This window comes from Kribbella sp. NPDC058693 (genome assembly GCF_042715335.1).
GTDB lineage: Bacteria > Actinomycetota > Actinomycetes > Propionibacteriales > Kribbellaceae > Kribbella > Kribbella jiaozuonensis.
This window is the reverse complement of record NZ_JBHXSQ010000001.1, coordinates 282,432-339,236: the sequence shown is the minus strand read 5'-3', so window position 1 is coordinate 339,236 and position 56,805 is coordinate 282,432. Positions and strand designations below refer to the sequence as shown.

Below are 56,805 nucleotides of genomic sequence, written 5' to 3'. Positions count from 1 at the left end.
TGTCGGTCGGCATCGTCCACCTCGGCCTCGGCGCCTTCCACCGCGCCCACCAGGCCGTCGTCACCGAGCAAGCCATGGTCGCCACCGGAGAGACCCGCTGGGGCATCGCCGGCGTCAGCCAGCGCTCAGCCACAGTCCGCGACCAGCTCGCCCCACAGGACGGTTTGTACTCCGTTCTCGAGCGCGGGCTCGGTGATCCAACGGTCCAGGTCATCGGCAGCATCCGCGACGTACTCACCGCCCCCGAGGACCCGGACGCGGTCGTCGCGCGGATCGCCGACCCGGCGGTCACGGTGGTCACGCTGACCGTCACCGAGAAGGGCTACCGCGCGACCGGCACCGGGCTGAACCTGGACGACCCCGAGATCCAGGCCGACCTCACCGGCCGCCCGCCGCGCACGGTCGTCGGCCAGCTCGCCGCCGGGATCGCGCGCCGCGAGGAGCCGCTGACGATCGTGTCCTGCGACAACCTGGTTGCCAACGGCCCGTTCCTGCGCAAGCTCGTGACCGACTACTTCGATGCCCTGGGCAAGGTCCCGGAGACGTTCGAGGCAACCCGGTTCCCGGCCAGCATGGTCGACCGGATCGTGCCCGCCACGACCGAGGACGACCGCGCTGAAGCGGCCCGGCTGCTCGGCGTACGCGACGAGGCTGTGGTGGTCGCAGAACCCTTCCTGCAATGGGTGATCGAGAACGACTTCGCCGGCGACCGGCCGGCCTGGGAGCGCGGTGGCGCCGTCCTCACCGCGGACGTCGCGCCCTGGGAGCAGGCCAAGCTGCGCATGCTCAACGCCACCCACTCGATGCTCGCGTACCTCGGTGCACTCCGCGGCTACGAGACGATCGCCGAAGCCGTCCGCGACGATGAGCTGTCCCGCTTATCGCAGGCGCTGATGACCGACGACGTCGTACCGACGCTGACTCCGCCGGACGGTCTCGACCTCGCCCAGTACGGCGCGAGCGTGCTCGAGCGGTTCGCGAACCCGGCGCTCAAGCACCGCACCCGGCAGGTCGCGATGGACGGCTCGGTCAAGCTGCCGGTCCGCATGCTCGGCACCGTCCGCGACCGCCTGGCCGCCGGCGCCGAGCCGCGCACGATCTCGCTCGCCGTCGCCGCCTGGATGGTCTACGTACTGCGGACCACGGACCTCGACGACCCGCAGGCCGACAAGCTCAAGGCCGCGGTCGCGGGCGTCTCCGAGCCGGCCAAGCTCGTCGACGCGCTGCTCGCCGTCGACTCGATCTTCACTCCCGATCTCCGCGATTCAACGGTGTTCCGCGAGCTGCTCGTCGAGCACGTCAGCTCACTGCCGGCAGGATCGTGAGTACGCCGGTCGCATCGAGGATCGCCTTGCCGATCGTGAACGCGCTCGTCGTGTCCTGACCGGTCGCGCGCCACTCCCTCGCGGTGTACCACTGGCCGGTCTTCTGGAACCGCTCGGCGGCGAGGCTGTCCAGGATGTAGGTGTTCTCGTCCAGGGTGACCTCGCCGGCCGGGATCGCGGCGCCGGAGTTCTGCACCATGCCGGTCGCCGTGGTCCCGCCGCGCATCGTCACCTGGTTGCCGGAGACAACGATGTCGCGGAGCACGTTCGTGCCCCACGGCCCGGAGCCGCGGGTGCGGGACTGGATCGAGATCCCGTTCACGTTGTTGGCTACCACGTTGTCACGCACCTGCACGTTCGACGACGTGTTGACATTAATCCCGCCGCCGTCCCACAACGACGTACCCGAGCCACGGCCGGTGCCGAAGCCGTTGCCGCTGATCGAGTTGCCCACGATCACGCCGTTGCGGCCGATCTCGTAGCGGATCCCGTCGGCCGCGTTGTCGATGATCTGGTTGTTGCTGAACGTGCGGCTGTCGTCGTACGCGTCGCTCCATAGCCCGATCCCACGGTTGTCCTGGATCAGGTTCCCGGTCACCGAACCGCCGCTCGACCAGGTCGTCTTCACGCCGCCGGACTCCCAGTCCGCGATCCAGAAGCCGTCGGTGTTGTTGTCGCTGATGTCGTTGGCCGCGATCGTGCCCTTCAGCGTGCTGTACTGGCCGACGCCGAGCTGCCCGTTGTCGTGGACCCAGTTCTTCTCGAGTACGGCGTTGTCCGCGTTCTGGAGCATGGCGCCGATCGCGTGGTTCCAGCGGAGCTCGTTCGCGTAGACGTGCCAGCCGAGGCCGAGCACGACCGCACCGCCCTGCGGGGGAGTCGCGAAGTGCTCGACGGTCAGCCCGCGCACGGTGACGTTGTTGCCGCCGGGCTCGATCGCCGTCGGCGTGCTCGACATCTCGACCGCGTGGCCGGCCGGGACGTCGCCGAGGTAGATCGCGTTCGCGGCGTAGTCGGCGTAGAAGGTGCCGCGGGCAACCTTGTCGCGGGAGGCCACTCGGGTCAGGTGTTTGCCGTCGTAGAACACCTGCTCGCGGAGGTAGCAGATGTTGGTCTTGTTGTCCTCGCACTGCCCGGTCTGCGGGTACGCCGGCGGCAACACGCCCGTGGTCACCCAGGCGGCGTTCGAAGACGTCCACTTCGTCAGGCGAACGGACCCGGTGAGTACGGCGCCGTCGTCGCTCGCGAGCACCTGATTGGCCTTGGGGTGGATCGTTTCCGCGATCCGGTGCAGGCCGGACGCGAAGCAGAACGTCGTACCGGCCGGCCACTCGTCGACGACCTGGGCGGCGTCGTCGGTGGTCCTGATCGTGACGCCGTTGCAGGCTGGTGCGAGTGCTGGACCGCTGCGGAACGTGCCGTCAGCGGGTGGGGTGGCGGCCTCTTCCACGCCGTGGGCGGGCAAGGGGCCAGGGGCAACCAGACAGGTGCCGATTGCAACGACTGCCAGAACTGCTCTCTTCATAGCGGAGCCTCCGGTGGCACAGGTGAGCCCTGAGCGCACCCCCCATGGCGCGGCTTCGCTTTGCAGATTACCCCTACATCACGTAGTCATGGCAATACGTAGCGCACAAACATGTTGCGGTCGGCAAGCGATCAGTTCGCGAGGAAGGTGCCGATGGCATCGAGCCCCGCCGACTGCCAGCCGGCCGCGGTCAGCTTCGTGCCGAACCGGGAGAACCGCTGCGTGCCGAGGTCGTCCAGCACGTACTTGTTGCCGCTGAAAACGACTTCACCGGCCGGTACGGCGGCCCCGGCGTTCTGCACCATGCCGGTCGCCTGCGTGCCGGCGGTCATCTCGATCGTGTTCCCGGTGATCTGGACGTCGCGGAGCAGGTACGTGCCCCACGGGCCGCTGCCACGGGTCCGGGACTGGATCGTGATGCCGTTGACGTTGCCCGAGACCTTGTTGCCCTTGACGGTGATGCCGGACGACGTGTTGATGTTGATCCCGCCGCCGTCCCACAGCGACGTACCCGAGCCGCGCCCGGTGCCGAAGCCGTTGCCGGTGACCGTGTTGCCGGAGATCGTGCCGTTGCGGCTGATCTCGAAGCGGATGCCGTCCGCGGCGTTGCCGACGATCTGGTTGCCGCTGATCACCCGGCCGTCGTCGGCGACGTCGGCCCACATCCCGATGCCCTTGTTGGACTTGATCACGTTGCCGCTGACGGTGCCGGACGACCGGGTCGACTTGATGCCGCCGGACTCCCAGTCCGCGATCCAGAAGCCGTCGGTGTTGTTCGAGCTGATGATGTTGCCGGTGACGGCCGCCGCGGCCGAGCTGTACTGGCCGAGGCCGAGCTGGCCGTTGTTGTGGATCAGGTTCTTGTCGACCTTGGTGCTGTTGGCCTTCACCAGCATCACGCCGACCGCGTGGTTCCAGCGGACGTCGTTGGCGAAGACCTTCCAGCCCGGGCCGGAGACGAGCGCGCCGGCCTGCGGGGCGCTGGCGAAGTGCTCGATGGTCAGGCCGCGTACGACGACTCCGGTCGCGCCGGACTCGATCGCGGTCGCCGTCTTGGACATCTCCACCGCGTGGCCGACCGGGTTGCTGCCGAGGTAGATCGCGTCCGCCGCGTAGTCGGCGTAGAACGTGCCTGCCTTGACCGCCGAGACGCTCGCGACCCGGGTCAGGTGCACGTCGTCGAGGAACAGCTGCTCCCGGAGGTAGCAGATGTTGGCCGAGTTGTCCTCGCATTCACCGCTCTTGCCGTACGCCGGCGGCAGCGCGCCGCGCACGACCCAGGCGGAGCCGGATTTCGCCCAGCCGGTCAGCGGGATCGACCCGGTGAGGACGGCGCGCTTCGAGCTCGCGAGCACCTGGTTCGCCTTGGGGCGGATGGTGTCGCTGATCCGGTGCAGCCCGGCCGCGAAGCAGAACGTCGTACCGGCGGGCTTGGAGTTGACGATCGACTGTGCGTCCTGGCCGGGCTCGATCACGGTGCCGGTGCACGGACCCGCAACCGCCGGGCCGGCCTCGTCCGAGTCCACGTTGGGGGTCGTGGGGAGCTTCGGCTCGACCGGCTTCGACGGGGTGGTCGTCGGCTTCTTGGTGGGGGTGCTCGACGCGCCCGGCTTCTTCGAGGGTGCAGTCGTCGTCCGAGTGGCCTTCGGCTGTGGCTTGCCGGGAGTCGTGGTGGTCTTTCCGGGCCGGTGCGACGGAAGCACCCGGGACGCGGCCTGCTCGGCGGTCACGGACCTGGCGGCAGTGGTCGCCTTGTTCTCGTTCGCGATCACGGGCATTGCGACCGTAACGACTGCCAGCGCCGCAGCGATAAGCGCTGCGAACCACAACTTCTTCAATGCACTCTCCTGGGAGCGGGAAACCAGGTGCAGCCGTCTGCGTGACGAGGGCGGGACTTAAGGTAGTGCCATGCGGGTCGCCATGTTGCACAACCGTTACCGGACCGGTCAACCCAGTGGCGAGAACACCGTTGTCGCGCAAACGGTTGATTTATTGCGTAACTCAGGACATGAGATCGACCTCTACGCCCGAAACAGCGACGACATCGCGGAGTTGAGCCGGAAAGATCGCGCGCTGTTACCGTTTCGCTCCGTTTGGTCATTTTCGGCGGAACACGATTTAACACATCTATTGCAAGCGCAGCGGCCCGATCTGGTGCACGTTCACAACACTTTTCCGTTGTTCAGCGCCTCGGTGCTGCGCGCGGCGTACCGCTTGGACCTGCCGGTGGTCGCGACGCTGCACAACTTCCGGCTGCTGTGTGCGAACGCGGTGCTGCAGCGCGACGGAGCGCCGTGCGAGTCCTGCGTCGGCAAGCTGCCGTTGGCCGCGGTCCGGCACAGCTGCTACCGCGAATCACGCGTGCAGACGCTGCCGCTGGCGGCGAGCATCGGCGTACACAACACGTTCCACACCTGGCAGCGGTACGTCGACACGTTCGTCGTACCGTCCGGATTCGTTCGCGATCGGTACGCCGCGGCCGGCTTCGACCCGGAGCGGTTCGAGGTGAAGCCGCACGCCGTACCGCACTCCGGTGAGGTGCGGAGCGGGGCGGGGGACGGTGTGGTGTTCCTCGGGCGGCTGAGCGAGGACAAGGGATTCGCGGATCTGCTGCAGGCGTGGGACTCCTCGCTCGGCCGGCTGATCGTGGTCGGCGACGGTCCGCTGCGGGCCGAGGCCGAGGAACGGGCCCGGAAAGACCTGTCTGTTCAGGTGCTTGGTCAACGACCGTGGGCGGAGTGCATGGAACTGCTGCGGTCCGCGCGCGTCGCCGTCGTACCGGCACGTTCGTATGAGAGCTTCGGACTCGTGGTGGTCGAGGCTTTCGCGCACGGCGTTCCGGTGGTCGCTTCCCGGCTCGGGGCGCTCGCGGAGCTGGTCGACGACGGAGAAACCGGTGCATTGACCGTGCCCGGCGATCCGGAGGGATTGCGAAAGGCGATCGGGTTGGTGGCTGATCCCGAGACTTCGATAGCCTTCGGCGAACGAGCCCGACAGGTTTACCTGAGCCGCTTCACTCCGGAGCGTGATCTGGTGGCCACGGAGAGGATTTACACCGATGCGATCGCCCGGCACGCCGACAGCGGCCGGACGCGTCGGGGATCCTGGGCACGCCGTGCCGGACAGGTATAAAGTTCCGCGGGACGCAGGGGGCAGCGTCGCGCCAGAGGGATCGCAGGAATTCGTGTTGGGGGATGGCAGTTTGGGCAACGTGGTCAAGGTGCCGCGGGTCGCGTGTGTGGCCGGGGTCTTCGACCTGTTCCACGTCGGGCATGTCGACGTGCTCGAGCGGGCGCGCCGGCACAGCGACCGGTTGGTGGTGGCGGTCCTGTCCGACGAGTGGGCGATGGAGGCCTGGGGTGCGCGGCCGTTCGTGCCGCTGCTCGAGCGGGCGCAGATCGTCGAGCACCTGCGGTGCGTCGACGAAGTAGTTGCCGTGGACGACGTGCGGTCCGAGTGGCTGACCGGCGTACTGGGGGTACAGACCGTGTTCGCTGCCACTGGCACCGACGGCGTGCTGGGCGTTGACGAGCTGGACGGGATTCCGCCCGCGCTGATCACCGTCCTGCCGGCCGGCCGGGGCTCCCGCAGCCCGATCCTGCGCGCCGCGATCGACCAGCGGCAATCGCGGCCGTCCGTCGCATGACCTCAATGCGCGAGACCGTCGCGCAGCTCTCGCAGGCACAGAAGCCGTCTGCCGGTACGCCGGCGTACTCGCGGTTCGTGAATCGGCGGATCGGGCGGGTGTTCGCGGCGGCGGCGTTCCTCGGGCGGCGGACGCCGAACCAGGTGAGCCTGGCCTCGGGTTTCTGTTCGCTGGTGGGAATCGTGCTGGTGGCAACAGTCCGGCCGTCGTTCCTGCTCGCGCTGGTCGTGACCCTGCTGCTCGTGCTCGGCTACGGGCTGGATTCCGCGGACGGGCAGCTGGCCCGGTTGCGCGGCGGCGGGTCGCCGCTGGGTGAGTGGCTCGACCACATGATCGACGCCGTCAAGATCGTCCTGCTGCACAGCGCCGTACTGATCTCGTTCTACCGATTCGATGCCTTTGACAACGAGTTGGTGTTGCTCGTCCCGCTCGCCTACGTCTGCATGTCGTCGGTGCTGTTCTTCGGGCTGATCCTGATCGACCAGCTGCGCCGCCGCCACGGCGGGGCCGCGAAACCCAACCAGCGTGGCGATTCGGTGCTCAAGTCGTTGCTCATCGCACCGACCGACTACGGCGTGCTGTGCCTGGTCTTCCTCACCTTCGGTACGCCGTCGCTCTTCGTCGTGCTGTACGGCGCCCTGCTCGTGCTGAACCTGGTCTTCCTCGCGGGCGCCGTCGCGAAGTGGTACCGGGAGATGGCGGTCCTGGGGGTGCAGGCCTGATGGCGATCGTCGGGTACGCCCCCGGTGTCTACGACATGTTCCACATCGGGCACCTGAACATCCTGCGCCGCGCCCGCGAGCACTGCGATCACCTGATCGCCGGCGTGGTCGAGGACGACGTGGTGACCCGGATCAAGGGCCGTCCGCCGGTCGTTCCGCACCAGGAGCGGATGGACGTCATTCGAGCGCTCGACCTCGTCGACGAGGTGATCAGCGACTGGTCGAGCGACAAGTTCGAGATGTGGAAACAACTGCGGTACGACGTTCTCTTCAAAGGCGACGACTGGAAGGGAACGGAAAAGGGGACGAGACTGGAGAGGCTGCTGGGTGAGGTCGGCGCACAGGTGCACTATTTCCCGTACACCGCCTCCACCTCGAGCACCGATCTGCGCAGGCTTCTGGAGGGGATGAGCTGATGCCTGGCCGGCCGAAGGTACTGCTCAGCGCGTACGCCTGCCGGCCGACGGGCGGGTCCGAGCCGGGCGCGGGATGGGCGTGGGCGAAGGCGGCGGCGCGGGACCACGACGTCTGGCTGCTGACCCGCGGCAAGTTCCTGCACGAGATCGACGCGGAGCTCGCGGTCCGGCCGGTGCCAGGGCTGACCGTCGTACCGCTGGAGATGCCGCGGTGGATCCTGCGGCTGCGGCGACGGCCGTCGGACGTGTACTGGTACTACCCGTTGTGGCAGGGCCTGGCCCGCCGTACGGCGCGACGCCTGCACTCCGAGCAGTCGTTCGATGTGATCCATCATTTGACCTTCGCGGTGGACTGGATGGGCGCCGGCGTGGTGGAGGAGTCGTCGGCGAAGGTGATCTGGGGGCCGGTCGGCGGATCGACCACCGCTCCGCTCGCGATGTCGCACTGGCTCGGTCCGCGCGGCGTGGTGGGAGAGCTGGTACGCCGTGCGTACACCGGCCTCCGCCGCCGGCTGACCGGGCGGCGGATGGCGCAGACCGCCGACCTCATGGTTGCCCAGAACAACGATGTGGCGGAGGCGTTCCGGCCGTACGCCAAGCAGATCGTGGTCCAGCCGAACGTGGCGATCCGGCGCTTCACCGCCTCCGGTCCGTACGAGCCGTTCGGTGCCCCCGGCATCAAAACCGCGCTCTTCGTCGGCCGGTTGATCCCGTGGAAGGGCGTGCTGCTCGCGGTGAGTGCGCTGGCCCGCACGGAGGCGTCCAACTGGGAGCTGCGGATCATCGGTGACGGTCCGGACTGGGGACGCGCTGAGGGGCTTGCCTGGCAGCTCGGCGTACGTGACCGGGTCGAGTTCATGGGGGCGTTGCCGCGTGAGGACGTCCTGGCCGCGATGTTCCGCGCCGATGCGCTCATCGCTCCGGCTTTGCGGGAGGCCGCAGGCTGGGCGGTGACCGAGGCGCTGGCGTCAGGTTGTCCCGTGGTGTGCGTGGATCGTGGTGGGCCGGCGGTCATCGTCGGTCCCGACGAGGGCGTGAGTGTTCCGTGGCAGGGCGACGTGGTCGGTGGGCTGGCCAAGGGGCTGGCGTCGCTGCGCGGGCGGATCACGCCGGTCGATCGCTGGGGTCCTGATCGGCTCCCGGAGATCCTCGCCGAGTGGTACGCGCCGGCCCGCGTGTCGTACTGAGAAAAACTTCTTCGCTCGATGTCGAACGGTGTCGAGCGAGTTCGTAGCCAGGGTGAGAGACCGGCAACGGGCCGGCCCACCACCGGAGGTCAGGATGTCTGACATCACCAAGGCAGCCGTTGCTCGCCGCCTGACGCAGCAGCTGCTCGAACCGCTCCACCTGGTCGCGTACATGGCCGACGAGCCGATGTATGCGCTGCAGGCTCTCGGCTTCGAGGGCTACTGGCCGGGGTACTTCGCCTCGCGGTCCGCGCCGCTCGGTCGGGTGCCTGCCGAGGTGGTGGACGCGCTCTTCTACAACTTCGTCCCCGGCGAGGTCGCCGCCTGCATCCCGGCCGTCTGGGACATCACCACCCCCGAGGCCGCGCTCGCCGCCAACCGGGAGGGCTGCGTGACCGCCCTGCGCCGCATCCTCGGCGATCTGGTCGACAGCCCCGAGCTCGCCCGGGCCGCGGACCTCGCCATCCGCGCAGCGCTGAACGCACCGACCGAGGGACGGATCCTGTACGCCGGACTGCGGTCGCTGCCCGTGCCGGACGAGCCGGTGACCCGTCTGTGGCACGCGGCGACTCTGCTGCGCGAACACCGCGGCGACGGCCACAACATCGCACTGGTTGCCGCTGGCATCGACGGGCAGGAGGCGCACGTGTTCGCCGCGATCGACACCGGGATGAAGCCGCGCGCGTACGGCCGGCTGGATCCGCTGTCGGACGAGCAGCTGGAGTCGGTCGTCGACGGTCTGCGGATCCGTGGGCTGGTCGACGCGTCGGACGGGTTCACGCCGGCGGGGCGTGCGCTCAAGGACCAGATCGAGGCGGTCACGGACACGCTCGCGGCTCCGGCGTACGACTGCCTGGAGCCGCATGAGATCGACGAGCTGATCGCCGACCTCGAGCCGCTGGTCGCACGGCTCGATGCCGTCGGCTACGACTTCGAGTTCGAGGCTCCGAAGTCCTAGTCGCGTTCGGTCTTGCCGGGGAGGGCGAGCATGCGGTCGAGGGCCAGCTTGGCGTACTTCTCGGTGTCGGCGTCGACCTTGATCGGGTTGACCACGTGGCCGGCGACGAGGTTCTCGAGGGCCCAGACGAAATGCGGTAGGTCGATCCGGTTCATCGTCGCGCAGTAGCAGACCGTCTTGTCGAGGAACACGATGTTCTTGTCGGTGTGCTGCTTCGCCAACCGCTGCACCAGGTTGAGCTCGGTGCCCACGGCCCACGACGTACCGGGCTCCGCGGTCTCCAGGGCCTGGATGATGTACTCCGTCGAGCCGACCAGATCGGCCTTCGTGACCACCTCGTGGCGGCACTCCGGATGGACGATCACGTTCACGCCGGGGACCCGCGAACGGACGTCGTCGACCGACTCGGCGGTGAACCGGCCGTGCACCGAGCAGTGCCCGCGCCACAGGATCATCTTCGCCGCGGTCAGCTGCTCGCGGGTCAGCCCGCCGCCCGGCTTGTGCGGGTCGTACACGACGCAGTCGTCGAGACTCAGGCCCAGCTGGAGTACGGCGGTGTTGCGGCCGAGGTGCTGGTCGGGCAGGAAGAGCACCTTCTCGCCCTTCTCGAACGCCCAGTTGAGCGCGGTCTCGGCGTTGCTCGACGTACAGACAACGCCGCCATTGCGACCGCAGAACGCCTTGATGTCCGCGGACGAGTTCATGTAGGTGACCGGGACGGTCACGTCCGCGACGCCGGCGTCGGCCAGTGCGTCCCAGGCCGCCTCGACCTGCTGGATGCGCGCCATGTCGGCCATCGAGCAACCGGCCGCGAGGTCCGGCAGGATCACTGTCTGCTGGTCGTTGGTGAGGATATCGGCGGACTCGGCCATGAAGTGCACACCGCAGAACACGATGTACGGCGCGTCCGGCCGGTTGGCCGCGTCGCGCGCGAGCTTGAACGAGTCACCGGTGACGTCCGCGAACCGGATCACCTCGTCGCGCTGGTAGTGGTGCCCGAGCACGAACACCTGATCGCCCAACGCCGCCTTGGCCTTCAACGCCCGCTCGACCAGATCCGGATCCGACGCCGGCGGAAGCGCCCCCGGACACTCGACACCGCGCTCCGAGTGCGCGTCGGTGTTCTGCCCCAGAAACAACAACGGAAGACCCTTCGAACCGCCTGCGATCGTCGCCACACCAGACATCGTGCCACGGCTGCCGACTCATGCCGCGTGGCGCATCTCACCGCCCAAACAATGAAATCAGCACGTCCCGGCGTGAAGATCACGCCGACTACCTGCACGCGATTGCCGTCCGGGTAGACCACGACGACGTCAGTCATCCCGCAATCCTTCCCGGCAGGCGTGGTCGGCTGCTCTGGTTGTCTCCGGCAATCGGTAGCGCGGGGTCAAGTGCAGGACGTGGTGGATGGCGGTCGTCAGGCTCACCCGGTGGCCGACGGACACGTACAGCGGTTTGACTCCGTCCTGTGTTCGCAGGACGGCTCCCACGACCTCGTCGCCATCCATCAGATCTGTCGTCGCGCCACGCTCCGGTCCGAGGTCCTCGTGTTGTCCGATGAAGGCGGTCTTCGCCGCGCCGATTGATGGGATGCCTGTTAGCACGCCGAGGTGGCAGGCCAGGCCGAAGCGGCGGGGATGGGCGAGGCCCTGGCCGTCGCAGACCAGGAGGTCAGGTGTTGTTGTGAGGTGTTCGAGGGCAGTGAGCAGGGCCGGCACCTCGCGGAATGCGAACAACCCCGGCACATACGGGAACGTGGTCTCGCCGCGGACAACCGACCGGTCCACTTCAGCAAGCGTCTCCCGGTCGAGGACTACGACAGCAGCAGCAAGCCGGTCCCCGTCGTATGCGACGTCCAGCCCGGCGACGTGGCGCGGTGTCGGTCCGACGTCCTTGACCTCGACCAGCCCGCGCAGCTTCTCCTGTACGGCGATTGCCTCGACAGCCGTGGTCGGCCAGGTCGCGGTCATTCGAACGTGGGTGGGCCGCTCGGGGGCCACTCGACGAGTTCGATGCGGTAGCCGTCGGGGTCGAGTAGCTGGGAGGTTTTCGGGCCTTCGGGGCCGCCGGGGAGTTCGGGCTCGGCGGGGTTGAGGCCGGCTGCGGTGAGGCGGGCGAGGGTTTTGGTGAGGGAGTCGACCTCGATCGCGAAGTGCTGGAAGCCGCCGACCTCGACGGGACCGTCGGCGGGGCGGTGGACGAGTTCGAGGGATACCGACAGCTCGGCAGGCAGCCGGAGCCAGACCAGGCTGGAGCCGTCGTCGAACGGGACCGTGCCGAGGTTCACGTAGCCGACCGTGGTGTAGAAGGCGAGTGAGCGTTCGAGTTCACTCACGCGGAGTGCGAACAGGACTGTCTTCATGGTGAACGATCCAACTGGCGGCACTCGGCGACGTCAACGCCGGCGGGTGGGAGAGGATGGCGGCATGCGGATCCTGATTGCGCCGGACAAGTTCGCGGGCACGTTGACGGCTGTGGAAGCGGCTGCGGCCATCGAGGAAGGGTGGCGGCGCCGGGACCCGGGGGCCGAGGTGCTCGTCGCGCCGATGGCGGATGGTGGGCCGGGCTTCATCGACGTACTGTCCGCGGTTGTCGACGGGACGTTGCTCTCGGTCACGGTCCGTGGCCCGCTGGGTGAGGCGACCCCGGCGACGGTGCTGATGGCGGGGGAGACGGCGTACGTCGAGACCGCGCAGGCGTGCGGGTTGCATCTCGTGGAGCCGAAGGAGCGGCGGCCCGAGGAGGCGACGACGTACGGCGTGGGGCAGCTGGTCGCCGCCGCGGTGGACGCCGGCGCGAAGCGGATCATCCTCGGCCTCGGCGGCTCCGGCACGAACGACGCCGGCGCCGGCATGCTCGCCGCGCTCGGAGCCACGGGTGAATCAGGTCACCTGGACGGCGGCGCTGCGGGGCTGGCGCAGCTGACCGCGGTGGATCTCCAGCCTGCGCGCGATCGGGTCGCGGGGGTTGAGTTTGTCGCGGCCAGTGACGTGGAGAATCCGATGCTCGGGCTGCGGGGTGCGACCAACATCTTCGGGGCGCAGAAGGGCATCGGCGACGACCGGAAGCCTGCCGTCGACGGATTCCTGACTCACTTCGCCGAGCTGGCGGATCGCAAGACAGCTGACCAGAAGGGCGCGGGCGCCGCGGGCGGGCTCGGCTACGCCCTCCTGCTCCTCGGCGCCGAGCGCGTCTCGGGCATCGACCTCGTGGCCGAGCTCACCGGGCTCAAGCAGAAGGCCGCGCAGGTGGACCTCGTCCTGAGCGGTGAGGGAGCGTTCGACTTCCAGTCGCGGGACGGGAAGGTGATCGCCGGCGTCGCGAAGGTGGCGAACGACGCGATGCGGCCGTGCGTCGTACTTGCCGGCAAGGTGTTGATCGGGGCGCGGGAGATGCGCACGATGGGGGTGGAGTCGGCGTACGCGCTGGTCGACGTGGTCGGCGAGGAGCAGGCGTTCGCGGACCCGCACGGCTCGCTCGCGACGGTCGCGGAGCGTGTCGCCCGGACCTGGGCGCGCTGATCACCGATCGACCGTGGTAGTTGATCCGTGAAATTGGTGTGCGACCATGGGAATGAGCGCGGACCGGCCGATGTTGGTGCGTGTTGACAAGAGACTTCCGTGCTGGCGAGCTGTAGGTCGGCACTTGAGCAGATGACTGGAGTCAGGGATGACTGAAGCGCAGACCGAGCAGGCCGTCGCCACTGGTGTTCTTCTCACCGACGGGGCCGCCGCCAAGGTGAAGGCGCTGCTCGACCAGGAAGGCCGCGACGACCTCGCGCTGCGGGTCGCCGTGCAGCCGGGCGGTTGCTCCGGACTGCGGTACCAGCTGTTCTTCGACGAGCGTCAGCTCGACGGTGACGTGGTGGCCGACTTCGGTGGTGTGAGCGTTGTCACCGACCGGATGAGCGCGCCGTACCTCAAGGGTGCGTCGATCGACTTCGTGGACACGATCGAGAAGCAGGGCTTCACGATCGACAACCCGAACGCGACCGGCTCCTGCGCCTGCGGCGACTCGTTCAACTGATCTACCTCTGAAGCCCCTGGCACCCTCGCGGTGACCAGGGGCTTCGGCATGTCCGGACTCCGGTATGACCTGTCCCACCGTGTGAATCCAACGCTTGTTGGGTACCGGCTACCGCGTGTGGGACTACATAACTGAGCGTCATTCACAACTGCTCTACCAGAGCTACCAGCACCTCAGCCTGGTCATCCAATGCGTCTTGCTGGCCACCGTGATCGCGGTCGGCCTGGCGGTGGTCGTGCACCGCAATCCGCGGGTCGCGTCGCTGGCCGGCGCGATCAGCGCCGTCGGTTTGACCATCCCGTCGTTCGCGCTGCTCGGCCTGATGATCCCGCTGGCCGGCATCGGCACCGCCACCTCCGTGATCGCGGTCACCTTCTACGCCTGCCTGCCGATCCTGCGGAACGCCGTCGTCGGGCTGTCCGGCGTCGACGCGACGCTGATCGAATCGGCGCGCGGGATGGGCATGGGAGCGATCCGGACGCTGCTCCGGATCGAGCTGCCGCTGGCGTGGCCGGTGATCCTGGCCGGCGTCCGCGTCTCGGCCCAGATGTCGATGGGTATCGCGGCGATCGCGGCGTACGTGCTCGGCCCCGGCCTGGGCAGCTTCATCTTCACCGGCCTGACCCAGATCGGTGGCAAGAACGCTCTGAACTCCGCGCTGGTCGGCACGATCGGCGTTGTCCTGCTCGCTCTGATCCTGGACGCCATGCTGCTGCTCGTCGGCCGCCTGACCACCTCGAGGGGTATCCGTGCCTGAAACCGAACCTGCCATCAGTGGCGTCGACATCGAGCTGACCGACGTCGTGAAGCGGTACCCGGGCCAGCGGAAACCCGCCGTCGAGGGCCTGTCGCTGCACATCCCGGCCGGCGAGATCGTGATGTTCGTCGGCCCGTCCGGCTGCGGCAAGACCACCTCGCTGAAGATGATCAACCGGCTGATCGAGCCGACCTCCGGCAGTATCCGGATCGGCGGCGAAGACATCGGCAAACAGGACGACGACGACCTGCGCCGCCGGATCGGGTACGTGATCCAGGGCGGCAGCCTGTTCCCGCACATGACCGTGACGCAGAACATCGCGCTGGTCCCGGGCCTGCTCGGCTGGGACAAGGCCCGTACGGCGGAACGCGTCGGCGAACTGCTCGAACTCGTCGGCCTCGACCCGGACCGGTACCGCAACCGCTACCCGCGCGAGCTGTCCGGCGGCCAGCAGCAACGCGTCGGGGTGGCCCGCGGGCTCGCGGCCGATCCGCCGGTGATCCTGATGGACGAGCCGTTCGGCGCGGTCGACCCGATCACCCGGCAGCGGTTGCAGGACGAGCTGCTCAGCATCCAGGAGGAGCTGCGGAAGACGATCGTCTGCGTCACGCACGACTTCGACGAGGCGGTGAAGCTCGGCGACCGGATCCTGATCCTGACCGAGGGTGCGAACATCGCGCAGTACGACACGCCTGAAGCGATCCTGGCGAACCCGGCCGACCGGTTCGTCGCGGACTTCGTCGGCGCGGGTGCGGCGCTCAAGCAGCTCACGCTGAGCCGGGTCAGTGAGATCGAGCTCGGCCAGCCGACGGTCGCGGAGATCGGTGACGCGGCGTCCGACGTACTGCGGGCCGCCAACCAGGCCGGTGACGACTCGGTCGTCGTACTCGATCGACGGCGGCGACCGGTGGACTGGATGTGGACCACGGACCTGTCCGACATCGACCGGGTGCCGGCGCCGCACGAGGACACGGACCTGGTCACGATCGACCGGCGGGCGACGCTGAACGACGCGCTCGACACGATGCTGATGTCGAGCCACGGCAGTGCGGTCGTCACCGGCCGGCGGGACGAGTACCTGGGCGTCGTCGACTTCCAGACGGTGCTCGCCCGGATCCAGGACGGCAACGGGTCCGCCGAGCCGGAGGAGGTCGCGCAGTGACGGTGACCCAAGACGCTCCGTCGAAGGAGAACCTGGCCGACGCAAAGGCCGCGGCTGCAGGGCTCGCGGCTACTCGTGCCCGCCGTCCGTCGTGGGGCTTGCTGATCGGGCAGCCGTTGTTCGTCGCGATCGTCGTCGGGGTGTGGGCGATCTGGCGGTCCCGGGCCGAGCTCGACTCGATCGAGCAACGACAGCTCGACTGGAAACTCGTCGGTCAGTTGACGCTCCAGCACCTGGAGCTCACCGTTGTCGCCACGATCATCGTGCTGCTGATCGCCGTACCGCTCGGCATCGCGCTCACTCGGCCGCGATCCCGCCGTGCCGCCCCGCTGGTCGTCGCGGTGGCGAACGCAGGTCAGGCCGCGCCGGTGATCGGCCTGATCGTGCTGCTCGCGATCTGGCTCGGCTTCGGCTTCTGGACCGCGATCCTCGCCCTCTGTCTGTACGCGATCCTGCCGGTACTGCGGAACACGATCGTCGGCCTGCAAGGTGTCGACCCGACGCTGGTCGAGGCCGGTCGCGGGATGGGCATGTCGAGCGTCGCCGTCCTCGGCCGGATCGAGCTGCCCCTCGCCGTACCGGTGATCATGGCCGGCATCCGTACTGCGTTGGTCCTGGTCGTCGGCACCGCGACCCTCGCGACGTTCATCGACGCCGGGGGACTGGGCAGCCTGATCACGACCGGGATCCGCCTGCTCAGGTATCCGGTGCTGATCAGCGGCGCCCTACTCGTTGCCGCCCTCGCGCTGCTGATCGACTGGGCGGGCCGAGTGCTCGAAGAGGTCACCCGACCGAGGGGGCTCGGATGAAGCGGCTGATGGCAATGGCCTGCGCGGTTGCGCTGGTGCTGAGCGGATGTGGCCTGGGGACCAGCGGCGGTTTCGTGCCGACAGGCGCGCTGCAGGGCCAGCTGCGGTCGGTGAAGAGCCTGGACGGGCTGACGATCGCGATCGGGTCGAAGAACTTCCAGGAGCAGCTGATCCTCGGCAAGATCGCCGCGATCCTGCTGCAATCGGCCGGCGCACACGTCCAGGACCTGACCAACATGCCCGGCAGTGACACGTCGCGGCAGGCGATGATCGGCGGCCAGATCCAGATGGCCTGGGAATACACCGGTACGGCGTGGATCTCGTACCTCGGTCACGACACCGGCATCCCCGACAAGCAGAAGCAGTACGACGCGGTGAGCAAGGAGGACGCGGAGAAGTACGGGCTGATCTGGCTGAAGCCGGCGCCGATGAACAACAGCTACGGCTTCGCGGTGACCCGCAAGGAGTCCGAGCGGCTGCACCTCACCAAGCTGTCCCAGATCGCGTCGTTGCCGCCGAAGGAGCGCACGTTCTGCGTCGAGTCCGAGTTCGCCAACCGGAACGACGGGTTCGAGCCGATGCTCAAGCATTACGGGGTTCCGCTGGGTACCGGCGTACCGCGGAACAACATCCGGACCCTGGACACCGGCGCCGTGTACGCCGCGACGAGTCACGGGGACTGCTGGTTCGGGGAGATCTACACGACCGACGGGCGGATCAAGTCGCTCGATCTCGTGGTGTTGCAGGACGACAAGAAGTACTTCCCGGCGTACAACGTGGCACCGGTGATCAGTAGGAAGGTGCTGGACGAGTACCCGCAGCTGCGGGACCTGCTGCAGCCGGTGTCGGACAAGCTGACCGACCCGGTGCTGATCGAGCTGAACGCCCAGGTCGACGTCGACGGACGTGAGCCCGCCGACGTCGCCATGGACTGGTTGGTGAAGGAAGGGTTCGTCAGCCGTGACTGACGCTGTCCTCGCGGGCCCGCTTCGGGAGTAGGAAGGTGACCGCGAGGCTGACGACGAACAGCCCGATCGCGACCAGGACCGACGTCTTGGTGGCGCCGAGGAACGCGTGCGACGGCAGCAGCTGGAAGAACACGGTACCGATCACCGCGACGCCGATCGCCCCGCCGTACTGCTGCATGGCGGTCAGTACGCCGGACGCCGAACCGGCGGCCTGGTCGCCGATCGAGGCCAGGATGATGTCGAACAGCGGAGCGAACACCAGGCCGGCGCCGATCCCGGTGGCGAGCGTCGCCGGCACCAGGTTCCAGATCGTGGTCGCGTCGCCGTAGGTGTGCAGCGTGAACCAGACGCCGGCCATCGCCACGGTCATCACCGCGACGCCGAGCTGCAGCGCCTTGCGGCCGAGCTTCGGGGCCAGCAGGCCGCCGGACAGCGGCGCGCCGATCGCGATACCGAGCGAGAACGGCACCATCGCGAGGCCGGCCTTCAGCGGGCTGTAGTGCAGGCCGAGCTGGGTGAACAGGTTGAACACGAGCATGAAGCCGTTCATCGCGAGGAAGAACGTGGTGATCACGCCGAGGCCGGCGACGTACCCGCGGTTGCGGAACAGCGACGGGTCGATGACCGGGTTGCCGGACCGACGCTCACGCCAGCCGAACAGCGCGAAGGTGACGACGGAGCCGACCAGCATGAGGATCGTCCACAGCGGCCAGCCGAGCTCGCGGCCCTGGACGAGCGGGTAGATCAGCAGGCCTGAGGCGAGGCTGACCAGCAGCACCCCGGCGGTGTCGAGGCGGGAGGCGCCGGGCGTCTTCACCTCGGGCATGAACTTCAGCGCGCCGACGAGGGCCGCGATACCGATCGGCACGTTGATGAAGAAGATCGTGCGCCAGCCGGCGTCGAACCAGTTCGCGTCGATCAGCACGCCGGCGAGGATCGGGCCGGCGACGGCCGACAGTCCCATCACCGGGCCGAACATCGCGAACGCCTTGCCGAGTTCGTCGGACGGGAAGATCGACTTCAGGATCGCGAAGCCCTGCGGGATCATCACCGCGCCGAGCAGGCCCTGCGCGACCCGGCTGCCGATCAGCAGTTCGGGGCTGGTCGCGAGCCCGCAGACCGCGGACGCGAGGGTGAACCCGAGGGCGCCGATGACGAACAGCCGCCGGCGGCCGACCAGGTCACCGAGCCGGCCGAAGGTGATCAGCCCGATCGCGAAGGCCAGCGTGTAGCCGGCCAGCATCCACTGCATGGCGGACTCGGAGCCGCCGAGGTCGGCGCGGATCGAGGGGGCGGCGATGTTGACGATCGTCGCGTCGACCAGGTCCATGATCTCGGCGATCAGGATCGTCGCGAGCACGATCCAGCGCCAGCGGTACGGCGTACCGCTCGCGGCGGTGGTGATTTCGGGTGGGTTCTCTAGTGCGGTGCTCATGGCGGCCCCCTCATTGATGCGAACGGTGTTCGTTGACGAACACTGTTCTACTACCGAACGGTGTTCGCGTCAAGTACAGTGTTCGTATGACCCAACCCCCGTGGCAGCCGATCACCCCCGCGAAGCCCACCCGCACGCCGAAGGAGCCGCTCAACCGGGAGCGGATCGTCGACGCCGCGATGCGGGTGCTGGTCGAGTCGGGGTACGACGCGGTCTCGATGCGGAAGGTCGCGCAGGCGCTCGGCACCGGGCCGGCGTCGCTCTACGCGCACGTCGCGAACAAGCGCGAGCTGGATCAGCTGCTGGTCGAGCGGGCCGCCGCGCAGATGAAGTACGACGACGCGATCGATCCGGACCGCTGGCAGGAGCAGTTGAAGGCGATGATGCGCGAGATGCTGCGCGCGATGCGGGCCAATCCGGGCGTGGCGCGCGCCGCGATCGGCGCCGTACCGCTGGGGGAGCGGGCGTTGATGAGCACCGAGCGGATCCTGGCGCTGCTCAAGGCCGGCAACATCCCGGACCAGGCGGCCGCGTGGGCGGTCGATCTGATTCCGCTCTACGTGACGGCGGTCGCCTTTGAGGAGACGGTGCAGAGCGCGACGGACTGGACCCCCGAGGATGTCGAGCGATTCGTCAGCGGTCTGCGGTCGTACTTCGAGTCGCTGCCGGCCGATCGTTTCCCGCTGACGGTCGCGCTGTCAGGCCCGCTGACGTCCGGCGCCTCGGGTGACGAGCGGTTCGAATTCGGCATCACAGTGATCGTGGCCGGCCTCGCCGCGCTGGCGGAAAAGCCTTAATCCAAGGGTTCCTGGAGCTCGGTCACCCAGTCGGCGGGATCGTCGGGGGTGTCGAGGTAGAGCTCGCGAGCGGGTTCGGCGGCTCGCCGACCGTTGTCGTCGATCCAGCGAGCGAGTGCCTGCCAGGACGGCAGGACCTGGTCGATCGGTCCACGATGCACCAGCGTCGCGGCGCGCATCGCCGGCAGGTCGATCACTTCGAGTCCGTTGAGGTTGCCCCCGGCATCGACCGCGGCCGGAACCGTTGCCCGTACGACGACCTCGTCCTCGGATTCGTGATTCCGTTCGTACAGGCAGGTGAGTCGGCCGGACGGATGTACGTCGGCATCGGGCAGCCGGCGGCCGAGCTCGGCGCAGAGAGGGCGCACCACCGGCGTGATGTCGTCCGGTGTGAAGCTGGCCGCGGTCGCCGTCAGACCGACGAGTCGTACGGGAGGCAGCTCCTTGACCACGACATCCGCGGCCGGGCCGTCGCCTTCCAGGCTGCGCAACCGGGACTCGACCTGCGCGAGTCGCGCGTAGCTCTCGGCCACCGTGGACTCGAGCTGCGCCCGCCGCAGCGTGAGCATCGCGCGGAGCTCGTCCGGGCCGAGATCCTTCATCGCGCCGACCTGTTCGAGCGTGAAGCCAAGATCCTTCAGCGCGACGATCCGGTTCAGGTCGGCGAGCTGCCCGGCGGTGTAACTGCGGTAGCCGGTCGACGGATCGACGTACGCAGGTCGCAGCAGGCCGAGGGCGTCGTAGTGCCGCAGCATCCGGATCGACACCCGCCCGTGTCGTGCGAACTCACCGATCGCGAACATGGGATGAAGTCAACCAGCCAGCAGTTCCGCGAACGTGATCGCGGTGTCGTCCTCGTGCCACGGCCCGATCACCTGGGCGCCCACGGGCAGGCCGTCCTTGGTAGGTCCGATCGGCATGCTGAGGGCGGGGTGGCCGATCAACGAGGCGTGGGCGATCCAGAAGACCTGCGCTTCGTACGGCTGCCCGCTGATGGTCGTCTCGCCGTGCGGGAAGGCGGGTGTGAAGCTGGTCGGGCACAGGAAGACGTCGATGTCCTCGAAGTGCCATTTGGCGCGCGCGAGCATCCGCGCGCGTTCGGTCGCGAGCAAGTCGTTGAGCGTTAGCTCGGTCGGTTCGCCGCCGTGGAGCGCGAAGAACAGGCCGACCTGCTCGCCGAACTGCTCGGCCTGCTCCACCGGATCCACTCCGTCCGGCCAGCCCTCGACGATCTTCGCCCCGCTGCGAGCCAACCGGTCGATCGTCGCGGCCATCGCGTCGCCGACCGCGCTGGTGACCGGTGCCATCGGGTGATCGGTCACGACGCCGACGCGGAAGTCCTGCAGTCGGCGGTGCCGTGGTGGGGTCAGCTGCCACGAGTACGGCGCTTCGGGGCCGGCAGTCACTTGCAGGGCGAGCCGTAGATCGGCGGCGGATCGGGCGAGTGGTCCGATGGCCGACAGGTTGGGGAGTTCGCTCGGCTGGTACGGCGTACCCGGGGGCTGGAAGCCGCGTTGTGGGACGAGGCCGTTGGTCGGCTTGAGTCCGTACACGCCGCAGTACGCCGCTGGGAGCCGGATCGAGCCGACGAGGTCGGAGCCGTACTCGAGATACGTGAGGTCCGCGGCGAGCGCGGCTGCGCTGCCGCCGCTGGAACCGCCGGGGGTTCGACTGAGGTCGGCGGGGTTGTTGGTCCGCCCGTGGATCTCGCTCACGGTCTGGCCGAAGTCGGCGAGCATCGTGTGTACGTTGCTCTTCCCGACGATGATCGCCCCGGCCCGCCGCAGCCGCTGAACGACGGTCGCATCCTGGTCGGCGACGTACTCCGCGAACGCCGGGTTGCCCCAGGTCGTATGCAGCCCCGCGACGTTGATCGCATCCTTCACCGTCATCGGCACGCCGTGCAGCGGGCCTGTCGACGGGGTCGCATCGGCTGCATCGGCCGCTTGTAGTGCGTACTCCGGCCGGACCTCCACCACCGCGTTCACCTCAGTGTCTGAGGCGATCCTCGCCAGCAACTCCTCCGTCACCTCACGCGACGTGACCTGACCAGTGCGGATCCGCTCAGCAACCTCTCCAGCTGTCATCATGCGCCCGGTCTACGACCTGCCACAGTGTCAGAGTCAAATCTCGGAGCCGTTGTGAATGACCCGTCGGATCCGGTCCTCGAGTTCCGTGCAGTCCAGGTCGGTCCCATCCAGCAGGACGAGATCGGCGCGCTTGCCGGCTGCGATCTCGCCGCGGTCATCGGCGAGGTCGAGCAACCGTGCGGCGTCGATCGTTGCCGCCCGCAACGCACCGGCATCGCCCAGTCCTGCGGCCGCCAGGTGCCTGAGCTCCCACAGCGCTTCGATGTGCGGCCGTACGGGATTGTCGGTGCCCATCGCGATCCGGACGCCGGCGTCGATCGCCAGCCGCATGGACTCCCGGTGCGCCTCGGCCGCGCCTTCGGGTGCATGCTCGGGGTCGGACTGCGTGACGGACAAGGTCGGCACGTACCAGGTCCCTGCCTCGGCCATCGCTGCTACTGCGTCCTCATCCAGGTAGGTCCCGTGCTCGATGCTCGCCGCCCCGGCCCGCGCCGCCAGCTCGACCGCCCGCGCCCCGTGCGCGTGCACCATCACCTTCCGGCCACCGCGCCGTCGGGCCTCGTCCACGAGCGCGCTCATTTCGTCAGCGGTCAGCTCGATGTCGTGCACGCCCTTCCCGATCGCCATCGACCCGGTCGCGGTCACCTTGATCCAATCCGCTCCGGCCCGCACCATCCGCCGTACGACGGCACGCGCGCCATCGGCCCCGTCGAAGATCGGATCCGGCAACGACGGATCCTCGAAGAAGTCGACCGCCCCGGTCCGCGGCGCCCACAGGTCCCCGATCCCACCCGTCGTACCCACCTGCCGCAGGCTGATCAACAGCTCCGGCCCGTCGATCCAGCCCTTCTCCACGGCCATCCGCACACCGGCATCCGCACCCCACGCATCCCGCACGGTCGTCACCCCAAGCCGCAGCAACGTCCGCAACACCGGCACAGCGGACAACGGCCGCACCGACCGCGGCAACCCGAACGGATCAAGCCGCGTCTGCGCAATACACACATGCGTATGACAATCGACAAACCCCGGAACAATCAGCCCGCCGCTGCAGTCGATCGCGTCATCGCCATCCAACCCGATCCCGACGTCGACAATCCGATCACCTTCCACCACGACGTCCGCCGTACGCACCTCCCCGGACACGACGTCGAGAACAGAACCGGAATGCAGAAGCAGGCGACTCGTCATCCGAACATCCTGTCTAACCAAGGAGGCGGAGGGCTGTGAGGGTGTAGGTGCGGGCTGCGGTCACGAGTTCTGTGACGGGGACCGACTCGTTGGCGCGGTGGGCTTGGGTGGTTACTGAGCCGGGGCCTAGGACGATGACGGGTACGTCGAGGTCGCGGGCGATGTAGCCGCCGTCGCAGGCTGCGGTCCAGCCGGCTAGGGGCATCGGGTGGCCGCCGGCGGCGAGGCGGGCGGACTCGGTGGTGCGGACCAGGGCGGTGTCGTCGGCGGTTTCGAAGGCGGGCATTTCCATCGGCATTGCGAGGTCCACGGTCAGGCCGCGGTCTTCGAGGTGGAGGGCGGCTACGCGGCGGCCCAGATCGGCGAGTACCTCGGTGGGGGACTCGCCGGGGAGGAGGCGGCGGTCGGCGACGACCACGCATTCGGCGGGGACGATCGAGCCGCCGGTGCCGCCGTTGATCTGGCCGACGCTCCAGGTCGCGGGGCCGAGCAGGGGATGTGGTGCGGTAGCAAGCTCCGCGTGTAGGCGTTCGATCTCGGCGACGACGGCGGCCGCGCCGTAGATCGCGTTCGCGCCGCCGTCCGGGTTGCCGGCGTGCGAGGCGCGACCGTGTACCTCGACCCGAAGGTACGAGTCGCCCCGGGCGGCGATGATCGTCTGCAGGTCGGTCGGCTCGGCGGTGATGCAGCCGGCGTACTGCCGCTTCGATTCGGCGATGTAGGCGCGGATGCCTTTGCCGGTTTCCTCCTCGTCGACGACTGCGGCCAGTTCGACCGGGCCGGTCAATGCGGTGCCACAGAGGGCAGCGAGTGCGATCAGGGCTGCGGCCAGGCCGCCCTTCATGTCGGACGCGCCGCGGCCGTAGATGCGGCCGTCGCGGAGCAGACCGCCGTACGGGTCGACCGTCCAGCCGTCGCCGACCGGTACGACGTCGGTGTGGCCGAGCAGCAACAGGCCGGGATTGTTGCCGCCGGCAAGCGTGATCGACACGTTCTCCCGGCCAGGCTCCACCGGAGACGTCTGTACGTCGAGCCCGAGGTCACGGGCCGCCGCGGCGAGGGCGACCGCGGTGGCGGCCTCCTCGCCGGGCGGGTTCTGCCCGTGCGCCCGGACCAGGTCCTGCGTGACTCGCACCAGCAGGTCCTCGTCGATCCGGTCCAGCACCTTCTGTTCGGCGGGTGTCAGGCTCATGCCCACCAACCTTAGGCTCAGCTCCCGGACAGGTACGCGCGCCAACCTCCGGAGGACGTGATGTCGCGGGCCGGGTCCGCGGCGTCGGCGGTGCAGAGGAAGCCGAGGACCTGTTGCCCGTCGGACAGCTCCAGCGGCCCGATCGCGAGCGGCGGATCGATGGTCCCGGCGAACCCGCCCAGCTCGTCTGCCGCCATCCTCCACACCTCGACTTCGATCCCCGGCCCGTCCGCACCGGTCAGCGTCCGGGTCAGGCCAGGTCGAGGCCCGTCGACCAGGAACATCCGGTACGACGAAGCAGTCCGGCCGGTGAAGGCGAGTCGCGCACCACGCCGTACCAGCTGGTCGTTGAGCGGCTGGCCGGACAGGTGGGCGCCTGCGACCGCCAGCAGAACGTCGGTGTTGGAGGCAGGCACGGGCTCACCGCACCAGACTGCGGCGAGATCGATCAGCGCGCGATCATGCCCGGCCGGGGCCAGCAGTTGGACGCCGAACGGCAGACCGTCAGCACGATCCGGTCCCGGGAACGCGACCGCGCACAGATCCAGCAGGTTGACCATGTTCGTGAAGCGACCGAGCCGGCTGTTCACACCGATCGGATCCGCCGCGACCTCCGCCAGCGTGGGATGCCCCGGCGTCACAGGCAGCAGCAGCGCATCGAGCTGCGTCCACAGATGCTCACTCGCCCGGGCAAGCGTCGCGAGTCGATCGAATCCGGCGAACGCAGCCGATGCCGTCAGCGCAGCGCCGCCCCGCACGATCGTCCGCACCGTGGGATCAACGGCTGGATCGTCATCGAGTTTGTCCCCGAAGGCCAGCCAGCGTTCGGCCAGCCACGGCCCCGAGTACAGCAGCTCGGCCGCCTCGAGCAACGGCCGCACGTCCACCTTCACGACCTCACCCAGCCGATGAGCCTCGGCCAGCGTCTCCTGCCAAGCCGCCTCATGCAGCGGATCCAGCTCCAGCCCGACGTCCGGTACGCCGATCACGCCGCCGCCCTGCGGCCTCGGCAGGTCGGCCTCACGCCGCGACCAGGCATCATCGGGGTCATAGGCAACCATCACGTCGTACGCCGCCCGCGCGGTCGCCACCGTGCGGGCCATCACGGTCACGCAGTCGAGCGATCGACACGCCGGTACGACGCCGCGCGCGGACACGAGCCCGCGACTCGGTTTGATGCCGACCAGTCGGTTGAACGCTGCCGGCACCCGTCCGCTGCCCGCCGTATCCGTACCGAGCGCGAAGTCGACCTGCCCACTCGCCACGGCGACCGCGCTGCCCGAGCTCGACCCACCCGACACATGCCGCTCCGAGAAGACCGAATGGCAAGCGCCGTACGGCGATCGCGTGCCGACCAACCCGGTCGCGTACTGATCGAGGTTCGTCTTCCCCAGGGGTACGGCGCCGGCCGCGATCAGCTGGTCGACCACGAACGCATTGCGTTCCGCAGGGCGACTGTTGCGCGGGTCTCCGGCCGTCGTCGGCACCCCAGCGAGGTCGATGTTGTCCTTGAGTGCCATCGTCAGCCCGCGCAACGGCCCGTCGGCCGGCTCGATCGGGTCGACCCGGGTGATCCACTCGTTGTTCATGCGCCCCACCGAGCCCGCTCGGCCTCGAACGCGGCGCGGCGTCTGGCCCGCACGGTCGCTATGTCCACAGGTGCCTCCTGCTCGATCCGGCGTACGTCGGAGATCGAGAACGTCGCCGGCGCGGTCTTCAGGTCTGCCCGCCCGGCGGCGATCTCGGCTCGCTCGTGGGCGAGTTGCTCCGCCGTCACCGGCGTGAATCTGATCAGGTCGAACTGCCTCAGCAACCAAGGCTGCTCGTCGGCGGGGGACAGCCGCCAGACCGGGACGGTGCGCCCGACCAATTGGTACCCACCGGGACCCTCCATCCCGTAGACACACAGGTAGATCCCACCGATCCCGACGGCGTTCTGCGGCGTCCAGGTCCGCGCCGGGTTGTACTTCGTGGTGACGAGCCGGTGCCGCGGATCGATCGGCACCGCGACCGGCGCACCGAGATAGACGTCGCCGAGGCCGACCACCAGGTACGTCGCGGCCTGCACGATCTCGAACACCTCGTCGCGTGTGTCGAGATCGTTGACCCGGCGGATGAACTCGACGTTGTCCGGGCACCACGGCGCGTCCGGCCGGACCGAGGTCGCGTACCGGCGCATCGCCTCGTGCGCCTCCGGGTGGTCGAACGCGATCGGCAGCACGACCTCCCGGGCCGGCAGTACGACGGTCTCGGGATCGTCCAGCCCGGCCGCGAGGAACGCGAGCCGCTCCGCGAGGTCGGTCAACGCCAGCCGGGACGAGTCGACCGCGACCAGGAGGGATCGCACGCCCTCGACGATCTCGGTGACCCCGGCCGGCCGATCATTCCGCAGGGCCTGCGCGAGTAGGTGGATCCACACGCGGACCGTGAGGTCGAGCTCAGCCGGCCCGGCCTCGACCAGCAGATGCCGCTCGCCGGCATATCTGATCGTGTACGACGGCGCCTGCCTTGCCTCCCGGGAGCCGGCCGGGCCGGCGTCTGCCGATGTCCGGTGCAGAACCGTCGGGCGGTCGGGGGTTGCGGGTGACGAGGCAACGATCGCGGGAGGCTGTCGGAGATCGGTCAGCCATTGGCGCCGCACGCGGACCGCCTCGGCCGCCACCTCCGGTGTCACCGGGATCAGCTGCACTGAATCGCCGGCGCGCAGTTGGCCGAGCATCCAGCGATCGGCCTCGATCACGACAGCGGGTACGACGAAGCCGCCGAGGGACGGCCCGTCCTTGCCGACGATGACCGGGGTGTCGCCGGACAGCATGATGCCGCCCACCGGGTACGCCGAGTCGTGCACGTTCGACGGATGCAGACCTGCCTCGCCGCCGTCGGTCCGGGCCCAGCCGGGAGTCGGTCCGATCAGCCGGACGCCGGTCCGGTCCGAGCGATGGTCGACGATCCACTCGGTGGCGAAGAACGCGTCCACCCCTTCGGCCGTGAGATGTTCGGGCGCGCCGTGCGGGCCGGGAATCACTCGTACCTGCCAGGAGTCCGACATCGACGGCAGCTCGACCGACAACGGCGACAGCAGGTTCTCCTGTCGTCCCAGCGGGAGCTGGTCGCCGGCCGCGAGCGGCTTGCCGTCGTGACCGCCGAACCCGCCGAGGATGAACGTCGACCGACTCCCGAGCACGCGCGGTACGTCGAGTCCGCCCCGGATCGCGACGTACCCGCGCATCCCGGGACCGTCGAGCGGACCGACATCCAGCACGGATCCAGCCGGCCACCGGATGACCATCCCGGGTTTGATCCGCAGGTTGTCCACCGTCGCGTTGCGGACAGCGCCGCCGACGCAGACCAGCCGATCCTCGTTGCAGGTGAGAACCGGTCCGGTGAGCACGCACTCCAGCCCGGCCGCGGTGTCCGGATTGCCGACCGCGGCATTGAGCAGCGCGAACGTGAGTTCGTCAGCAGCCCCGGACGGCGGTACGCCGACATCCCACAGGCCCGGCCGGCCGGCGAGATCCTGCACCGTGGTTTGGGTGCCTGGGGCAACAACTGTGACGTGCGCCAACGTCACCACCGACCCAGTAGCTGGATCGGCGTCGGATTCCAGCCGTTGCAGGGATTATTGATCTGCGGGCAGTTGCTGATCAGCACGAGCAGGTCACGGCTCGCGGTGATCTCGACGTACTTGCCCGGGGCCGACAGGCCGTCCTCGAACGTCAGGCCGCCGCTCGACGTCACCGGTACGTTCATGAAGAAGTTGATGTTGTGGGTGAGCTGACGCTGGCCGATACCGGCGGTCGCGCCGTACCGAAGGAAGGTTTGGCGGCAGGCGTGCTGGTGACGGGTGGACTCGCCGTACCGGATGACGTTGCTCTCCTGCGAGCACGCACCGCCGACGGTGTCGTGCCGGCCGCAGGTGTCGTCGGTGATCACGGCGAGCTCGTCGAGTCGGGTCGAGAGCAGGCGTGATCCGGTGGTCAGGAAGACGGCCCGCTGTTCGCGGATCGTGTCGAAGGCGGAGTACCGGTTGTCGATGTCGTGGGCGTCGTAGAACAGGGTGTCGACGGCTTGGTTGCCATGCAGGTCGACGATCTGGAGGCGGCCACCGGCCGGTACGGTCACGAGTGCGCCGTCGCCGGCTTCGACCACGGTGTCGAGGGCGGTCGTCGTGTCGGTGATGGTCATGCGATCAGCTCCCGGGTCAGGCGCAGCGCGCGGATCGCTTCCTCGCGGAGGTCGGGATCCTCCACGTGGGCAGGCGTCTCGAGCTGCACGGCGATGCCGCCGGAGGGGCCGTCCGAAAGCGCGTGGGGTGCGGTCGAGATGAAGATCAGGAGGTCCTGGTCGGCGCGGAGCGTGACGGTGTCGCCTGCGTGTGCGTGGTCGGGGATGAAGGCGAGCGAGGCCCGGGGGTCCTTCGCGACGGCGACCTTGCTGAAGAAGTTGATGCAGCCGTGCAGATCAGCTTCGCCGAGACCGTGCTTGGTCAGCTCGAGCAGGAGAAGGCGGTCGGGGAGGGCGCCGGTGAGACAGTCGTGCCAGTCGAGCGTCGAGGAGATGACGGTCGCCAGCGCGAGACCCCGGTCGGACATCAGCACCATGCCGGGCTTGATACGCGCGGACATCTGCGACTTCAACGTGTCCGGGATGTTGAGGCGATCGAGGCGGTCGGAGCCGATCATCAGCACGGTCGCGTTCGCACTGTCGGCGAGCGCGGTCAGGGTGATGGTCCGTCCTGCCCGCACCGGTGCGGACCATGCAGCACCACCGGGAATCTCGTGGTTCATGCGCTTGCCCCCTCCGCCTCGACGGCGGGGGTGGTGGCTGGCACGGGGAGACCGATTGAGGCGTAGTACGCGGTGCGTTGGGTGCGGTAGGCGAGCAGGCCGCCGGCGGCGACGATGGCGAGGGTGATCAGCGGGAGGTAGTGGAGGTACCAACCCTCACCGGCCGGGTCGTACACCTCGGCCCGCGGCCAGCCGAGGTTGATTGCCATCGCCAGTCCGTAGGAAACCGCGATGACGTTGACCACCACCCCGAAGCGCCCCAGCGAGAACAGTGGCCGCCCGTTCTCGTCCACCCCGGCCGGCAGCCCGCCACCGGTCAGGCGTCGTACCAGCAAAGGCGTCGTGACCATCAGATACGCGACGTACAGCAGCATGATGCAGACGCTCGCAAGGCCCAGGAACAGGCCCGCGTTCCCCACGTTCACGACCAGGCAGACGGCAGCCAGCACCCCAGGTACGACGGTTGCCGCCATCGGCGTGCCGGTCCGCTCGGACACCTTCCGCAGCTGCCGCGAACCCGGCAGCACGTTGTCGCGCGCCATCGAGAAGATCATCCGCGCCGCCGCAGTCTGGATCGCGAGCGTGCACACGCAGACCGCGAGCGCGACATCCAGCAGCAGCAGCTTGCCCGGCGTCGTACCCAGCCGGCTCGTCAGCACATACGGCAGCCCTTGCGTGGCCAGGTTCCCGTCCGTCAGCGACGGCGCGGCCATCAGCGCGGCGATGATCAGGAACGCACCACCGATGCCGGAGGCAACGACCGCGCGGATGATCGTCCGCGGTGTCGTCGCCCGCGGCTTGTGCGTCTCCTCCGACAACTCGCCCGCGCTGTCGAACCCGACCAGCACGTACGCCGCCATCAACGCCGAGATGAGCAGCGGTCCGACGTACCCGGTCGTGCTGTCCAGATTCGTCGTGTGCAGCACGACCGACGGACCGCGCTCGGCGTGGCTGGTCAGCAGGACGACGATCAGAACCACGCCGATCAGCTCACACGTCACGCCGACCGAGTTGACGACCGCCGTGATCCGCACGCTGGTCGCGTTGAGCAGAGTGGTCGCGACCAGCAGGATGCAGCCGAGGAGCACGGCGTTCGCCGCGCCGTCCTTCGACGCCAGTGCAGGATCGCTACCGACCAACTGGAACCCGGGCCACACCGCAGGCAGCACGACCTGCAACGCGATCGCCGCGGTCGCCAGCGTGATGATCTGCGCGATCACCATCGTCCACCCCGCGAACCAGCCGACCACTGCACCGCCAAGCCGACGGGCCCACTGGTAGATCGCCCCGGACAACGGATACCGCGCGGCGAGCTCGGCGAAGCACAACGCGACCATCAGCTGGCCGGCCAGGACAGCGGGCCAGGTCCAGAAGAACGCCGTACCGCCGAAGCCGAACCCCAGACCGAATAGCTGGAAGACGGTCGTGAGGATCGAGACGAACGAGAAGCCGGCCGCGAACGACGCATAGCTGCCGACGCGGCGCGAGAGTTGCTGCGCGTAGCCGAAATGGCCGAGGTCGCGTGCGACTGATTGATCCGTGCTCAGTGTTTCTGAGGGTGCTGACATTCCGGCCTCCGCTGGAGTCAGGCCCGGAATGCACGCACAGCAGCCCGGGGCCTTTCAAGGCCTCCCGGGCTTTTGTCCCGCCGTGGAACGGCACTCCTGCTGCGAGCGCCGCCTCCCCTCTCGGACCAGTCCTGCTGTCAGCTCGACCAGCAGCGGAACCCTAGGGGCGCCCCGCCGTCCCGGCGGGTCCTTTCCAGTTCAGGGCCCGCCGGTTTCAGCAGTCGTCCTCACTTGTAACGCCGATGTAAAGAAAACCTCTCACTGTTTCCGGCTTACAGACCTTCGCGGAAACCTTCGCGCCAGGACGCGTACCCGGGCTGCCAGCCGAAGGTCTGCTTCGCCAGCGTGTTGTCCGCCCCGCGGATCTCGGTGAACGCGGCGACCCCGACGTCTCCGACCGCGAGCCGACCCAGCCAGGCCGGGATGTGCCGCGGTGCCTTCGCCCCGAGAATGCGAGCGAACTCGGGCAGCCAGACCACCGCCTGCGCCGGGTCGTCGTCGGCGATGTGGAACACCCCGGTCACGTCGCTCTCGACCGCCTTCACCGTCGCCGAGGCCGCATCGTCGTAATGGACGAACGACCAGACGCCGGTACCGTCGCCGATCAGCGGCAGCCGGCGCTTCTGGATCATCTCCACCATCGATCCGCCCTTGCCGATGTCCCCGGTCGGCCCGTAGAAGCTCGCGTACCGGAGCACGACGCCCTCGATCCCGTCGGCGTTCAGGACCGCCGACTCGAGGTGCTTGATCCCAGCCATCGTCTGCTGCTGCGCGGGCACCGGGTTCGGGTCGAGCGGGTCCGCCTCGGTCTTGGCGGCGGATCCGCCGTGCTGCAAGTTCCAGCCGGCGTACGACTGGACGACGAACCGTCGTACGCCGGCAGCCTGGGATGCGGCGAGCAGGTTGTCGGTGCCTTCGGTCCGCAGCCGGTTCGTCATCGCGAAGCTGTCGTCGAAGTGCTTGAAGTCGATCCCGCCCTTGAGCGCGGTCATCTGGTGTACGACGACCTCCGGGCGGACCTTCTCCACCGCCGCACGGACGGCGTCGGCGTCGAGCCCGTCCGCGAGTACGGCGTCCGCCCCGAACGACTGCACGCTGCTCGCGCCGGACTCCGACCGGGTCATCCCGGTCACCTGGTGCCCGGCCGCGATCAGCTGCGGTACCAGCGACCGGCCCAATCCACCGGTCGCGCCTGCTACCAAGACCTTCATGTCATCCTCCGTCGTCTGCTGTTACGACCCGGAGGACACGCGGCGGCCTCAGCTTTGTGACATGACCCGGATCACACCTCGGACGTCAGCGTGAACTCGGTCGGCCCGAACGACACGTTCAGCTCGCCGTCGACGGTCATCGAGTCACCGGCGACCCGACAGGTGAACTTGGCAACGAACGGCGTCTCGACCCACCGCAGCGTGGCCACGAACGCGTCGCCGTCGCCGTACGCGCTGGTGAGGATCCGCCCAGCGCCCGGTGTGGTCTGCTCCTGCCAATCGCCCGGCCCGCAGACGACCTCATGGGATCCGCTCCCGTCGAACTCCTCGAAGCTGAACACCCCGGTCCCGTCCGCCTCGAGCCGTACGCCGGTCAGCCCGGCATCGTTCCGCTCGGTGAACCGATAGGTCCGCCCGTCTCCGCCGACCGGAGCCGAGCCAACCGGCGGCAGCAACTCCAACCGGGCCGGACGCGAGACCTCTGGGACCTCTTTGCCCTCCAGCGCCGGCAGCAGATACTCCCAGACGGTGTTCAGGATCGCCTGCATGTTCGTCGTCGCGCTTGTGATGATCAGCGCGGTGTCGTAGTCCGGGAACACCAGGCAGTACTGTCCGAAGGCGCCGTCGCCGCGGAAGGTGTTGTGCCGCCCGCGCCAGAACTGGAAGCCGTAGCCCTGCTTCCAGTCCGGATTCTCCTCGCTGTCGTTGGGGACCTGCTTCGACGTGGCCGCTTCGTACCACTCGGCGGGGACGAGTTGTTTGCCATCCCACTCGCCGTGCTGCAGCAGGAGCTGCCCGAAGCTGGCCAGCGACTCGGTGTTGATGCTGAGTCCCCAGCCGCCGGTCGTGATGCCCTCCCTGGACACCTGCCAGGTCGCCTCGGTCGCACCGAGCGGCTCGAACAGCCGCGGCCGCAGGTAGTCGAGCAGTCGCTCACCGGTCAGTCGCTGCACGATCGCGGACAGCATGTACGTCGCGCCGCTGTTGTAGACGAACACCGTGCCGGGCTCGTGCGCCACCTCGAGGCCGAGGAAGATCTTCACCATCCGGCGGTCGCGGCTGAGTGCCTCGACGGTGTCCTGCGAGTGCCCGGTCGTCATCGTCAGCAGGTGCCGGATCTTCATGGCGGCCAGGTTGTCGCTGACCGTCTCCGGCAGCTCGTCCGCCTCGAAGAACGAGATCACCTGGTCGTCCAGCGAGAGCAGGCCCGCGTCGATCGCCAGCCCGACACCGGTCGAGGTGAAGCTCTTCGACACCGAGAACAGCAGATGCGGATCCTCGAGCCGGTATGGCGCCCAGGCCTCCTCGAGCACGACCTGGCCGTGCCGCAGCAGCATGATGGTCTGGATCTCCGGCTCCCCGGCGTCGAGCGCTCCGACAAAACTGTCGAGCGCCGCGGCGGACAACCCCTGGGCTTCTGGCGTACTCCGTGGAAGTCTGCTCACGCCGAGCACGCTATCTCTACGAACGGACAAAAATAAGGTGAGTCCTGACAGGCGGGCAGCCGTCATCGTGAATCCCGTCAAGGTCGACGTCGACCCGTTCCGTCGTACCGTCGAGACCGCGCTGACCGAACGGGGGTACGGCGCCCCGCTGTGGCTGGAGACGACCGAGGACGACGCCGGGGTCGGGATGGCCCGGCAGGCGATCGAGGAGAAGGTCGATCTGGTGCTGGTCGCGGGTGGCGACGGCACGGTCCGGGTGGTGTGCGCGGAGCTGGCCGGGACCACGATCCCGGCCGCTGTACTGCCGGGCGGGACCGGGAACCTGCTGGCCCGCAACCTCGGCATCTCGCTGGAGATGGACGACGCGCTGAACGAGCTCCTCGACGGGTCGGACCAGCGGATCGACAGCGTGCAGATCAAGGGTGACCAGCTGCCGGACGACCGGTTCGTGGTGATGGCCGGCCTCGGTCTGGACGCCGCGATCATCGAGGACGCACCCGACGACCTCAAGAAGCGGGTCGGCTGGGCGGCGTACGTCGTCTCCACGGTGAAGAATCTGAACCACCCGTTCGTCCACGTCGAGATCACGATCGACGACCAGCCGCCGGTACGCCGTCGCGCGCGGACCGTCGTGATCGGCAACGTCGGCACGCTTCAGGCGAACATCCCGCTGTTCCCGGACGCAACACCCGACGACGGCCGGATCGACCTGGTCGTGCTCGCACCGCGCCGGATCAGCCACTGGCCCCGGCTGGCGCTCGGTCTGGTGATCAAGTCCTGGCGCGAACGCGGTGTCGAACGCTTCACCGGCAAACGGATCCAGGTCCGCGCCGACCGTGCCGCACGCCGCGAGCTCGACGGCGACACGATCTCCGAGGGTACGACGCTGGTCGCGGAGGTGGATGCGTCAGCGCTCGTCGTCCGCGTGCCCTGACGGCTGGACGTGCGTCAGCTTCTCGGGGTTGACGACGCCGTGGATCGCGCTGATCCGGCCCTCGACGACCACGAACGACCAGATCGCGACCGTCCGGTTCGACGGGTCGTGGATGCGGAGCGCGGGCTGATTGCCGACGTGCACCGGTTCCGCGCCGAGTTCGGGGAACTTGCCGAACGCGGTGACCACCATCCGCCCGACCGGCAGGGCGCCGTGCAGCGGGTGGGGGAGTCCGATGGCTTTGCCGCCTCCGTCGCCGGTGAACGTCACGTCAGGGGCGAGCAGCTCGACGAGGGCATCGATCTCGCCTTCCTGGGCGGCGGCGGTGAAGCGACGTACGAGCTCGTCCCGTTCGTGCGGTGACGCGTCGAAGCGCGGGCGGTTGTCGGCGATCCGGCGACGGGCGCGGACGGCGAGTTGGCGGCAGTTGGCCGGGGTCTTGCCGAGGATGTCCGCGAGATCGTCGTACGAGTAGCCGAAGACGTCGCCGAGCAGGAACACCGCGCGCTGGTCGGGGGAGAGGCGCTCGAGGACGACCAGGAACGCCGTGGACAGCGAGTCCGAGAGCGCGGCCCGGTCGGCCAGGTCGACGTACTCGTCGACGGCGGGTTCCGGCAGCCAGGGGCCGAAGTACTGCTCCCGTTGCCGGCGTGCCGAGCGCAGCTGGTCGATCGCGAGTCTGGTCGTCACGGTCGTGAGGAAGGCCTTGGGAGAGGCGACCTCGGGCTCGCGATGCAGGCGCAGGTACGCCTCCTGGACGACGTCCTCGGCGTCGCCGAACGTGCCCAGCATCCGGTACGCGATCGACAGCAGCAGCGGTCTGAGTTCCTCCATCACACCTTCACAGACGATCGAGTGCGTCTCCCAGTGACAGTGTCACAGGAGTTGACGGTCGATCGTCTGCAATCAGCATGAACACGATCACCTGGATCTTCACTGGCGTGCTCGCCGTCGTCTTCACGATCTCCGGCGTCCTGAAGTCCACGATGTCGCGCGCCCGCCTGATCGCCACCGGTCAGACCGGCATCGCCCCGTTCCCGATGCCGCTGGTCCGCTTCGTCGCCGTCTGCGAACTCCTGGCGGTAGCCGGCCTCTTCGCCCCGTGGCTCACCGACACCGCCCGCGTCCTCACCCCGCTGGCCGCCGTCGGCCTGGTCTTCGTGATGATCGGCGCAGCGACCTCCCACTCGTCACTCCGCGAACCCCGCTCGACGGCCGCCAACACCATCTTCCTGGCGCTGGCGGCCTTCGTAGCTGCTTCTCGCTTCGCGGGGCTCTAACGCTGAACCAGTACGGCGACGGTCCGCGGTGGGACTGTTGCCGTGCCGGTGGTCGCGTTCCAGGTGGTCTGCTTGACGACCGAGTCCGACCCGCCGGCCTGCACCGGCGAGAGCGACAGGTTGGCGCCGGTCAGGCCTGGCACCTGCTGGGACACCGCAGACCCTGTGCTGTTGAAGACGACCACTACGCCCTTCAGCGCCGGGTCGACATTCGGTCCTACCGTGTCGTCGATTCGCATCGTGATTACGCCAGGCGTCGCACCACTCACCGGGAAGCTGAGCTTCTGGTTGATGAGATCGGCGGTGCCGAGCCGGAACAGCGGCGTCGAGAACCGGAGCTTCAACAGATCCGCTGCGGCAGCCGAGGCCGTCGACACATCGGCCGCAGTCGGCTTCAGCGCTGGGTTGGCGAGGAGCGGCTTCATGTACGGCCACTTGGCCTCGTTGTCGGGCTTCGGTGGGAGGCCGTGGCCGAAGCCGTTGTCGGCGCCGGTCCAGTCGAGGGTGTTGAACCAGTCGCCGGAGTCGTACGAGTTGCGGTCCAGCGACTTGCTGCGCAGCAGGTCCGCGCCCGCGTGCCAGAACGACGGTGTCTGCGCCAGCGCGGTCGTTGCCAGCGACAACGTGTTCATCCGGATCCGATCCGGCATCGGCAGGTCGGTCGGCAGCTTGTACGTCAGCGTGTCCCACAACGTTTCGTTGTCATGGGCATCGACATAGCTGATCACCTCGTCCGGCTGATCGGCGTACCCGGCCGGCGAGCCGTTGTAGTCGACACCGTCGCCGCGCACCGTCGTACCCGACTCGACGGAGCGGAAGGTGAACGAGCGCAGGTTGCCGGCCAGGCCGAGCTGGACCAGGTCGGTGTCGTGGGCCAGCCGCTTCGCCCGGTCGTCCGGTGTGCCGTTGATCGGGTCGCCGTTCGGGTCGCTCGCCTCACCGGAGCCGAAGCCCTGGATCCGCGGGTTGTCGTCGAACGGGCCGCCGCCGCGGACCGCGTCGCGCATCCGGTCGGAGAACGTGCCGATCCCGGTGCCGCCGAGGTTGCCCTGCCGGGCCTGGACGAACAGCGCGTCGTTCGCGACCTCGCCGAAGTTCCAGCCCTCGCCGTACAGATAGATCGACTTGCCGTCGACACCGTCCTTGGCGAGTGTCAGCTTGTCGAGCGCGGCCCGGACCTTCAGCATGTTCGCCTTGCTGTGGTGACCCATCAGGTCGTAGCGGAAGCCGTCGACGTGGTAGTTGCGGGCCCAGCTGACGGTGCCGTCGACCATGATCTTCTCGGCCATCGCGTGTTCGGTGGCGATGTTGCTGCAGCAGGTCGAGTTCTCGACCTTGCCGGTCGCGTTCAGCCGCTGGTAGTACCCGGGCACGATCTGGTCGAGGACCGACGTCGGCGCCTCACCGGCCGCAGGCGTGTGGTTGTAGACCTGGTCGAGTACGACGCGCAGCCCGGACTTGTGCAGCCCGCCGACCATCGTGCGGAACTCCGAGACCCGTGCGAGCCCGTCCTTCTGGGTCGCGTACGAACCCTCCGGCGCGAGCCAGTGGTACGGGTCGTAACCCCAGTTGAACCCGTCCTTCGCAGCGACGGCCGTCACGCACGCCTGCTGCTGGTCGGAGTCCGGCGGCAACGCCTTCAGATCACAGGCCGGGGTCTGCTGCCCGGTCTCGGGGATCGACGCGATGTCGAAGGTCGGCAAGAGGTGGACCGTGTTCAGGCCCGCCTTCGCCAGCGCTTGCAGATGCTTCGTCCCGTCACCTTGGTCCGCGAACGCCAGATACGTACCGCGATGCCCGGCCGGCACCGTGCTGTCGTTGATGGAGAAGTCGCGCACGTGCAGCTCGTAGATCGTCGAGTCGACGCCCCGCGCGAGCTTCGGCGACGGCGTCTTCGTCCACAACGCCGGCTGCCCGGCCGGGTCATTCAGATCGGCTGCAACGGAGTACGTCGAGTCTGTGGTCAACGCGACCGAATACGGATCGGTGACGACATTCGTCTCCACCTTGCCGGTGCTCGGCGCGTAGACCTTGACCTCGAAGCGGTACGACGCGTTCTTCCACGAGCGCGATCCGGTGACCGCCCAGGAGCCGTCATCGTTGCGCTTCATCGGGACAGCCGCCGAGCCGACCAGGAGCCGCACGCTCTGCGCCGTAGGCGCCCACAGCGTGAAGGTCGGCACCCCCGCCTTCCAGGTGACGCCGTACGAGCGGTTCGCGGCGCTCCCGTAGACGTCGTCGAGCACACCGGGTATCTGCACACCTGTTGCGTCCAGCAACCGGCCGGCGTCGTCGTACTGCGCCAGTCCGAGCTGCCCGGTCAGGATCTTGCGGGCGTCGGCGTTGTCCAGCCGGAGCGTCGTGTAGCCAGGCTTCACGATCTTGGAGTCGTACCGGAGGCCCCTCGACACTCCACCGATGTCGTCCGCGTCGATCTTCAACGAGGCTGTGTCGGACCAGTGCAGCCGCCAGCGGTACCGCTCCGGGTGGGCGACGGCCGGTACGGCGAGCGTGTTGCGGTCGAGCCAGTACGCCTTCGCCTGGCTCAGGTCCGGCGTCGCACCCGGCTTGGACGTCGTCACTGTGAACTGGTGCGTCGCGAGCACGTACGAGAACGTGACCACGAGCCCGTCACTCGGCACCGAGACCGGCACGTTGTTGGCCGGGTAGCTCTCGTCCCAGGACAGGTTGTGCGCGACCTTCGCCTCATAGTTGCCCGCTCCCAACTCACTGGTGGACCAGGTGTACGTCCCGTCCCCGTCCTCGTCGGTCAACCAGGGTCGCATGCAGGACGGGTCCCAGTCGGCCGGACAGCCCAGCTCGGACTGGAACGACCCGGGCACGGTGATGATCGGCCCCTGCGCGCTGGAGGTGACGTAGTGCCGCCCGTGCTCGTAGTAGAAGGTGACTGGTCCGCTGGGGCCGGTGTAGGAGATGTTCGCGCCGTTCGCGACCCCGCCGGCGCCGTAGTTCTCGTCCCAGGTCTTGTTGATCGCCGCCTTGTAGGCGTGCTCACCGGCCAGGTTCGGGTACGTGCCCTTCCACACCTTGTCCTTCGGGTCGAGCGTCAGCTGGGCCTGGTCGCAGTCCGGCGCCCAGTCCGCCGTACAGCCCATCTCGCTGTTGTGGTCACCCGGCACGCTGACGTTCGCCGGCTGCACGACGGGACCGGTGCCGCCACCGCCACCAGCTGCTGCAGGGGCATCGCCCACGACGCCGTACGACCCGGACACCGAGTAGTTGCCCGCGGCATCCCGCAGTACGGCGCGGTACTCGAGCAGAGTGCCCTTAGCCAGCCCGGACACGTCCTGGTAGACCCGGTACGGCGCGTTGTCGTCCGCGCCGAGCCGCTTCCACGCCGTCGTACCCACCGGGCGGTAGCCGAAGGTCACGGTGACCGGAGTGTTCGCCGGAACCGCAGCCGCGATCTCAGCGCGCCCACCGACCGTCGCACCGAGCTCCGGCGAGCTCATGTAGACGGCAGGGGCCTTGGCGGGCTTCGGGACCTTCGTCTGGGCCTGGTAGACCGTGACGGACAGCGGAGCCTGGCTGAGGACCACACGGCCTTCACGGTCGGTCTTCACCGACTTGGAGCCGCCGTAGACCGGCTTGAGCCAGGTGTCCGGCCCGTACGTCGGCACCGTCGCGGACGCCGCCGTCTTCGAGTTGTTCGAGACCACCAGGTACTCGACGTTGTCGCTGCCGAGCCGGCTGAACGCGTAGAGCCCGTTGGTGTTGGAGGAGTACCGGTGCACCTGCCGACCGTCCGACAGCGCCGGGTACTTCGCCCGCAGCTTCGCCAGCGCCGCGATGTGCTTGTACATCGGCGAGTTGACGTCGTACCGGTCCTTGTTGCCGATCGTCGTCGTACCGCTGCCGTCGACGACCTCGTCGTCCGCGTAGTCTGCGGTCTTGGTCGCGAACATGTCCTGCCGCGCGTCCTTGTCGCCGCCCGGACCGGTGAAGCCCTGCTCGTCGCCGTAGTAGATGACCGGGTTGCCGCGCGTCAGGTACATCAGGGAGTGCGCGAGCTCGTCCCGCTGCAGGAGTTCCTGGCCGTTCGCGCCGCCCTGCTTGAGGAACATGCCGACGCGGCCCATGTCGTGGTTGCCGAGGAACGTCGGCAGCTCGTACGCGTTCGAATCCGCGTCGGTGTAGTAGTCGTCGTCGGCGTAGAAGTCCCGCAGCTTGGTACTCGGATCACCCTTCGCGTAGGCGACCGCGTTCTGCTGGAACCCGAAGTCGAGCGTCGCCTGCAGATCGCCCTTGGTGGTGTACGTCGACATGAACTGCGGGTTCGCGTCGAAGACCTCGCCGAACATGAAGAAGTTCTTCGACCCGGCGCTCTTGGCCGCGGCCAGGATCTGCGGGGAGAACTTCTGCCAGAACTCGATGTTGACGTGCTTGACCGTGTCGATCCGGAACCCGTCGATCCCGAACTCGGCCCAGGTCTTGTAGACGTCGATCATCCCGTCGCGGACCTTCGGCTGCTCGGTGAACAGGTCGTCCAGCCCGACGAAGTCGCCGTACTCCGCGCTCTCACCGGCGAAGGTGGAATCGCCGCGGTTGTGGTACAGCGTCGGGTCGTTCAGCCAGGCCGGCACCTTGACGCTCGCGTCGGCCGGAGTCCGGAACACCGGCACGTTCGGGAAGCTCGTCTGCGCGTCCAGCGGCGGGAACGTGTCGCCGCCGGCGTACTGCTTGTCGTCGAAAACGTTGCCCTGAGCATCCTTGTACGGCGACGTCGACTTCGGGATGTACCCGTAGTTGTGGGACTGGTAGTCGATCACGTCCGCGGTGTGGTTGGTGATGATGTCGAAGAAGACCTTCATCCCCTTCTTGTGCGCGAGCGTGATCAGCTGCTTCATGTCGGCGTTGTTGCCGAGGTGCGGATCGATCTGGGTGAAGTCGGTGATCCAGTACCCGTGGTACCCGGCGCTCACGTTCGCGCCCTCGCCCTGCACCGGCCGGTTCTTGAACGACGGTGTCAGCCAGATCGACGTCGTACCCAGCGACTTGATGTAGTCGAGCTTCTGCATCACACCGGCCAGGTCGCCGCCGTGGTAGAAGCCCTTGTCGGTCGGGTCCAGCCCGGTCTGCAGGCGATCGCCCGTCAGCCCGCCCGCGTCGTTGGACTTGTCGCCGTTGGCGAAGCGGTCCGCCATCAGGAAGTAGAACCGCTCCTTGGTGAGATCCGGTCGCAAGCTCGGCGTGGCGAGCGTCTTGTCCGCGGCGGTCACCGTCGACCCGGCCAGGTCGACCGGCTTCACCGTCACAAGGTGACTGGTGTCGTCGTAACTGAACTGCAGCTTGGCCGGTCCCTGGATGCTCAATGGGATGTTCTGCCCGTTCAGCACACCGCCCGCGCCGTAGTTCTCGTCCCAGCCCTTGTTGATCGTGACCTTGTACTCGTACGTCCCGGCCGGCACGTCGAACACCTTCGTGTACGGCGCACCCGCCCCGAGGCTGGTCGCGTCACAGCCTGGATCCCAGTCCGCCGGACAACCCAGCTCGCTCTGCAACGAGCCGGCGAGCGTCACCACGCGGTCCGCGGCGACCTGCGCCGGTGCCGGTGACGCCGTACCCAAACCCAGCACAACGACTGCGGCCGCGGTGACCCCTGCCGTCCAACGCCTGAACCCGCGCATCACGGTTCCCCTCCCGCCGACTCACCCTTGGGCCGGACGCTAACCCGCGGCTTTTACCGTGAGGAGGGCTCGAATGTCACGGTAAGGTCACGAGGTCCGGCAGGGTGGTCTCGATCGGGGTCCGGAGCACAGTCGTGGCCTGTTCGTCGTACGGCGTTGGCTGGGCGTTCACGACGATCAGTGGCTTCCCGGCGTTCAGAGCGAGGTCGCAGAGACCGGCGGCCGGATAGACCTGCAGCGACGTGCCGACGGCCAGGAGCAGGTCGGCGGCCTCGGTGGCGGCGACGGCCCGGTCCAGTACGTCGCGGTCGAGCGACTGGCCGAAGGAGACGGTCGCCGACTTGAGGATGCCGCCGCAGACCTCACAGGCCGGGTCCTCGTCACCCGACTCGAGTCGGGTGAGTACGTCGGCCATCGGGATCCGCCGGCCGCACTGGAGGCAGTCGACGTACCAGACCGTCCCGTGCAGCTCGTGGACGAGGGACGGCGACGATCCGGCCTTCCGGTGCAGCCCGTCGACGTTCTGGGTAGCCAGGCCGGTCAGGCGGCCCTGCCGTTCCAGCTCGACCAGTGCGAGGTGGCCCGGGTTCGGCTCGGCCGTCCACGCCGGTACGGCCAGACGGTGCTTCCAGGTCGCCACCCGGACCTCGCGACTGCCGACGTACTCGTCGATGTCGAACATCGCCTCCGCGGCCGGGTTCTTCGTCCACACACCCTGTGGCCCCCGGAAGTCGGGGATGCCGGAGGCGGTCGAGATCCCGGCTCCCGTCAGTACGGCGATGCGTTCGGCGTCGATCACACCTTTGACGGTATCCACTCCGACGCCAGTATCGACATCACGATCTCGTCAACCCACTTGCCCTCCCAGAGCAGTGCGTCCCGCAGTACACCCTCGACCTTGAAGCCGGCCTTCTCGTAGGCGCGCTGGGCCCGCGGGTTGAACGCGTAGACGCCGAGGCTGATCCGGTGCAGCCCGATCTGACCGATTCCGTAGCCGATGATCAGCCGGGTCGCCTCGGTGCCGAGCCCGCGGCCCTGGCCGGCCGGGCCGATCAGGATCCGGAAGTTGCAGCACTTGTTGTCCCGGTCCCAGTCGTTCAGCACGGCCTCGCCCACGACCTGCCCGGAGGCCCGGTCGACGATGGCCAGGTCGAGCCGGTCGGTCTGGTCCTTCCGGGTGCGCATCCACTCCCGGGCTTGCTCCTCGCTGATCTCCTGGTGGCTCCCGGTCAGCCGGGTCACGTCCGGGTCGGCCATCGCGGCGGCCAGCGCTTCGTAGTCACCCTCGTCCAGCGGTCTCAGTACGACGAGATCGCCGGTCAGCGTGGGTTTGTACGCGAAGTCGGTCACCCCACCGAGTCTGTCAGCTGACGCGCCGGACGACGTAACGTTTTTGGGCCGCTTCCACGAGGTCCTGCGAACGCATCCGGCACCAGGCCGGGATGTCGACGGCCGCGGCCGGGTCATCGGCCAGGACGGTGACTGTTTCGCCGATGGCAACAGTCGGTAGCGCCTTGGCCAATTTGATCACCGGGAGTGGACACAGCAGGCCGCGGCAGTCCAGCTCGACGTTCACATCCCCACCTCCGCCCGGATCCGCTGCACGATGCCCGGCAGGACCTGGCAGAAGCGGTCGACGTCGTCGTACGTGGTCTCACGGCTCAACGACACCCGGACGTTGCCGTGGGTCAGTACGCCCATCGCGGCGAGGACATGCGAGGGCTTGAGGGTGCTCGACGTACAGGCGGAGCCGCTGGAGACCGCGAAGCCCTCCGCATCCAGTGCGGTCACCAGGGCCTCGCCGTCGACGTACAGACAAGAGAACGTGAGGATGTGCGGCAGACGGTCGTCCGGATCGCCCACCACCTCCACATCAGGCACGTCGGCCGGCACGCGCCGCCGTACCTCGTCGATCCAGGCCCGGTGCTGCTTGTTGAGCTCCTCGGCCTCACTGAGCCGGGCCTGCAGCGCGGCCGCTGCAGCCAGCGTGTTGGGTACGTCGGGGAAGCCGGGGGAGAGCCCGTCCTCGCGCTCGTCCATCGGCCACGCCGGCGCGATCCGCGTCCCCTTCCGCACCGCCAGCAGCCCGACGCCGGCTGGTCCACCCCACTTGTGCGCGCTGGCCGTCAGTACCGACCAGCCCTCAGGCACGGGGTCATGGCCAACCGACGCGGACGCGTCAACAAACAGCGGCACGTCCTGGCAGTCCTGGGCGATCGCAGCGATTGGTTGCCTAGTACCTACTTCGTGGTTGGCCGACTGGACAGCAGCCACGGCGACACCAGGCCGCCGTACTGCGTCCGCGAACGCCTCTTGATCAACCCGGCCGCGGATGTCCACGCCGACTTCCACACCCTCGTCCCCAGCGCTGTGGAGAACGGCGGAGTGCTCGACGGCCGTGTGGACAACCTGTGTGCCGACCCGCCGGCGCGCGGCTCGTACGGCGGACAGCCCGGCCTGGATCGCCGTCGTACCGGAAGTCGTCAGGTAGAGCTCGTCCGGGCGTACGCCGATCGCGTCCGCGAGGACGGCACGGGCGTTGTCCAGCAGCAGCCGGGCGGTCCGTCCTTCGTGGTGCAGACGCACCGGATCGGCCCATCCGGAATCCACTGCCGACAGCAACATTTCCCGTGCTGCCGGGTGCATCGGCTCCGCCGACGCGGCATCCAGATACCCACGCTCGCTCACACGGGAAACGCTAGAGCATGTCGACCCCTCCGACGCCGTCGCGAGGAGGTGCTCGGTGGAGTGGCTCGGTGTGCTGGAGCGAAGGTCTCGATGCGGAGCATCGTGGCCTTTGCTCCAGTGCAGCGAGACGCCCACCGAGCGCCCCGCAGCAGGCGTCGGAGGGGTCGACATGCTCTTGGCCCTACCTATGCGCAGAGACGCGAAAGGTGTCCAGTAGTGTTTGGTCGTCAGTCTCACTTGGGAAGGGAAAGGCGCCCCGTGGGTTCGAACGGCACGCCCGGAGTGGAGGAGCGACCGGCAGGTTCTGCCGGCGCCACACGACCGGCGAAGCGTCGCCTGCTGGTCGGCAGTGCAGTGGTGCTCGGCACCCTCCTGCTGACCGGTTGCTCGACGGCGACCACTGAGCAGTGGAAACGACTCGGTCTCCCCGAGGGCGCATCCGACCGGACCGAAGCGGTCCGAAGCCTGTGGATCGGCGCGTGGATCGCCGCGCTGATCGTCGGCGTGATGGTCTGGGGCCTCATCCTCTGGGTCTCGGTCCGGTACCGCAAGCGCAACGACGACGCACCCCGGCAGGTGCGGTACAACCTGCCGCTCGAGGTGCTCTACACGCTGGCGCCGTTCGCGATCATCGGCGTGCTCTTCTTCTACACCGTGGAGCACGGCAACAAGATCACCGCGATGTCGGGCGACCCGCAGCACACCGTGAACGTCGTCGGCCAGCAGTGGCAGTGGACCTTCAACTACAAGGACACGGTCGACGGGCAGCAGGGTGTCTGGGAGACCGGCACGATGGACCGGCCGGCCACCCTGTGGCTGCCGGTGAACGAGTCGGTCCACTTCGACCTGACCTCGCCGGACGTGATCCACTCGTTCTGGGTGCCGTCGTTCTACTTCAAGCTCGACGTGATCCCGGGCCGGACCAACAAGTTCGAGCTGACCCCGACCAAGATCGGCACGTTCGAGGGCAAGTGCGCGGAGCTCTGCGGGCTCTACCACAGCCGGATGGTCTTCAGCGTCAAGGTCGTCAGTCGCGACGACTACGACTCACACCTCCGTGAGCTGGCCGCCAGGGGCCAGACCGGCGCCGCCACCGGAGGCTCCGACGCCACCACCATTCCCGGCACAGGAGAGGGCGAGAAGTGACCGACTTCGCCGAGCGCACCGGCGCCATCGGTACCACCACCGCGATTCCGCGGCAGCGCACCAAGGGTCAGATCCTGGTCAAGTGGATCACCACGACCGACCACAAGCTGATCGGGCACATGTACCTGATCACGTCGTTCGCGTTCTTCCTGATCGGCGGCGTGATGGCGCTGATCATCCGCGCCGAGCTGGCCAAGCCGGGCCTGCAGATCGTGAACGAAGAGGTCTACAACCAGCTCTTCACCATGCACGGCACGATCATGCTGCTGCTGTTCGCGACCCCGCTGTTCGTCGGCTTCGCGAACGAGATCATGCCGATCCAGATCGGCGCACCTGACGTCGCGTTCCCACGACTGAACATGTTCAGCTACTGGCTGTTCCTGTTCGGCGGTCTGATCACGGTCAGCGGCTTCTTCACCCCGGGCGGCGCGGCCGACTTCGGCTGGTTCGCCTACGCCCCGCTGTCCAACGCGGTCCGCTCGCCGGGTATCGGCGGCGACCTGTGGATCATGGGCCTGTGGATGGCCGGTCTCGGCACCATCCTCGGTGCGGTCAACTTCGTGACGACGATCATCACGATGCGGGCGCCCGGCATGACGATGTTCCGGATGCCGATCTTCACCTGGAACATCCTGGTCACGTCGATCCTGGTCCTGATCGCGTTCCCGATCCTGGCCGGCGCGCTGCTCGTGCTCGAGGCGGACAGAGCCTTGGGAGCCCATGTGTTCGATGCCGCGAACGGGGGGCCACTGCTGTGGCAACACCTGTTCTGGTTCTTCGGACATCCAGAGGTGTACATCATCGCGCTGCCGTTCTTCGGCATCATCACCGAGATCCTCCCGGTCTTCAGCCGCAAGCCGGTCTTCGGCTACATCGGCCTGGTCAGCGCGACGCTGGGTATCGCGGTCCTCTCGGTGGCGGTCTGGGCGCACCACATGTTCGTCACAGGCGCGGTGAACCTGCCGTTCTTCTCGTTCATGACGTTCCTGATCGCCGTACCGACCGGCGTGAAGTTCTTCAACTGGATAGGCACGATCTGGGGCGGATCGGTGTCGTTCGACACCCCGATGCTCTGGGCCGTCGGCTTCCTGACGACCTTCCTCTTCGGCGGCCTGACCGGCATCATCCTGGCCTCGCCGGCCCTGGACTACCAGCTCTCCGACTCGTACTTCGTGGTCGCGCACTTCCACTACGTCGTCTTCGGCACCGTGGTGTTCGCGATGTTCGCCGGGTTCTACTACTGGTGGCCGAAGTTCACCGGCCGGATGCTGAACGAGCGACTCGGCAAGCTGCATTTCTGGCTGCTGTTCATCGGCTTCCACACGACGTTCCTGGTGCAGCACTGGCTGGGCGTCGAGGGCATGCCGCGCCGGTACGCCGACTACAAGGCGAGCGAGGGCTTCACCACGCTGAACGAGGTCTCCAGCGTCGGCGCCTTCATCCTGGGCATGTCGATGCTCCCGTTCTTCTACAACGTGTACAAGTCGCGGAAGTCGCCCAAGGTCGGCGTCGACGACCCGTGGGGCTGGGGCCGTTCGCTCGAGTGGGCGACCAGCTCGCCGCCGCCGCGGCACAACTTCGAGAAGCTGCCCCGGATCCGTTCGGAGTCCCCGGCGTTCGACCTGCACCACGCCGAGCTCGCACTGGCGGAGTACCCGGACAACCGGGCCGGCGCCGACAACCTGCTCGACGCGGGTGAGGACCAGGGCCGGGTCGAGCACCTCGAGGAGATCGTCGATAACGAGACCGAGGGGAAGGACAAGGCGTGAAGGTCGAAGCCTGGGTCTTCGGGATCCTGAGCGTTTTCGTCGTGGTCGTCACGCCGATCTACTGGCTGATGTCCAACGACCCCACCGGCACCACCGCGCTGGTGATGACGTTCTTCCTGTCGCTGCTGGTGGCGTTCTACCTGAGCGTCACCGCACGCCGGATGGACGCCCGGCCGGAGGACCGCAAGGAAGCGGAGATCGCGGAAGGAGCCGGTGAGCTCGGCTTCTTCCCGCCGTACTCCTGGTGGCCGCTGTGGTGCGCGCTGACGCTGGCGGTCGTCGTACTCGGCATCGTCTTCGGCTGGTGGCTGTTCATCGCCGGAGTCGGGATCGGCATCGTCACGCTGAGCGGGTTCATCTTCGAGTACTACCGCGGTGACCACGCTCACTGAGTGTGCTGACGCTGCTCGCTAGTTGAGCATCGTACGAAAAACGCCGTCCGGGAACGAACCGGGCGGCGTCTTCGTGCGTCTTTAGGAATGCCACCGGTACGGACCGTTGTGGTCCGTACCAGTTGAGTGGCGGTGCGGTGCGAAGAAATGTCGCTGCGGCAGGTTACCCTTACCGCGGTTTGACTAAACAGGGGAGAGCTGGGGAATGGTGAGCGGTTCGGTGAGGAAGCACGGGCTTGCCGTGGCGGGGATCTGCGTGCTGCTGCTGGCCGGCACGGCCTGCAGTGACACGAAGGCCGACGGAGGTAACGGCGGCGGCGGTCAGTCGACCCCGTCCACGTCGCAGAGCAACTCGCCCGGTGCATCGACCACCCCGGGCGACTCGACCACGCCGTCGGAGTCGCCCGCGGCCAGCATCGCCGTCGTGCCCGCCAAGGGTGCGTCCTCGGTGCAGCCGGACAAGCCGGTGACCGTCACCACGACGGCCGGCAAGTTGTCCGAGATCACGCTGAAGGACGACGACGGCGACAAGGTGGCCGGCAGCTTCAACACCGAGAAGACCCAGTGGACCTCCACGGATCACCTCAAGCCGGGCGCGTCGTACACCGTGAGCGGCTCCGCCGAGGGCAGTGACGGCGGCAGCGTGCCGATCAGCTCGACATTCAAGACGCTGAAGGCGACCAAGAGCCTGAAGGCCTCGGTCGTCCCGCTGAACGGCGAGACCGTCGGCGTCGCGCTGCCGATCCAGATCTACTGGAACAACCCGGTCAAGGACCGCGCCGCGGTCGAGAAGCGGCTGAAGGTGACCACCTCGGTCCCGGTCACCGGCACCTGGCACTGGGTGAACAGCAAGCAGGTGAACTACCGGCCGATGAACTACTGGCCGGCCGGCACCAAGGTGGCGGTGAACATCGACACCCAGGGCGTCAACGCCGGTAACAACACCTGGGGCACCTCGAGCCGCAAGATCGCCTTCAGCATCGGCAAGTCGGTCGTCAGCAACGTCAGCGTCAAGAAGCACACGATGACCGTGACGATCAACGGCAAGCTGGCCCGCACCATCCCGATCACCGCCGGCAAGGACGGGTTCACCACCCGCAGCGGCGTCAAGGTGATCATGGAGAAGTTCACCACCAAGCGGATGGACGCGGCGACGATCGGCATCAAGCCGGGCGACCCGAACTACTACAACATCAGCGACGTGAAGTGGGCCCAGCGCGTCACCAGCTCCGGCGAGTTCATCCACGGCGCCCCGTGGTCGGCCGGCAGCCAGGGCAGCGCCAACGTCAGCCACGGCTGCGTCGGCATGAGCCTCGCCGACGCCCAGTGGTTCTTCAACCAGACCCTCCGCGGCGACCCCGTCACCGTCACCGGCACCACCCGCCACATGGAACCCGGCAACGGCTGGACCGACTGGAACACCACCTGGGCCGCGTACAAGAAGGGCTCCGCCCTCTCCTGAACAACGAGAGCGATTGAAGTCAGTGGTTGAACTGGGCCGGACACCTCACGGAGTCCGGCCCAGCGTCACGCCTCGGCGCTGAACAGTGCCAGTTTGAGCTCTGTCAGCCTGCGATCGGGTCTGCTGAGGCAAAGGCAGCCGCTTCCCGAAGGACGGCCACATCGGCCCTCCACCGAGACCGAGGCGGCCGGGCCACGCCAGGACTCCCGCCGGGCTGAGCGGCGGGCTGAGCGGCGGGCTCGGTAGTGGCTGCGCGTCCCGGCGACTCGGCGATCGGCGGCCCCAAGCCGCGGGGGTGATCGGCCGGCCGGAGGGCAGGTCGCCATCCGGCGGGATGATCGGCTCGGCGGAGGTCAGGTGGGTGTCTGCTGGGTGGGGGGTCGGCCCAGGTGGGGCGGGTGACGTGTACGGCGCCGTTGGTGATGGAGATGGTCCAGTTGCCGTGGTGGAGGTCTACGTGGTGGCGGCGGCAGAGGAGGGCGAGGTTTGAGATCTTGGTCTCGCCGCCGTCGACCCAGGAGATCAGATGATGGGCGTCGCACATGATCGGTGGTGCGCCGCAGATTACGCAGCCTCTGTCGCGCGCGTTGAGAGCGCGGCGCATCGCGCGGGTGACGAGCCGCTCGGAGCGGCCGACGTCCAACGGTTCCGAGTGCGACCCGAGCACCAACGGGATGATCTTCGCGTCGCAGGCGAGGCGCCGGACAGTCGCGGCCGACAGCCCATCGCCGTACACCAGTTGCCCGCTCGCGTCGGCGGTCGCCGCCTTCAGATCTTCGAAATCGATGGTTATCGTCACCTGCGGCTTGGCCGTCGACTGCTCGGCCTCGACCGCTCCGGCCGCGGTGCCGAGGGCAGCGGTCAGCGCGTCGGCCTGGCGCTTGTCGCGGGAGCGGGGATCGGGTTCGCCGTCGACGGTCTTGTGGGGGCGGGCGCCGGCGTGGATCAGGGCGCGGAACAGTTCGGCGTTCTCATTGGCGAGGTAGCCGCGGAACTTCACCCCGCGATCCGCGGGCGTCAAAGTCAGCGACTCGCGGCCGTACGCTTCGGTCTCCTCCGGCTCGGGCCCATCGGTGTCGAGGATTTCCCGCATCTGGTTGCCCGCCCGACGCAGCTCACCCGGTGACAGGTGTGCGGCCAGCTTCACCAGCTCGCGTTCGGCGGCGTCACGATCGTCGATCGGGACGTGAGCCGGCACCCGCTCCAGCGCCGAGACGATGGCGTCCGCCTGCGCAGGCCTCAGCAGCCATCCGTCAGCGTCGGCGTCGGCGTCGGCGGCAGGTGCATCGGATAACGCGCCGGTCCGATCGAGGGCAGCGGACACAGCCGGGTACTTCGACAGTGCCTGCGCGAGCCGAACGGTACGGCGGGCTGTCGGCGCGTCCAGGCGATAGCGGAAGCGCAGGAGCTCCGCGGTGTCCCGAGCACCGAGCTCGGCCGCGTACCCGGTGCTCTCTATGGTGGCGACCACACTCAGGCGATAGGACTCCAGGCGGGCGATCTCGGCATCCACCGCGTCGAGAGTCGACAGCAGTTCGCCGCCGCTCATCGACCACGCCGGCCGCTCGCCCAGGAGTTCCATACGTCGACCCTAGGCGGCTCTGTCGACGATCCGCGAACCAGAATCCCCTTATTCTGTGGGCAATTCGTGGGCCCACGCAGTCAACAGTCCAGCAACCACTTCCTCCGCGTGGAGGGACGGCAGCGAGTGGTGGGTCGCGGTCTCGAGCTGTACGACGGTGGCCGCCGGGCTGACCGTGGTGACGCGACGGGTGAGCCGGGCGGGGTCCTGGCTCTTGCTGCGGCCTGCCACGAACACCAGTGGAGCGATCGTTCGCAGCTGGTCGTCCGTGGGGCGTTTGGTGCGGACGAACGGCGTAGAGGGCTCCTCGGCGGCCAGCCCCGCCAGTTCGAGGACCTGAGGGTCGACGGGCAGGCCTTGGGTTTCCCAGCGGAGGAAGGAGATGCTGCGGGCCCGGGAGGGGCGTAGGAGGCTCGGCAGCGCTCGGAGGATGTAGGGGAGACGCAGGCCGGTGTAGCAGTCGGTCGGGTCGAGGAGGGCCAGGCGGGTGACGCGGTCCGGGTGGGTGATGGCGTAAGTGAGGGCGATCCAGGCGCCGTACGAGTGGCCGCAGAAGGCAGCCCGGTCGATGGTGAGGGCGTCGAGGACGTTGGTCAGCCACAGGTGCAGATCTTCGGGGGTCTTCGGGGTGCGGCCGGTGTTGGTGCTGCGGCCGGCGTCGACGATGAGGTCGAGGGCGTAGACGCGGTATTGCCGGGCCAGGTGGGGCGCGACGGTGAACCAGACGGGGGAGGTTGCGCCGTGGCCGGGGAGGAGTACGACGGGTGGGGCGTCTGCGGGGCCGCAGGCGTTGATGTGGGTGGTGCCGAACTCGTCGGTCAGTTCGAGTTGCTCGACCGGAACGTCCCAGCGGGTGAGGAGGGCGTCGTACGCGTCCTGGAAGGTCATGGTATCGAGAATAGCTCACTGAGTGAGGTAAATTGAGGGCATGCGTGAAGGAGTGATGCCGGCTGACCCCGAGCGGGCGGCCGCACTGGAGTTGGTGCATCGGCTGCGGGACGTCGCGCTCCGGTGGGAGCTCGCGATCGGGGAGTTCGCCAGGACGACCGGGCTGCACGCCACCGACGTACGCGCTCTGGTGAGCCTCCTGGACGCCGAGCGGGCCGGGGTGGAGGCCACGCCCAGCTGGCTCGCTCAGCAGCTTGGAATGACCTCTCAGGCGACGACAGCGGTCATCCACCGCCTGGAGGCCGCCGGGCACGTCGAACGGCTCAGAAGCCGCACAGACGGCCGCAGCGCCCGCCTCCAGGTCTCGGACAGCGCCGTCGACCTCGGCTGGCAGTTCTTCGGCCCGCTCCTCGACCGCATGATCGCCACCACGCAGACCCTCGACCCCGACCAGCAGAAGCTGGTGAACAGCTACCTGACCGCGGTCTCCGAAGCACTGGGATAAACGAAAGGGCCCCAGCGAGTGCCGGGGCCCTTCTTCGTTCGGTACGACGTCAGCTGCGGTCGCTGGTGACCTCGCGATAGGTCTCCGTGTCTTCCGTCAGTTCGTGGATCTCGTCGGCGTCGTGCGCGTGCTCGTGCGCCTCTTCGAGCTCCTGTGCGGTCGGCTTCTGCACCGCGTCGGCGAAGTAGAACCGGGACAGCGCGGCGCGGACCTTGTGCAGCGCCCGGCGCGGTGCGCGGACGCCGTTCTCGTCGGTCTCCGGACCGATCTCGTACGGCACGACCCGGTCCCGCGCGGTGAGCGAGTACGCCTCGTACGTCGAGATCGGCTGGTGCTTCTCGGTGTACTTGCCCTCGGGCGAGCGCACGATCACACCGGTCTCGAGGCCGTGGGTCAGGCGGGCGTGGTCGGCCCGCTGCAGCGAGATCGCCCAGCGGCGCGCCACCCAGAAGGCCAGGATCGGCCCCAGGATCACCGCGAACCGCAGGAACCAGGTCACGTTGTTCAGCGAGACACCGAAGTGGGTCGCGATCAGGTCGTTACCGCCACCGATCCACAGCAGCGCGTAGAAGGTGATGAACGCGACGCCGACACCGGTCCGGGTCGGGACGTCCCGCGGCCGGTCCAGCAGGTGGTGCTCGCGCTTGTCACCGGTGATCCAGCCTTCGATGAACGGATACAGCGCGACCAGCGTGACGAACGCGGGTGGAATGATCAGCGCCGGGATGAGCAGGTTCCAGCCCAGCGTGATACCCCAGAAATGCGACTCGAAGCCGGGGAATATTCGCACCGCGCCTTCCAGCCAGCCCATGTACCAGTCGGGCTGCGAGCCTGCCGTCACCTCGGCCGGGTTGTACGGCCCGTAGAGCCAGACCGGGTTGATCTGCATCACTGCGCCCATCAGGGCGGTGATGCCGAAGACCACGAAGAAGAAGCCGCCGGCCTTGGCCGTGTACACCGGGAACAGCGGGTAGCCGACCACGTTCTTCTGCGTCCGGCCGGGGCCGGCGTACTGCGTGTGCTTGTGGTACACGACCAGGAACAGGTGGGCCGTGACGAGGCCCAGGATGATTCCCGGTATCAGCAGCACGTGGACGATGAAGAATCTCGAGACGAAGTCGTCGCCCGGGAACTCACCGCCGAAGATGAAGAAGTTCATGTACGTGCCGACCACGGGTGACGCCTGGATCATGCCGTTGGTGATCCGCAGACCGGTGCCGGACAGCAGGTCGTCGGGCAGGCCGTAGCCGATGAAGCCCTCGACGATGCCGAGGAACAGCATGCCGAAGCCGATCAGCCAGTTCAGCTCACGCGGCTTGCGGAACGCGCCGGTGAAGAACATCCGGAGCAGGTGCACCATCATCGCGGCGATGAACAGCACGGCCGCCCAGTGGTGGATCTGCCGGACCAGCAGACCGCCGCGGACGTCGAAGGTGATGTCCAGCGTCGAGGCGTAGGCCTCCGACATGTGCAGACCCTTGAGCAGGCTGTACGAGCCGTTGTACTGGACCTCGGCCATCGACGGCTTGAACCAGAAGGTCAGGAACGTGCCGGTCAGGATCAGGATGATGAAGCTGTAGAGCGCGATCTCGCCCAGCATGAACGACCAGTGGTCGGGGAAGACCTTGCGCAGGTTCTTCTTCCCGATCTTCGCGATGCCGAGGCGATCGTCGACCCACTTGACCGGGCCGGGGAACTCTGTGTTTGTCGACACTGTTGTCACCCTCGTTCGAAGAAGCTCGGGCCGACCGGCTCTTGGAAGCCGCTCTGCGCAACCAGATAACCCTCGCTGTCCACTGCCAACGGTAGCTGAGGCAGCGGCCGGGCCGCAGGACCGAAGACGACCTTGGCGCTGTCGGACAGGTCGAAGGTCGACTGGTGACACGGGCAGAGCACGTGGTGCGTGGTCTGCTCGTACAGCGAGATCGGACAGCCGACGTGGGTGCAGATCTTCGAGTAGCACAGGATGCCGTCGACGCCCCAGTTCTCCCGGCCGGGCTTGGTGCGGATCTCGCTCGGCTTGATCCGGACCACGATCACCGCGGCCTTGGCCTTGGCGTTCTGGTACTCGGTCGCGTTCTCCTCCTGCAGCGGGGCCAGGTTGGCCGGCGCCGCGTTGACCAACTGGCCGACGATCAGGTCGGACGGCTTGATCGGGCGGTCGGTGACGTCGTTGACGACCCGGATGCCCTTCGCCCAGATCGTGTTGTAGAGCGCCCGGCCCGGCAGCGGGCCGAGGTCGCGGAGGAACACGATGGCCGGCAGCCCGAGCACGCCCAGCGCACCGATCAGCGAGTTGCGGATCATCTTGCGCCGGCCGAAGCCCGACTCGGCCGTGCCCTGCTTGAATGCCTCGGTGATCTCGGCGATCTGCTCCGGCGAGGAGTGCGCCGCGTGCCGGTCCTCGGAGATCTCCTCGTCGACCATCAGCTTCTTGGCCCACTGGATCGCGCCGGCGCCGATCAGGAACAGCGCCAGGCCGATGCACAGGCCCATGACCATGTTGTTCGCGTTGCCGGACAGCGGCCCGAAGACGAGCTCGGAGTCCCGCGGAATCGCGAAGTACGCCACGCAGGCCCCGAGCACCAGCACGGTGGCCAGGCCGAACATCGCCGAGACCTGCCGCTCGACGCGGTCTGCGGCCTTCGGGTCGATGTCGGTGATCCGCGGCTCGTGCGGCTCCAGGCCCGGGTCCGGAATCGGCTCCGCCACCTCGAGAGCGGTGCCGTGTTCCTCCTCCGGCTTCACCGGCAGATTGTCGTTACTCATTTGGCCTTCGCTCCCTTGGCCTTGACGCCCTTGGCGCCGATCCAGACCGCTACGCACACCAGCAGACCGATGCCGACGAACCAGCCCCACAGACCTTCGGAGACCGGGCCGAGCCGGCCGAGGCCGAAGCCGCCCGGGTCCTTCTGCGCCTGCAGTGCCTTCAGGTACGCGATGATGTCGCGCTTGTCCTCGGGCTGCATCACCTGGTCGGAGAAGACCGGCATCTGCTGCGGACCGGTCAGCATGGCCTCGTAGATGTGCTTCTCACTGACGCCCATCAGCGACGGCGCGTACTTGCCGTTCGGCAGTGCGCCACCGCGACCGGCGAAGTTGTGGCACGCCGTGCAGTTGGTACGGAACAGCTCGCCGCCACGGGTGATCTGCTCGTCGGTGGCCTTGCTCACGTCGTACGAGTCCTGCGCCGGGACCGCGGGGCCGGGGGCCAGCGAGGCGATGTACGCCGCCAGCGCCTCGATCTCCTCCTGCGTGTACGCCGGGCTCTTGCGCGGGATCTGCGCACCCGGCTGCATCGCCGGCATCCGGCCGGTACCGACCTGGAAGTCGACCGCGGCGGCGCCGACGCCGATCAGCGACGGGCCGGCCATCTTGCCCGCGCCGTTCCCGCCGCCCTCGGCGTTCAGGCCGTGGCAGCTGGAGCAGCCGACCGCGAAGAGCTTCTTGCCCTCCTCGATCTGCTGGGACTGGGCCGAGTTGTCCGCCACCGCGTTGTCAGGGGCGAAGGCGGCGTACGCCGAACCCACTGCCAGGAGGCCGAACAGGAGCACGACGAGGCCGGCGGACCGGTGCCGTCGTCGCGCGGAGAGAAAGCGCGCCGGTGACAAGGAAGGTCTCTTCTCACTCATTTGAGCAGGTAGATGGTCGCGAACAGGGCGATCCAGACCACGTCGACGAAGTGCCAGTAGTACGACACGACGATCGCCGAGACGGCCTGTTCGTGGGTGAACTTTCGAGCCATGTACGTCCTGGCCAGGACGAACACGAAGGCGATGAGGCCGCCGGTCACGTGCAGCGCGTGGAAACCGGTGGCCAGGTAGAACACCGAGCCGTAGGCGGTGGACGAGATCGTCAGACCCTCGTGAACCAAGCCGGTGTACTCGGTCACCTGGCCGGCGACGAAGACCGCGCCCATCAGGTACGTGAGGATGAACCACTCACGCATGCCCCAGTTCCGCGGGTTCGCCAGCGAGCCGACCCGGCCCACCTTGCCGTGCTCGGCGGCGAACACGCCGGCCTGGCAGGTGAACGACGAGGCGACCAGGATGAACGTGTTCACCGAGGCGAACGGGACGTCCAGGAGGTGCGTCGACACCTGCCACAGCGTCTCCGTACCCGGAGCGGCGGCGGCGGTCGTCACCGACCGGATCGTGAAGTACGCCGCGAACAGGGCGGCGAAGAACATCAGTTCGCTCGAGAGCCAGACGATCGTGCCGACACTGACCATGCTGGGACGGTCGTGGTGTCCGTGTTCACGAGACGCTGGGAGCGCGGTTGCAGTGGCCACGCGGTCATTATGTCGGTCCTCGCGTTCAGCGCTACGACCACCCCCGTGCATGTCGTGAACCGGGTGTTCCTACTGTTGAAGCGTGCTTCCCCTCCACGCCACGCCCGGCGACCAGATCGAGCCGTTGACACCGGTCCGGTTGCTGACGGCATGGACCTTCGAGCCGGTGTTACTCGGCGTGATCATCGTCCTCGGCGGGTTCTATCTGTACGGCGTCCACAAGCTGCGCAAACGCGGTGACAAATGGTCCCGGGCGCGCACGTTCTCGTTCGTCGGGCTCGGGCTGGGAAGTGCCGTGATCGCCACCCAGTCGGCGCTCGGCACCTACGACACGGTCCTGATCAGCGTGCACATGGTTCAGCACATGATCCTGTCGATGCTGACGCCGCTGATGATGGCGCTCGGCGCGCCGATCACGCTGGCGCTCCGGACGCTGCCGCCGCGGCCCCGGAAGTGGTTGCTCTCCGTGTTGCACTCGCGGATCGCCAAGGTGCTGTGCTTCCCGTTGATCGGGTTCACGCTGTTCGTCCTCAGCCCGTGGGCGTTGTACTTCAGCGGCTGGTACGACGCCACGCTGCACTCCGCCGTACTGCACGACCTGTTGCACCTGCACTTCATCCTGGTCGGGTCGCTGTTCTTCTGGCCGCTGCTCGGGCTCGATCCGGTGCCCGGCCGGGTGATCTATCCGTTCCGGTTGATGCTGACGTTCCTCACGCTGCCGTTCCACGCGTTCCTCGGCATCACGATCATGTCGGCAAACAAGCTGATCGCCGAGGACTGGTACACCAGCTTCGGCCGGTCCTGGCCGCCGTCGCCGCTGCGGGACCAGTACATCGCCGGCGGTCTGTTGTGGGGCTCGGGTGACCTCGTCGGCGTGGTGTTCTTCGCCGTACTGTTCGTCCAGTGGGTGCGGGAGTCGCAGCGTGAGGCACGCCGCGAGGACCGGCGCCTGGACCGGTTGGAGGAACAGGCTCGCCGGGCCGAACAGTCGCCCCGGTAG

Annotated in this window: 51 protein-coding genes and 1 riboswitch (1 of these 52 cut by a window edge); of the genes, 22 read left to right on the top strand and 29 right to left on the bottom strand. The window is 68.0% G+C overall.

Features of this window, described 5'->3' with window-relative positions; all coding sequences use genetic code 11:
- On the top strand, nt 1-1,325 hold the 3' portion of the coding sequence (locus ACFWUU_RS01640) for a mannitol dehydrogenase family protein (protein WP_380171794.1). 58 nt of this gene lie to the left of the window's left edge; the window shows 1,325 of its 1,383 coding nt (coding positions 59-1,383); its start codon lies off the left edge, out of view; it ends in the stop codon at nt 1,323-1,325.
- On the opposite strand, the gene ACFWUU_RS01635 is transcribed toward ACFWUU_RS01640, so the two are convergent.
- Nucleotides 1,300-2,850 carry a right-handed parallel beta-helix repeat-containing protein gene (locus ACFWUU_RS01635; protein WP_380171793.1) on the bottom strand — a complete coding sequence of 517 codons (1,551 nt, stop codon included), beginning with the start codon at nt 2,848-2,850 and terminating at the stop codon, nt 1,300-1,302. The two genes, ACFWUU_RS01640 and ACFWUU_RS01635, sit on opposite strands and share 26 nt — an antisense overlap.
- A gap of 131 nt (nt 2,851-2,981) precedes the next feature.
- On the bottom strand, nt 2,982-4,628 hold the full coding sequence (locus ACFWUU_RS01630; protein ID WP_380171791.1) for a right-handed parallel beta-helix repeat-containing protein: 1,647 nt from the start codon (nt 4,626-4,628) through the stop codon (nt 2,982-2,984).
- A gap of 130 nt (nt 4,629-4,758) precedes the next feature.
- On the opposite strand from ACFWUU_RS01630, the gene ACFWUU_RS01625 reads away from it, so the two are divergent.
- The 6 genes from ACFWUU_RS01625 to ACFWUU_RS01600 all read left to right on the top strand — a co-directional run bounded on the left by ACFWUU_RS01625 (nt 4,759) and on the right by ACFWUU_RS01600 (nt 9,779).
- Nucleotides 4,759-5,982: a glycosyltransferase family 4 protein gene (locus tag ACFWUU_RS01625; protein ID WP_380171789.1), complete on the top strand. Its 1,224-nt coding sequence runs from the start codon at nt 4,759-4,761 to the stop codon at nt 5,980-5,982.
- A gap of 79 nt (nt 5,983-6,061) precedes the next feature.
- A complete protein-coding gene (locus tag ACFWUU_RS01620; RefSeq protein ID WP_380174247.1) occupies nt 6,062-6,496 on the top strand; it encodes an adenylyltransferase/cytidyltransferase family protein in 435 nt (144 codons plus the stop codon).
- A 5-nt stretch (nt 6,497-6,501) separates the two neighbouring features.
- A complete protein-coding gene (locus ACFWUU_RS01615; protein ID WP_380171787.1) occupies nt 6,502-7,218 on the top strand; it encodes a CDP-alcohol phosphatidyltransferase family protein in 717 nt (238 codons plus the stop codon).
- Nucleotides 7,218-7,634 carry an adenylyltransferase/cytidyltransferase family protein gene (locus ACFWUU_RS01610; protein WP_137254389.1) on the top strand — a complete coding sequence of 139 codons (417 nt, stop codon included), beginning with the start codon at nt 7,218-7,220 and terminating at the stop codon, nt 7,632-7,634. The genes ACFWUU_RS01615 and ACFWUU_RS01610 overlap by 1 nt, the downstream gene beginning before the upstream one ends.
- Nucleotides 7,634-8,821 (top strand): glycosyltransferase, encoded by a 1,188-nt coding sequence (locus ACFWUU_RS01605; protein WP_380171785.1) that lies wholly within the window; start codon nt 7,634-7,636, stop codon nt 8,819-8,821. The genes ACFWUU_RS01610 and ACFWUU_RS01605 overlap by 1 nt, the downstream gene beginning before the upstream one ends.
- 94 nt (nt 8,822-8,915) lie before the next feature.
- On the top strand, nt 8,916-9,779 hold the full coding sequence (locus ACFWUU_RS01600; protein ID WP_380171784.1) for a MarR family transcriptional regulator: 864 nt from the start codon (nt 8,916-8,918) through the stop codon (nt 9,777-9,779).
- On the opposite strand, the gene nadA is transcribed toward ACFWUU_RS01600, so the two are convergent.
- From nadA to ACFWUU_RS01585, 3 genes are all read right to left on the bottom strand, one after another.
- Nucleotides 9,776-10,966 (bottom strand): quinolinate synthase NadA, encoded by a 1,191-nt coding sequence (gene nadA, locus ACFWUU_RS01595; RefSeq protein WP_380171782.1) that lies wholly within the window; start codon nt 10,964-10,966, stop codon nt 9,776-9,778. The two genes, ACFWUU_RS01600 and nadA, sit on opposite strands and share 4 nt — an antisense overlap.
- Before the next feature lie 129 nt (nt 10,967-11,095).
- On the bottom strand, nt 11,096-11,752 hold the full coding sequence (gene nfi / locus ACFWUU_RS01590) for a deoxyribonuclease V (protein ID WP_380171780.1): 657 nt from the start codon (nt 11,750-11,752) through the stop codon (nt 11,096-11,098).
- Nucleotides 11,749-12,144 (bottom strand): VOC family protein, encoded by a 396-nt coding sequence (locus ACFWUU_RS01585; protein WP_380171778.1) that lies wholly within the window; start codon nt 12,142-12,144, stop codon nt 11,749-11,751. Before ACFWUU_RS01585 ends, nfi begins: the two co-directional genes overlap by 4 nt.
- A gap of 64 nt (nt 12,145-12,208) precedes the next feature.
- Between ACFWUU_RS01585 and ACFWUU_RS01580 the strand changes: the two genes are divergently transcribed.
- The 6 genes from ACFWUU_RS01580 to ACFWUU_RS01555 all read left to right on the top strand — a co-directional run bounded on the left by ACFWUU_RS01580 (nt 12,209) and on the right by ACFWUU_RS01555 (nt 17,504).
- Nucleotides 12,209-13,303, top strand: coding sequence for a glycerate kinase (locus ACFWUU_RS01580; protein WP_380171776.1), 1,095 nt, complete (start codon nt 12,209-12,211; stop codon nt 13,301-13,303).
- A 148-nt stretch (nt 13,304-13,451) separates the two neighbouring features.
- Entirely contained in the window at nt 13,452-13,808 is a 357-nt protein-coding gene (locus ACFWUU_RS01575; protein WP_130446795.1) for an iron-sulfur cluster assembly accessory protein, read from the top strand.
- 115 nt (nt 13,809-13,923) lie between these two features.
- Nucleotides 13,924-14,565 carry an ABC transporter permease gene (locus tag ACFWUU_RS01570; RefSeq protein ID WP_137254395.1) on the top strand — a complete coding sequence of 214 codons (642 nt, stop codon included), beginning with the start codon at nt 13,924-13,926 and terminating at the stop codon, nt 14,563-14,565.
- Entirely contained in the window at nt 14,558-15,727 is a 1,170-nt protein-coding gene (locus tag ACFWUU_RS01565) for a betaine/proline/choline family ABC transporter ATP-binding protein (RefSeq protein ID WP_380171775.1), read from the top strand. Before ACFWUU_RS01570 ends, ACFWUU_RS01565 begins: the two co-directional genes overlap by 8 nt.
- Nucleotides 15,724-16,536, top strand: a complete 813-nt coding sequence (locus ACFWUU_RS01560) for an ABC transporter permease (protein WP_380171773.1) — start codon at nt 15,724-15,726, stop codon at nt 16,534-16,536. The genes ACFWUU_RS01565 and ACFWUU_RS01560 overlap by 4 nt, the downstream gene beginning before the upstream one ends.
- On the top strand, nt 16,533-17,504 hold the full coding sequence (locus ACFWUU_RS01555) for a glycine betaine ABC transporter substrate-binding protein (protein ID WP_380171771.1): 972 nt from the start codon (nt 16,533-16,535) through the stop codon (nt 17,502-17,504). The genes ACFWUU_RS01560 and ACFWUU_RS01555 overlap by 4 nt, the downstream gene beginning before the upstream one ends.
- On the opposite strand, the gene ACFWUU_RS01550 is transcribed toward ACFWUU_RS01555, so the two are convergent.
- Entirely contained in the window at nt 17,491-18,939 is a 1,449-nt protein-coding gene (locus ACFWUU_RS01550) for a DHA2 family efflux MFS transporter permease subunit (protein ID WP_380171769.1), read from the bottom strand. The genes ACFWUU_RS01555 and ACFWUU_RS01550 overlap by 14 nt on opposite strands.
- An 86-nt stretch (nt 18,940-19,025) precedes the next feature.
- Here ACFWUU_RS01550 and ACFWUU_RS01545 point away from each other — a divergent pair, with 86 nt between their 5' ends.
- A complete protein-coding gene (locus ACFWUU_RS01545) occupies nt 19,026-19,736 on the top strand; it encodes a TetR/AcrR family transcriptional regulator (RefSeq protein WP_380171767.1) in 711 nt (236 codons plus the stop codon).
- Here ACFWUU_RS01545 and ACFWUU_RS01540 read toward each other — a convergent pair.
- From ACFWUU_RS01540 to ACFWUU_RS01490, 11 genes are all read right to left on the bottom strand, one after another.
- Entirely contained in the window at nt 19,733-20,539 is an 807-nt protein-coding gene (locus tag ACFWUU_RS01540) for a MerR family transcriptional regulator (protein WP_380171765.1), read from the bottom strand. The two genes, ACFWUU_RS01545 and ACFWUU_RS01540, sit on opposite strands and share 4 nt — an antisense overlap.
- Nucleotides 20,540-20,548: 9 nt before the next feature.
- Nucleotides 20,549-21,826, bottom strand: coding sequence for an amidase family protein (locus tag ACFWUU_RS01535; RefSeq protein WP_380171763.1), 1,278 nt, complete (start codon nt 21,824-21,826; stop codon nt 20,549-20,551).
- A gap of 33 nt (nt 21,827-21,859) precedes the next feature.
- Nucleotides 21,860-23,017, bottom strand: coding sequence for an amidohydrolase family protein (locus ACFWUU_RS01530; RefSeq protein WP_380171761.1), 1,158 nt, complete (start codon nt 23,015-23,017; stop codon nt 21,860-21,862).
- 13 nt (nt 23,018-23,030) lie between these two features.
- Nucleotides 23,031-24,209, bottom strand: coding sequence for a M20 family metallopeptidase (locus tag ACFWUU_RS01525; RefSeq protein WP_380171758.1), 1,179 nt, complete (start codon nt 24,207-24,209; stop codon nt 23,031-23,033).
- 17 nt (nt 24,210-24,226) lie between these two features.
- The gene (gene atzF / locus ACFWUU_RS01520; protein WP_380171754.1) at nt 24,227-25,798 is read right to left on the bottom strand and encodes an allophanate hydrolase; all 1,572 of its coding nucleotides are present in this window, start codon (nt 25,796-25,798) and stop codon (nt 24,227-24,229) included.
- Nucleotides 25,795-27,780: a 5-oxoprolinase/urea amidolyase family protein gene (locus tag ACFWUU_RS01515; protein ID WP_380171752.1), complete on the bottom strand. Its 1,986-nt coding sequence runs from the start codon at nt 27,778-27,780 to the stop codon at nt 25,795-25,797. The genes atzF and ACFWUU_RS01515 overlap by 4 nt, the downstream gene beginning before the upstream one ends.
- On the bottom strand, nt 27,777-28,394 hold the full coding sequence (locus tag ACFWUU_RS01510; RefSeq protein WP_380171750.1) for an urea amidolyase associated protein UAAP2: 618 nt from the start codon (nt 28,392-28,394) through the stop codon (nt 27,777-27,779). The genes ACFWUU_RS01515 and ACFWUU_RS01510 overlap by 4 nt, the downstream gene beginning before the upstream one ends.
- Entirely contained in the window at nt 28,391-28,996 is a 606-nt protein-coding gene (locus tag ACFWUU_RS01505; RefSeq protein WP_380171748.1) for a DUF1989 domain-containing protein, read from the bottom strand. Before ACFWUU_RS01505 ends, ACFWUU_RS01510 begins: the two co-directional genes overlap by 4 nt.
- Complete coding sequence (locus ACFWUU_RS01500; protein WP_380171746.1) at nt 28,993-30,564, bottom strand: amino acid permease; 1,572 nt, start codon at nt 30,562-30,564, stop codon at nt 28,993-28,995. Before ACFWUU_RS01500 ends, ACFWUU_RS01505 begins: the two co-directional genes overlap by 4 nt.
- 59 nt (nt 30,565-30,623) lie before the next feature.
- Nucleotides 30,624-30,739, bottom strand: a riboswitch (guanidine-I (ykkC/yxkD leader).
- Nucleotides 30,740-30,836: 97 nt separating this feature from the next.
- A complete protein-coding gene (locus tag ACFWUU_RS01495; RefSeq protein ID WP_380171744.1) occupies nt 30,837-31,775 on the bottom strand; it encodes an NAD-dependent epimerase/dehydratase family protein in 939 nt (312 codons plus the stop codon).
- 71 nt (nt 31,776-31,846) lie between these two features.
- On the bottom strand, nt 31,847-33,220 hold the full coding sequence (locus ACFWUU_RS01490; RefSeq protein ID WP_233714698.1) for a serine hydrolase: 1,374 nt from the start codon (nt 33,218-33,220) through the stop codon (nt 31,847-31,849).
- Between the two features lie 37 nt (nt 33,221-33,257).
- On the opposite strand from ACFWUU_RS01490, the gene ACFWUU_RS01485 reads away from it, so the two are divergent.
- Nucleotides 33,258-34,154: a diacylglycerol kinase family protein gene (locus tag ACFWUU_RS01485; RefSeq protein WP_233714699.1), complete on the top strand. Its 897-nt coding sequence runs from the start codon at nt 33,258-33,260 to the stop codon at nt 34,152-34,154.
- Here ACFWUU_RS01485 and sigJ read toward each other — a convergent pair.
- Nucleotides 34,128-34,988, bottom strand: a complete 861-nt coding sequence (gene sigJ, locus ACFWUU_RS01480; protein ID WP_380171742.1) for an RNA polymerase sigma factor SigJ — start codon at nt 34,986-34,988, stop codon at nt 34,128-34,130. The genes ACFWUU_RS01485 and sigJ overlap by 27 nt on opposite strands.
- A 77-nt stretch (nt 34,989-35,065) precedes the next feature.
- Between sigJ and ACFWUU_RS01475 the strand changes: the two genes are divergently transcribed.
- The gene (locus tag ACFWUU_RS01475; RefSeq protein ID WP_380171740.1) at nt 35,066-35,434 is read left to right on the top strand and encodes a DoxX family protein; all 369 of its coding nucleotides are present in this window, start codon (nt 35,066-35,068) and stop codon (nt 35,432-35,434) included.
- On the opposite strand, the gene pulA is transcribed toward ACFWUU_RS01475, so the two are convergent.
- From pulA to ACFWUU_RS01450, 5 genes are all read right to left on the bottom strand, one after another.
- On the bottom strand, nt 35,431-41,082 hold the full coding sequence (pulA, locus tag ACFWUU_RS01470; RefSeq protein WP_380171738.1) for a pullulanase-type alpha-1,6-glucosidase: 5,652 nt from the start codon (nt 41,080-41,082) through the stop codon (nt 35,431-35,433). The two genes, ACFWUU_RS01475 and pulA, sit on opposite strands and share 4 nt — an antisense overlap.
- A gap of 76 nt (nt 41,083-41,158) precedes the next feature.
- Nucleotides 41,159-41,881, bottom strand: coding sequence for an NAD-dependent deacetylase (locus ACFWUU_RS01465; protein WP_380171735.1), 723 nt, complete (start codon nt 41,879-41,881; stop codon nt 41,159-41,161).
- Entirely contained in the window at nt 41,878-42,432 is a 555-nt protein-coding gene (locus ACFWUU_RS01460) for a GNAT family N-acetyltransferase (protein WP_137254414.1), read from the bottom strand. The genes ACFWUU_RS01465 and ACFWUU_RS01460 overlap by 4 nt, the downstream gene beginning before the upstream one ends.
- Nucleotides 42,433-42,445: 13 nt before the next feature.
- Entirely contained in the window at nt 42,446-42,658 is a 213-nt protein-coding gene (locus ACFWUU_RS01455; protein WP_380171732.1) for a sulfurtransferase TusA family protein, read from the bottom strand.
- Nucleotides 42,655-43,770, bottom strand: a complete 1,116-nt coding sequence (locus tag ACFWUU_RS01450) for a cysteine desulfurase family protein (RefSeq protein ID WP_380171730.1) — start codon at nt 43,768-43,770, stop codon at nt 42,655-42,657. The genes ACFWUU_RS01455 and ACFWUU_RS01450 overlap by 4 nt, the downstream gene beginning before the upstream one ends.
- 258 nt (nt 43,771-44,028) lie before the next feature.
- Here ACFWUU_RS01450 and coxB point away from each other — a divergent pair, with 258 nt between their 5' ends.
- From coxB to ACFWUU_RS01430, 4 genes are all read left to right on the top strand, one after another.
- Nucleotides 44,029-44,916 carry a cytochrome c oxidase subunit II gene (coxB, locus tag ACFWUU_RS01445; RefSeq protein ID WP_380171728.1) on the top strand — a complete coding sequence of 296 codons (888 nt, stop codon included), beginning with the start codon at nt 44,029-44,031 and terminating at the stop codon, nt 44,914-44,916.
- Complete coding sequence (ctaD, locus tag ACFWUU_RS01440) at nt 44,913-46,685, top strand: cytochrome c oxidase subunit I (RefSeq protein ID WP_137254417.1); 1,773 nt, start codon at nt 44,913-44,915, stop codon at nt 46,683-46,685. The genes coxB and ctaD overlap by 4 nt, the downstream gene beginning before the upstream one ends.
- The gene (locus ACFWUU_RS01435; RefSeq protein ID WP_130446774.1) at nt 46,682-47,077 is read left to right on the top strand and encodes a cytochrome c oxidase subunit 4; all 396 of its coding nucleotides are present in this window, start codon (nt 46,682-46,684) and stop codon (nt 47,075-47,077) included. The genes ctaD and ACFWUU_RS01435 overlap by 4 nt, the downstream gene beginning before the upstream one ends.
- A 220-nt stretch (nt 47,078-47,297) precedes the next feature.
- Nucleotides 47,298-48,539 carry an Ig-like domain-containing protein gene (locus ACFWUU_RS01430; protein WP_380171726.1) on the top strand — a complete coding sequence of 414 codons (1,242 nt, stop codon included), beginning with the start codon at nt 47,298-47,300 and terminating at the stop codon, nt 48,537-48,539.
- A 103-nt stretch (nt 48,540-48,642) separates the two neighbouring features.
- Here ACFWUU_RS01430 and ACFWUU_RS01425 read toward each other — a convergent pair whose 3' ends face one another.
- Both ACFWUU_RS01425 and ACFWUU_RS01420 read right to left on the bottom strand, forming a co-directional pair.
- A complete protein-coding gene (locus tag ACFWUU_RS01425) occupies nt 48,643-50,121 on the bottom strand; it encodes a DUF222 domain-containing protein (RefSeq protein WP_380171724.1) in 1,479 nt (492 codons plus the stop codon).
- A 48-nt stretch (nt 50,122-50,169) separates the two neighbouring features.
- Nucleotides 50,170-51,009, bottom strand: a complete 840-nt coding sequence (locus ACFWUU_RS01420; RefSeq protein WP_380171722.1) for an alpha/beta fold hydrolase — start codon at nt 51,007-51,009, stop codon at nt 50,170-50,172.
- A gap of 40 nt (nt 51,010-51,049) precedes the next feature.
- On the opposite strand from ACFWUU_RS01420, the gene ACFWUU_RS01415 reads away from it, so the two are divergent.
- The gene (locus ACFWUU_RS01415) at nt 51,050-51,514 is read left to right on the top strand and encodes a MarR family winged helix-turn-helix transcriptional regulator (RefSeq protein ID WP_380171720.1); all 465 of its coding nucleotides are present in this window, start codon (nt 51,050-51,052) and stop codon (nt 51,512-51,514) included.
- Nucleotides 51,515-51,563: 49 nt separating this feature from the next.
- Here ACFWUU_RS01415 and ACFWUU_RS01410 read toward each other — a convergent pair whose 3' ends face one another.
- Genes ACFWUU_RS01410 through ACFWUU_RS01395 form a run of 4 tightly spaced genes read right to left on the bottom strand, consistent with a single transcriptional unit; the run spans nt 51,564 to nt 55,805 of the window.
- Nucleotides 51,564-53,237, bottom strand: a complete 1,674-nt coding sequence (locus ACFWUU_RS01410; RefSeq protein WP_137254421.1) for a cytochrome bc complex cytochrome b subunit — start codon at nt 53,235-53,237, stop codon at nt 51,564-51,566.
- Nucleotides 53,234-54,283: a ubiquinol-cytochrome c reductase iron-sulfur subunit gene (locus ACFWUU_RS01405; RefSeq protein ID WP_137254422.1), complete on the bottom strand. Its 1,050-nt coding sequence runs from the start codon at nt 54,281-54,283 to the stop codon at nt 53,234-53,236. The genes ACFWUU_RS01410 and ACFWUU_RS01405 overlap by 4 nt, the downstream gene beginning before the upstream one ends.
- Nucleotides 54,280-55,146 carry a c-type cytochrome gene (locus tag ACFWUU_RS01400; RefSeq protein ID WP_137254423.1) on the bottom strand — a complete coding sequence of 289 codons (867 nt, stop codon included), beginning with the start codon at nt 55,144-55,146 and terminating at the stop codon, nt 54,280-54,282. The genes ACFWUU_RS01405 and ACFWUU_RS01400 overlap by 4 nt, the downstream gene beginning before the upstream one ends.
- Complete coding sequence (locus tag ACFWUU_RS01395) at nt 55,143-55,805, bottom strand: heme-copper oxidase subunit III (RefSeq protein ID WP_137254424.1); 663 nt, start codon at nt 55,803-55,805, stop codon at nt 55,143-55,145. The genes ACFWUU_RS01400 and ACFWUU_RS01395 overlap by 4 nt, the downstream gene beginning before the upstream one ends.
- A gap of 82 nt (nt 55,806-55,887) precedes the next feature.
- Here ACFWUU_RS01395 and ACFWUU_RS01390 point away from each other — a divergent pair, with 82 nt between their 5' ends.
- Nucleotides 55,888-56,805 carry a cytochrome c oxidase assembly protein gene (locus ACFWUU_RS01390; protein ID WP_380171718.1) on the top strand — a complete coding sequence of 306 codons (918 nt, stop codon included), beginning with the start codon at nt 55,888-55,890 and terminating at the stop codon, nt 56,803-56,805.

Bases quoted from the DNA above. Each gene is read 5' to 3' on its own strand.
- ACFWUU_RS01615 (WP_380171787.1), top strand. From the start codon at position 6,502: ATGCGCGAGACCGTCGCGCAGCTCTCGCAGGCACAGAAGCCGTCTGCC.
- ACFWUU_RS01625 (WP_380171789.1), top strand. From the start codon at position 4,759: ATGCGGGTCGCCATGTTGCACAACCGTTACCGGACCGGTCAACCCAGT.
- ACFWUU_RS01535 (WP_380171763.1), bottom strand. From the start codon at position 21,826: ATGATGACAGCTGGAGAGGTTGCTGAGCGGATCCGCACTGGTCAGGTC.
- sigJ (WP_380171742.1), bottom strand. From the start codon at position 34,988: ATGGAGGAACTCAGACCGCTGCTGCTGTCGATCGCGTACCGGATGCTG.
- ACFWUU_RS01500 (WP_380171746.1), bottom strand. From the start codon at position 30,564: ATGTCAGCACCCTCAGAAACACTGAGCACGGATCAATCAGTCGCACGC.
- ACFWUU_RS01550 (WP_380171769.1), bottom strand. From the start codon at position 18,939: ATGAGCACCGCACTAGAGAACCCACCCGAAATCACCACCGCCGCGAGC.
- ACFWUU_RS01600 (WP_380171784.1), top strand. From the start codon at position 8,916: ATGTCTGACATCACCAAGGCAGCCGTTGCTCGCCGCCTGACGCAGCAG.
- ACFWUU_RS01505 (WP_380171748.1), bottom strand. From the start codon at position 28,996: ATGAACCACGAGATTCCCGGTGGTGCTGCATGGTCCGCACCGGTGCGG.
- ACFWUU_RS01605 (WP_380171785.1), top strand. From the start codon at position 7,634: ATGCCTGGCCGGCCGAAGGTACTGCTCAGCGCGTACGCCTGCCGGCCG.
- ACFWUU_RS01555 (WP_380171771.1), top strand. From the start codon at position 16,533: ATGAAGCGGCTGATGGCAATGGCCTGCGCGGTTGCGCTGGTGCTGAGC.
- ACFWUU_RS01405 (WP_137254422.1), bottom strand. From the start codon at position 54,283: ATGAGTAACGACAATCTGCCGGTGAAGCCGGAGGAGGAACACGGCACC.
- ACFWUU_RS01630 (WP_380171791.1), bottom strand. From the start codon at position 4,628: ATGCCCGTGATCGCGAACGAGAACAAGGCGACCACTGCCGCCAGGTCC.
- ACFWUU_RS01525 (WP_380171758.1), bottom strand. From the start codon at position 24,209: ATGAGCCTGACACCCGCCGAACAGAAGGTGCTGGACCGGATCGACGAG.
- ACFWUU_RS01400 (WP_137254423.1), bottom strand. From the start codon at position 55,146: ATGAGTGAGAAGAGACCTTCCTTGTCACCGGCGCGCTTTCTCTCCGCG.
- ACFWUU_RS01425 (WP_380171724.1), bottom strand. From the start codon at position 50,121: ATGGAACTCCTGGGCGAGCGGCCGGCGTGGTCGATGAGCGGCGGCGAA.
- ACFWUU_RS01530 (WP_380171761.1), bottom strand. From the start codon at position 23,017: ATGACGAGTCGCCTGCTTCTGCATTCCGGTTCTGTTCTCGACGTCGTG.
- ACFWUU_RS01415 (WP_380171720.1), top strand. From the start codon at position 51,050: ATGCGTGAAGGAGTGATGCCGGCTGACCCCGAGCGGGCGGCCGCACTG.
- ACFWUU_RS01510 (WP_380171750.1), bottom strand. From the start codon at position 28,394: ATGACCATCACCGACACGACGACCGCCCTCGACACCGTGGTCGAAGCC.
- ACFWUU_RS01575 (WP_130446795.1), top strand. From the start codon at position 13,452: ATGACTGAAGCGCAGACCGAGCAGGCCGTCGCCACTGGTGTTCTTCTC.
- ACFWUU_RS01635 (WP_380171793.1), bottom strand. From the start codon at position 2,850: ATGAAGAGAGCAGTTCTGGCAGTCGTTGCAATCGGCACCTGTCTGGTT.
- pulA (WP_380171738.1), bottom strand. From the start codon at position 41,082: ATGCGCGGGTTCAGGCGTTGGACGGCAGGGGTCACCGCGGCCGCAGTC.
- ACFWUU_RS01585 (WP_380171778.1), bottom strand. From the start codon at position 12,144: ATGAAGACAGTCCTGTTCGCACTCCGCGTGAGTGAACTCGAACGCTCA.
- nadA (WP_380171782.1), bottom strand. From the start codon at position 10,966: ATGTCTGGTGTGGCGACGATCGCAGGCGGTTCGAAGGGTCTTCCGTTG.
- atzF (WP_380171754.1), bottom strand. From the start codon at position 25,798: ATGAACAACGAGTGGATCACCCGGGTCGACCCGATCGAGCCGGCCGAC.
- ACFWUU_RS01610 (WP_137254389.1), top strand. From the start codon at position 7,218: ATGGCGATCGTCGGGTACGCCCCCGGTGTCTACGACATGTTCCACATC.
- ACFWUU_RS01475 (WP_380171740.1), top strand. From the start codon at position 35,066: ATGAACACGATCACCTGGATCTTCACTGGCGTGCTCGCCGTCGTCTTC.
- ACFWUU_RS01545 (WP_380171767.1), top strand. From the start codon at position 19,026: ATGACCCAACCCCCGTGGCAGCCGATCACCCCCGCGAAGCCCACCCGC.
- nfi (WP_380171780.1), bottom strand. From the start codon at position 11,752: ATGACCGCGACCTGGCCGACCACGGCTGTCGAGGCAATCGCCGTACAG.
- ACFWUU_RS01495 (WP_380171744.1), bottom strand. From the start codon at position 31,775: ATGAAGGTCTTGGTAGCAGGCGCGACCGGTGGATTGGGCCGGTCGCTG.
- ACFWUU_RS01540 (WP_380171765.1), bottom strand. From the start codon at position 20,539: ATGTTCGCGATCGGTGAGTTCGCACGACACGGGCGGGTGTCGATCCGG.
- ACFWUU_RS01580 (WP_380171776.1), top strand. From the start codon at position 12,209: ATGCGGATCCTGATTGCGCCGGACAAGTTCGCGGGCACGTTGACGGCT.
- ACFWUU_RS01420 (WP_380171722.1), bottom strand. From the start codon at position 51,009: ATGACCTTCCAGGACGCGTACGACGCCCTCCTCACCCGCTGGGACGTT.